The following is a 57,671-nucleotide window of genomic DNA, read 5'->3' as shown; positions in this document are numbered from 1 at the left end:
GAAGCGCCGCATAATAACGAGGAAGGTGTGCTGGATGTGATTGAGAAGGTGTTGAACGGAGAGGCACCGTTTAACTGATACCGTGCGGTCTGGTGCCCTCAGCCTAACCCTCTCCCACAGGGAGAGGGAATAAACAGATTACGGTTGCAGGGCGTTGCCGACGCGTTTGTCCTTCAGGAACACCACCATCAGGCCAACCCACAGCACGCCGTTGGCGAGGTTAAACAGACTGAACAGACCGTTGCCACCCATCGCGTAAGCGTGCTTGCTCACCTCGATACCGACGGTAAAAATCAGCATCTGCAGCATACCCATCGCCGCGGACACCGTGCCTTTACTCATCTCGCTGGCAAACAGCGTCAGGCGCACCAGCCCGGCGTTCGCCACGCCAATCCCGAAAGCATAAAGGCTGAGCCCCGCCGTCATCCACAGATAAGCGTGGGATGACGCAACGGTCGCCACAGCGGCCAGAATCAGCCCTGCTGCAATCGGCCAGCCACCCATAATAATCAGTGAACGCACGGTGCGGCGTGACGTCAGACGTGCCAGCACCAGGTTACCGATAATCAGCGCGCCAAAAATCGGCACCTGCAGCAGACCGTACTCGTAGCTGCTGAGCTTTTCACCGCTGATGATAATGACCGGAGACTGCGCAATCCACGCCAGCAGCGGCAGGCTCACGAACCCGGTCGCCAGCGCCCCCGCCAGAAAGCGGCCATTCTTCAGCACTTCTTTGTAATCCCGGCCCAGCTCCTTGAGCGAGAGTTTTTCACCCAGACGGGTCGCCGTTTCCGGCATTGCGCGGTGCAGGCCAAAGAACGCGATAGCGGCGAGAAACGCAAAGAGGATAAACATCCCTTCCCAGGGCGCAACATGTACCCACGCGGCGCCCACCAGCGGCCCGAGTAAAGGGGCAATCAGCGCCACGTTTGCCATGAGCGCGGTAATTTTGATACACACCGCCTCTTCAAACGACTCCTGAATGGCGGCATACCCCACGGCACCGATAAAGCACAGGCTCACCCCCTGCAGGAAACGCAGCAGGGTAAATTGCTCAATGTTTTGCGCCAGCAGCGTAGCGAGACAGGTGACGATAAACCACACCACGCCGGTCAGCATCACCGGACGGCGGCCAATACGATCCGACAGCGGCCCTAACAGCCACTGTAAAAACATGCCGCCAGCCAGATAGGCGGTCATGGAGGTCGGCACCCATTCAATTCCCGCGTTGTACTGCTCCACAACGGCCAGCATGCCGGGCTGGATCATATCGTTGCCGATATAGGTGGAGAATTCGTAGAGCACCAGACACAGGGGGAAAAGCAACGCCTGACGACCCAGACGTGAACCAGAAGAAGAACGGTTTAACATGCAATCTCTTTAAAATGACAAAATCGCGACGAGTGTAATGAAATGCCGCAGCCCGAGATAGTGATTTATCGAGGATAAACAGAAATAAAGCACATATCGTCTTCGTTTAAGGTTTCCTTAAGTTGACAGATTTATGATAGCCCGATTACTCGTCAACGATCCCAAATTATGGCACTCACTTCCAGCCGTTCAGAATTGTCTAACTTACAGACAAATAAGACAAAACGACTTTACCGCTTACCCTCCCGCTTTTATGGTTATCAGCTTTTCGTGCTGTTAGTCCTTGCCGTGGTGTTTACGTGGCTTTCGCGCGATGAAGCGCTCGACAGATGGATCACCGGTTTTTGGTATGACGCGGCGACGCAGAGCTTCCCGCTGCAGAAAGACCACCTGCTGGATTTGCTCAACCATCGTCTGGCGAAGTACATCGCCATCGCCTTAGGTGCCGTGGCGCTGCTTTACGGCGCTTACAAACGTAACGCCAGGCTGGTTACGGCGGCGCTGCTGATGGGGCTTGGCGCGCTGGTAGTGGGCGTACTGAAAAGCATTAGCCACCACAGCTGCCCGTGGGATCTGGTGGAGTATGGCGGGAAGGCGATGTCTTACCCCCTGTTTAGCGCCGTCCCGACAGACAGCGGTCCGGGGCGCTGTTTCCCCGGCGGCCATGCCTCTAGCGGTTTTATGGTGATGGGGCTGTTTTTTGCCTTCTGGCGCGAGCGTCCACGTCTCGCCTGGAGCTTTGTTGCCCTCGGCGTGCTGCTGGGTCTGGCGATGGGCTTCGGTCAGGTGATGCGCGGGGCACATTTTTTCTCTCACAACCTGTGGGCCGGGTGGTGGGTTTGGTTTTCCCAGGTGGCCGTCTACGGGCTGGTTTCCACCCGGTTTGCAAAAGAGTGATAACGCTATGCTAGAGAATCTGAATTATCAGCTGTTTTATCTGATCAACGCCACACCGGCCTCGCCAGAGTGGATGATTGATTTCGCCACCTTCCTGGCTAAAGATCTGATTAGTATCGTGCCTGTGCTGGCCGCTATCCTCTGGCTCTGGGGCCCTCGCAGCCAGGTGAAGGCACAGCGCCAGCTGGTGATCAAAGTCGCGATGGCGCTCGGGGTCAGCGTACTGGTCAGCTATATTCTCGGCCATGCGTTCCCGCACGATCGTCCTTTTGTCGATCACGTTGGCTATACCTTCCTGCACCACGCGCCGGATGACTCCTTCCCGAGCGATCACGGTACGGTTATCTTCACCTTCGCACTGGCTTTCCTGTTCTGGCATCGCCTGTGGTCTGGTGCGGTGCTGATGGTGGCAGCCGCGGCGATCGCCTGGTCCCGCGTGTATCTTGGCGTCCACTGGCCGCTGGATATGGTCGGCGGTTTCCTGGTAGGACTGATTGGCTGCGTGAGCGCGGCAATCCTGTGGAATCTCTTCGGTGAAGCGCTCTACCGGGGGCTCTCTTCCCTTTATCGCGCCATTTTTGCCCTCCCGATCCGCAAAGGCTGGATACGTGACTAACCCCAACCGGACAGGTTACACTGAGCCCCCGCCCTGCGGGGGCTCATTTTTTTATTCCGAGGAACTATGGAAACACGACGCGATGACCGCATAGCTCAGCTGCTTCAGGCGCTGAAGCGTAGTGATAAGCTGCATCTTAAGGAAGCCGCCAACCTCCTCGGCGTCTCAGAGATGACCATTCGTCGTGATCTGAACAGCGACAGCGCTCCCGTGGTACTGCTGGGCGGGTACATTGTGCTTGAGCCGCGTAGCGCCAGCCATTATCTGATAAGCGATCAGAAAACGCGTCTGGTAGAAGAGAAACGCAAAGCCGCGCGCCTGGCCGCCACGCTGGTACAGCCGCACCAGACGCTGTTTTTTGACTGCGGCACCACCACGCCGTGGATTATCGAAGCCATCGACAGCAGTATTCCCTTTACCGCCGTGTGTTACTCCCTGAACACCTTTCTGGCGCTGCAGGAGAAACCCGAGTGCCGGGTGATCCTCTGCGGCGGTGAGTTTCACGCCAGCAACGCTATCTTTAAGCCGCTCAACCTGCAGGACACGCTCAGCAACTTATGTCCGGACATCGCGTTCTATTCCGCCGCGGGCGTGAATGTGCGTCAGGGGGCGACCTGCTTTAACCTGGAGGAGCTGCCGGTAAAGCACTGGGCATTAAGCGCCGCGCAATACCATGTGCTGGTGGTCGATCACAGTAAGTTTGGTAAGGTGCGGTCGGCAAGAATGGGCGAGCTGGCGCAGTTTGACGCCATCGTCAGCGATTGCCGCCCGGATGAGGAAATTGTGGCCCATGCGAAGGCGCAGCAGGTGAAGTTGATGTATTGAGAGGGGTGCGGCCTGATGCCCTCACCCCGCCCCTCTCCCACAGGGAGAGGGAGAAAAGTATGATGGATTAGCTGAACCAGCTGCCAAACCAGCTGTGGAATTTCATCAATACGAAATCCCACATCCGGCTGAAGAAGCCACCCTCTTCTACCGCTTCCATCACGATCAGCGGACGCTGTTCAATTGACTTCCCGTTTAACTGGAAATCAATCGTCCCGACCACCTGGCCTTTTTTCAACGGCGCGGTGAGCTGCGGGTCGGTCAGGGTAAAGCTGGCCTTCAGGTTTTTCAGCTGACCGCGTGGAATGGTCACGGAACCGGCTTCTCCCGCCCCGAGATTCACTTCACTCTTGTCCCCAAACCAGACGCGCTGGCTGACGAACGTGGCATCCGGTTTAATCGGCGTCACTGTTTCATAGAAACGGAAGCCCCAGGTCAGCAGTTTTTCTGATTCGTTAAACCGGATGCGGTCGGTTTTGGTGCCCAGCACAACCGAGATCAAACGCATGTCGCCCTGCGTCGCAGAGGCCACCAGGTTATAGCCCGCGCCCGCCGTGGTGCCGGTCTTCATGCCGTCCACGTTAACGTTGCTGCTCCACAGGAGACGGTTACGGTTCGGCTGGCGAATTTTGTTAAAGGTAAACTCTTTCTCTTTGTGGATCGCGTATTCATCCGGTACGTCGTGGATCAGCGCTTTCCCCAACAGCGCCATGTCGCGCGCGGTACTGAACTGTCCAGGCGCATCCAGGCCGTGAACCGTTTTGAATGTCGTGTTGGTTAAGCCGAGTTTCCGCGCATAGCCATTCATCAAACCAATGAAAGAATCCTGACTGCCGGCCACATAATCGGCCAGCGCGATACACGCATCATTTCCCGACTGAATAATTACCCCTTTGTTCAGATCGGAAACGGACACCTGATCCCCTGGCTTCAGGAACATCACCGATGACCCGCGCAGCGCGGGGTTGCCGGTCGCCCAGGCGTCCTTTCCGATGGTGACCATATCGTCCAGCTTGATCTTACCGGCTTTCAAGGCCTGGCCGACCACATAGCTGGTCATGATTTTGGTCAGGCTGGCCGGATCGAGTTTCTCATCGGCATTGCCTTCCGCCAGCACTTTCCCGCTGGCATAGTCCATCAGGATCCAGGCGCGCGCATCCACCGGTGGCGCTTCGGGCGCAGCCTGTTCTGCTGCGTAGAGAGTTGGTGCAAACAGGAAAAGGAGCGCAGAGCCTGCCGCCAGGCTGCGCAGAGAAGTCATTTTTCGCGTCATAAATGCCACCCGAGTGTCCATTCAAAAATTACGTCACATCACCGTGTCGCAAGAAGCGATGAGTAATAGCGCACTAAAACGGTGAAAGAAACCCAGCGAGGGTAAAGTTATTAAAGTTTATGCAATAACATTCATTTACGCTTTGATTCAGGCGATTTTTTTGTCTTCTGTTGCGTAATTGTTAGGTTTATCTCACCATGGCGAAAAAGGTGACCCGGATTCACAACTCATCAGGAGTAAATATGATTACGCTGTGGGGCAGGAACAATTCGACCAACGTGAAGAAAGTGCTCTGGACGCTGGAAGAGCTGGATTTACCGTTTAATCAAATCATGGCTGGCATGGCATTCGGGGTAAACAGAGAGGCCGACTATCTGGCGATGAACCCGAACGGCCTGGTGCCGCTGCTGCGCGATGACGAAACAGACGCGACGCTTTGGGAATCTAACACCATTGTGCGCTACCTCGCCGCCCAGTACGGCCTTGGCCGTCTGTGGGTTGAAAACCCGGCGCAGCGCGCCCAGGGTGAAAAGTGGATGGACTGGGCAAACCAGACATTCTCTCCTGTTCACCGGGTGATCCTGATGGGGCTGGTGAGAACCCCCGAGGCCGAGCGCGACTATCCCGCTATTCATGCCGCTCAGGATGCCTGTGAAAACCTGTTTGCCATGATGGATGACGAACTGGCGAAGCACGCCTGGTTCTCCGGCGAGACGTTCGGCGTGGGGGATATTGCCGTGGCGCCGTTTGTCTGGAACCTGACCAATATGGGGCTGAACTGGACGCCGCGCCCTCACCTTGAACGCTGGCTCAAGCAACTGAGCGAGCGTCCGGCGTACCGTAACGTCGTGATGACCCCGGTCACCTGATTACGCACCGGACGGGCTGACTTTTAGCAGTTGCCCGTCCGTTTCATCGGTGAGCACATACAGATACCCGTCCGGCCCCACCCGCACATCGCGAATACGTTGATCCCGATCGCCCAGGATGCGCCCGTCCTCCGTGACCTTGTTTCCGTCCACGCTCAGGACGATAACGTCTTTCTCCTTCAGCGCCCCAATAAACAGTTTGTTTTTCCACTGCGGGAAAACGTCGCTGTTGTAGAACGCCATGCCGCTGACCGCGGGCGAGACTTTCCAGACAAACAGCGGCTTCTCGGTTCCCTCGACGTGTTCACCTTTGGCTTCGGGGATTTTCAGGCCACTGTAATTAATGCCGTGTGTCGCCAGCGGCCAGCCGTAATTTTTGCCTTTCTCCGGGATATTGATTTCATCCCCGCCGCGCGGGCCATGTTCGTTCAGCCAGAGCGTGTCGCTCCACGGATTCATCGCCATTCCCTGCGGGTTGCGAATGCCATAAGACCAGATTTCCGGCCGTGCGCCGGCGGTGTTCACAAAGGGGTTATCCGCAGGGACTTTACCGTCCTCGGTCAGGCGCACCACTTTCCCCTGCAGTTTGTCCAGGTCCTGCGCCGTCGGGCGCTGGTTGTTCTCGCCGAGTCCGATAAAGAGGTAGCCTTTGCCGTCAAACACCAGCCGTCCGCCAAAATGGTTACCGGTCGAGAGTTTCGGCATCTGGCGGAACACGACCTGGAATGCCTCGATGCGGGAAAGATCGTCGCTTAAGCGGCCATAACCCACCGTCGTTCCGGCTTTGCCGTCATGCCCTGCTTCGGCGTAACTCAGCCAGACGCGGCGCGATGTTGCAAAATCCGGCGCCAGCACCACGTCCAGCAATCCTCCCTGACCGTTCGCCCAGACCTTCGGAACGCCGACAATGGGATCGGAAAGCCCTTTTCCGGCCTGCCAGTGTTTGAGCTGCCCGCCCTTGAGGGTGACCAGAAGCCCTTTATTGTCCGGCAGGAAAGCCATCGACCAGGGGTGATCGAGTCGGTTTTGCAGCACCTCGACCTTCACCGCCTCTGGCGCCGCAAGAAGTGAAAAGGAAAAGCACAACGCAGGAAGGAAAATCAACGAGGACCGTGGCATGACGCGCTCCTTTTTCGGCATATGGCATAAAGATTAGCCAGTACCTCCGGGCGCGTTACCACTTTTACAAAAGCTTAATCAGAAGGGGGAGTTGCCTCCCCCGGGCTCAGTGTTGCTCAAGCTTCTCGTGCTCGGACAGACACATGATGCATAGAGAGAGCGTTGTCAGGCAGTTTTCAAGCTTCTCCGCGTTCACAGCGATAAAATTCGGGCAGTCGTGGCGTCCGTTCATCAAACATACCCCAGCAATGGAGAGCACCTCAGCGGCACGACGCAGCGCCATTAACTCGCATTCATCGTATTCCGCCCTCAGGATCGGTGCTTTTTCACGCATGAAATTGCAAAGTTCAAACAGATTATCACGCAGATGTTCGCTTTCGCTGACTGACATATAGCCTTTGGCCTTCCTGAGCTGCAGATAAGCGGCCAGGTCGATTCGGGCGTTGATCAGCTTGTTAAGCAGATCGCGTTTCAGTCTGTCAACGGACATGCTATTTCCTCCTCTGTAAGCCATGTTGCACAGTCAGAATAAGTTCATTTTTTGTACAGTTTAATGCCTGAGATCAATTATTCTTAACTGATTAACATTATTTACAATGTTACAACCTCTGCCCGGTACATCCCGCTTGCAAAGAGTGTATAAATCCCACGCGATACGCTGTAAAATCCCGCCCTGATAACTCCATAATTGATGAATTTTTAACCTATGAGCAATGTTACGCATCCGCCGAAATCGGCTTCGTCTCCCTCGGCTGCCTAAAGGGCGAAAATAATACGTTGCTGCCTTGGCTCTAAACCCCGGTAGTTCTGACCCTGACGCAAAAACGCCGTGATAAAAACCCGGCGCTTTTAATCAACATTTAATGCTTAGTGTCAAAGGCTCATTTCTCAAGAAAGCCCGGTTTAACATTGGCTTTGCGTCATCCTTAGACCTCTTGAACAACTCCTTTAGGACTATCTTCGCGGTCATCTCGGGGATAAAAAATGATGTCAGAGCCGTCAGGATGTTGGGTCAGGCGCTTAAACTCCAGTATGTTTTTGATATCTTCACATTTTGAAGTATCCGCAACATTTTAGACTGAACGAACAAACTCCAAGAATTCACTTTCTGTGTAGCCACGAAATGACCGCTTCAAGATATTTCTCCGCCAGCGATTTGCACGATAACGTCTTTAGAATAGAATTTTTCGCCGAGTAAATTTTCTAAATCCAATGCCTGTGTTTGGCTAACATTGAACCCTGCGATGCCTTTGACAAATGCCTCTTCGTCATCCGACCCCCACCCCATAATAGCAGCAACTCCTTTCAGTTTGCTCTTAGGGATCTCAACCTCTAAAACCAATTCTTCGCTTTGTTTATCAAAGACTTCCACAGAATAGATTACCATCACTTTTCTACCTTTCTGGTTGGATCTGCTGGCTTGGTTTGCTCACCTGTTATGTGATTGAACTCTCCTAAATGGTTGCGGCCCGAACGGTCATAAACTTCGACTGTGCCATGTTGAGAATCCCATTCATAAATTTTACCTTTGGCATCTTTCCATCTTGCCCGAAGTTGTCCGCCACCTTGAATAGCTGTCTTACGTGGTGCTCTTTTCGCATCAGGGAATGCTGGTAATGGAGGGGTCCCTTTTGGTGCAGTGTGGTATTTGTGATCCGCATTCAGATAGACATAAATCGGATCGAAGGTCCCTGCTGGATGCACCAGAATATAATCCCGGAATGAACGTTCTCCCGGTGCTGGGGTAACTGTTGACCACAGGCTGTTGATTTCACTTTCCGGGTAAACCAGTACATTCGGAGGAATATAGACGTTGTCCTGGCTGCCGGTATTGGTCGGGGAAGAATATCCCGGATAGTCAGGAGTCCAAACGACTATCGGCTTATCTGCGCCATCCTCCCAGAACTCATAGTTCCCGGTGGTGGTGTTCTTCTGAAGCATGCGCACTGGCACTCGGTCCTGTCCGCCTCCGGCGCTGACATGGAAGCCTTTCGGCCTCATAATGCCGAACTGGTCAGCCTCCCAGCGAAAGCGAACACGGGTCGGAACATCTTCTTTATTCCGTGCGGCCTGCTCAAGGCGCATTTTATTAATGTTGTCCTGTTCGCCACTGTTGAGCTTTGGCGAGTAGAACATGCCAAACAGAAAAACGGTTGGAGGACTCGGGGCTATCCAGCGACCAGCCGTCGAAAGATTTCCTCCAATTTTCTGCACTGCTGCGTATCCGGCCTCAATTGCTGCATCATTGGCGATCCCTGCTGTAGTCGCGGCCCTTGCTGTTGCCATCCCTGCGGGGGCAGGGTTGAATCTGATTATACGAACGAGATTTCAAATCGTGCAGAAAAAAACTGACTGTACTTTTATCTCAGTAAACGATCCCTTTAATTTTTTGTCAAAAATCGGGATGCCTAGGATTTGATTATTTTGTGATCTTAAGGTGAGTACTTTTAGCGAGGACGAAAAAGCGGCCTACATAAGGCCGCGTACGGTAGATCACCAACGAAGTTCCGAGGTTGGCAAGAAAGTAACAGCAACAACCATATCTGCCATGTCATAGCGGATTTGCATTGTGATTGGGATGTGGAAATCTTCAACAGTGAATCGCTCAATCCTGCCGATTTCCTGCTTCATGATTACTCTCGGCGGAATGCTGTTTTCTGGTTCACCAAAGTTTTCATGAATCCAATTGCGAGACATGCTTTTCTTAAGAGGCGTTGGTAACTCGTTAGGGAATGTCCAATCACTCAAAGTATCATGTTGTATGCTTAATGTAATTTCTTTAAGTAAACGACCATCACGTTTGAACGCTAAAAACACGCCCTCTTTCGCCATATCAAGGCTAATTGTTGGTGAACCTGATGCTCCTTTGGGATCGCTTTTATAGGTTATCAATCCAGAATCAACCAAATCTTTATAAGATTTACCTAAACTACGGATCAATGCTGTAACATTTACTGTCATTAGTACAATCCTTGCTCTGTATTCAGCTTGTGCATTTTAGCTCTGGCGGATTCAACTTGTTCTTCAGTAGCCCCATAATCTTTAAGGGCCGGTTTTATTGCATCAAAATTCCGATCCAAGGCACTCCTCAAATTCTTCGCATCCCTTGCAATTTGCTCTGGTTTGTTACGTCCACCGTAAGTTTGACTGATTTTCTGGTGAACTTCTTTTGGCACAACAATTGCAGCTACCCGATCTGCCATTTTCCTGATCAGTTTTTGATCAAGTCCAGGATACTCATCCATTAAGAATTGTTCAACTGCGGCTCTTGACGGCATATGATCAGCCTCATACTTGCCTTGTCGAGAACGCCCTGTGAAATCCTTGTACAATTCAACTTCCAGTAGTTCAACTGGGGGCTTGCTGAGGTAGATGTAGATCGGCGGGTGTATGTTCCCCGGAAACACCAGAATGTAATCCCGAAAATCCTTCTCTTCCGGTACTGGTGTTGTGGTGATAGTTACGCCCTGAATTTCGGGATGTTCAAGCCCCGGAATCGTTACAGTACCCGCTTGCGGGCTGTTGTTCCCAGTATTCCAGCTATCTTGCGATCCCGGCGTACTCGCTGGTGTCCATGTGATCAGAGGCTTATCGATTCGCTCGTCACCCCAAAATTCATAGCTACCATCCATCTGCTTTTCGAGCATCCGGACACGAACCTGATCACGCCCACTTTCAGTACTGGTATGATAGCCAACGGCTTTTAATCGCCCGGTTTCATCGTCAGTGATCCAGTTGTAGCGTACACGTGTTAGTACGGTTCCCTTTCTGTGTGCGACTTCCAATAACTTTTCAGGCGTTAGCAGATCGCTCTTTTCACCCTTGAGTTTTGACTGGACGATCGCCCCCATAACAACAAACGGCAAATTCATCGCAAGCGAACCGCTCCAGACTTCAGGGCCGGAAAGGTGTTTCATCGTATGCGTAAGGGCTTTCGCTGCGTCCTGATTCGCTTTTGCTGTAGCCCCTCCCGCTGCTGCTGCCATTCCTGCTTGTGCTGAACCGCCCATAACAACCGGAGGCGGGGGAAGTGGCATTGCTTCCGCTTCACCAAAAAAGAAACCTGTCACTTTATCAAACAGTGATTTTTTCTTCGGTGGCTCTGGCGGCGGTGGAGTTTTCTTCTTTGCGGCCTGTGCGTGCTGTTCTGGCTCGGGGGCTGGCTGCGATGGTCTGGACTGATAGAAACTCATTTCGCCAATGTTGGCTTGTGGTTCTTCCGCTATTCTTGCATCAGTATTGCCAGTACCGCGAAGTACTGATTTAGCAAATACAGGGATAGCGGTAATTGCTGCTGCCGCAGCTGCCATTTTGGTAATGGGCCATTCCGCAGCCCGTTTACGGTGCTCTTCGAAATGGTCGCCGGGGCTGTCTTCCACCCAAAGTGTTGTGCTACCCAGCACCTGATTGTTTTTACAGTTACAAAGTACCCGATCGCCAGTGGCTACACAGGCTTTGTCTTCCGCAAAGTGGTACGCGGTCCCATTGATCTGAAATGGCCCGTTGCAGGTTTCTAGTGGGCACCATGCCATATCGCCATTCAGGGCAATATTTCTTTCTTCGATAATCGTCGATGAAGCTGAAATCACCTCCCCGCCGCTCGTAGTCTTGTCTCCAAGCCTTACCAGTGCTCTGGTCATAATCCCTCATGAATCATACTGATATAGAAAGCATAATATCCAAAAAGTGACTTAACTTAAATCAATCAGGATGCAAGATCTCCACGCCTTGCAAGGGAACGCATTCCGGGCAACCAGCAAAAAAAGGTCGCTTTCGCGGCCTTATTGCAAATACAGACAGTTATTAAGAACGTTCAAGTACCCTATACACAAGTAGGAACATGCTGCCTCGCTCCAGTAGCCAATAGTAATCCGGCTCAACTACACGTACATTCTGACCTGAATCCACTCGGTTGATTTGTAACAGTAATAACCAGAAAAATCGGTTAGGACCAAAAAGCCGCGCTAACCGCAATTCTTCAGTACAAATTTCCCCCCAACCTCTGTAGAATCCCTGCCTGACCATTCCAAAAATCGAACAATTTTTAACCTATGAGCAATGTTACGCACCCGCCGAAAATCGGCTTCGTCTCCCTCGGCTGCCCGAAAAACCTGGTGGATTCCGAACGCATCCTTACCGAACTTCGTACCGAAGGCTATGACGTGGTGCCAAGCTACGACAACGCCGATATGGTGATTGTGAACACCTGCGGGTTTATCGACAGCGCGGTTCAGGAGTCCCTAGAAGCCATCGGTGAAGCCCTGACGGAAAACGGCAAAGTCATTGTGACCGGCTGTCTGGGCGCGAAAGATGACCAGATCCGTGAAGTGCATCCGAAGGTACTGGAGATCACCGGCCCGCACAGTTACGAGCAGGTGCTGGAACATGTTCATCACTACGTGCCAAAACCAAAGCACAATCCGTTCCTGAGCCTGGTGCCGGAACAGGGCGTGAAGCTGACGCCGCGTCACTACGCTTACCTGAAAATTTCCGAAGGCTGCAACCATCGCTGCACCTTCTGCATCATCCCGTCCATGCGTGGCGATCTGGTGAGCCGTCCGATTGGCGACGTGCTGGCGGAAGCTAAACGTCTGGCCGATGCTGGCGTGAAAGAACTGCTGGTGATTTCCCAGGATACCTCTGCTTACGGCGTAGACGTGAAGCACCGTTCCGGTTTCCACAACGGCGAGCCGGTGAAAACCAGCATGGTGGGCCTGTGCGAGCAGCTCGCGAAGCTGGGGATCTGGACGCGTCTGCATTACGTCTACCCATATCCGCACGTTGACGACGTCATTCCGCTGATGGCGGAAGGCAAAATCCTGCCGTATCTCGACATCCCGCTGCAGCACGCCAGTCCGCGTATCCTGAAGCTGATGAAGCGTCCTGGCTCCGTTGACCGTCAGCTGGCACGCATTAAACAGTGGCGCGAAATCTGCCCGGATCTGACCCTGCGCTCAACCTTCATCGTCGGCTTCCCAGGTGAAACCGAAGAAGATTTCCAGATGCTGCTCGATTTCCTGAAAGAAGCGCGTCTGGACCGCGTAGGCTGCTTCAAGTACAGCCCGGTTGAAGGCGCAACCGCCAACGAACTGGCGGATCAGGTGCCGGAAGAGGTGAAAGAAGAGCGCTGGAACCGCTTTATGCAGCTGCAACAGCAGATCTCTGCTGAACGTCTGCAGGAGAAAGTGGGCCGAGAGATCATGGTTATCATTGACGAAGTGGACGAAGAAGGCGCAATTGGCCGCAGCATGGCGGATGCCCCTGAAATCGACGGCGCGGTGTACCTGAACGGCGAAACTCGCGTTAAGCCGGGTGATATTATTCGCGTGAAGGTTGAAAACGCGGACGAATATGACCTGTGGGGTAGCCGGGTTTAATCGTACTGCACCTCATTTCCAGGCCGGGTAAGGCGTAGCCGCCACCCGGCACATTCCACTGCCCTACCCCTTAATCCTCGGATCCAGCGCGTCGCGCAGCCCGTCCCCCAGCAGGTTAAACGCCAGCACGGTCAGGAAAATCGCCAGACTCGGGAAGATCGCCACGTGCGGGGCAATCACCATATCTGCCCTCGCCTCGTTCAGCATCGCGCCCCACTCCGGCGTCGGTGGCTGTGCGCCTAACCCCAGAAACGACAGGCTGGCCGCAGAAATAATCGACACGCCGATGCGCATGGTGAAATAGACCACAATAGACGACACCGTTCCCGGCAGAATATGGCTGAACAGAATGGTGGCATCGCTGGCCCCCATGCTGCGGGCGGACTCGATAAACGTCTGCTGTTTCAGCACCAGCGTGTTGCCGCGCACAAGGCGGGCAAAGGCGGGAATCGAAAATACCGCAACGGCAATAATCACGTTCGCCATGCCGCTGCCCATAATGGCCACCACGGCAATGGCCAGCAGAATACCCGGGAAGGCAAACAGCACGTCGCAGATTCGCATGATGATGCGGTCCCACCAGCCTTCGTAATATCCGGCGACGAGACCCAGCACGGTACCGATTGCCGCGCCGATCAGTACCGCAAACACCCCGGCGGCAAGCGAGATTTGTGCCCCCACCAGCACGCGGCTGAAGATATCGCGTCCAAGGGAATCCACGCCGAACCAGTGGAGCATGGACGGCCCATCGTTCAGGCGGTCGTAGTCAAAATAGTTTTCCGCATCAAACGGCGCCACCCAGGGTGCAACGATCGCCACCGCAATCAGCAGCAGCACAAACAGCCCCGCCGTCATGGCGACCGGCTGACGGCGAAAACGCCGCCAGAATTCCGACCACGGCGTGCGGATATGCTCCGGTTTCAGCCCCGGCATAGCGTTTAAAACGGCCTGACGTCGCCAGTTCAACAATCGCATTTTACTTATACCTGATGGCCGGGTTAATGGCGGCGTAGAGCACATCCACCACTAAGTTGATAAGAATAAACTCCAGGGAGAAAAGCAGGACTTCCGCCTGAATTACCGGGTAGTCGCGCATCTCGACCGAATCGACCAGCAGACGCCCCAGCCCCGGCCAGTTGAAAACCTTTTCCACGACGATAGAGCCGCCCAGCAGAAAGCCAAACTGCAGCCCCATCATCGTCACCACCGGGATCATCGCATTACGAAATCCGTGCTTAAGAATGACCCACTTCTCGCTGACCCCTTTCGCCCGCGCGGTGCGAATATAATCTTCACTCAGCACGTCAACGAAGGAGGCGCGGGTAAAGCGGGCCATTACCGCCGAGACGGCAGCCCCCAGCGTCATAGAGGGCAGAATGTAATGCTTACAGGTATCGGCCCCAACGGTCGGCAGCCAGCCCAGCTCAACGGAGAAGATTTGCATCAGCAGCATCCCCAGCGCGAACGCCGGAAAAGAGATACCGGTGACCGCCAGCGCCATACCGAGCTTATCCGGCCAGCGGTTGCGCCAGACCGCCGCAACAATCCCGGCGCCCAGCCCAAACACCACTGCCCAGCTCATACTGGCAATCGTTAGCCAGAACGTGGGCATAAAGCGGCTGGCGATTTCCTCCGCTACCGGACGACGCGACACCATCGAGATGCCAAAATCGCCCTGCAGAACGTTGCAAATGTAATGAAGAAACTGCATATACAGGGGCTGATCGAGGCCCAGCTGCTTGCGCACCAGCTCAATGACGGCGGCATCTGCTTCCGGCCCGGCAACCAGCCGCGCCGGATCGCCCGGCAGCATATGCACAAACAAAAATACCAGTATCGCCACAATCAGCAGCGTCGGGATAAGCCCAAGCAAGCGTTTACAAACATAATTCAGCATGAGTGTTATTTTAAATCCGCATCGTCAAAGCTAAAGCCCGTATCCGGCATGATGTAGAACCCGGTCAGCGCTCTGTTATGGGCTGAAACCAGTTTCTCCACCACCAGCGGTACCCACGGCGACTCTTTCCAGATAAGGTCCTGGGCGTCTTTGTAGAGGCGCGCTTTCTCTTCCGGTTTAGTGGTTTTCAGGGCATCGGCCAGATCGTTGTCCACCTGCGGATTGCTGTAAAACGCGGTGTTAAACAGGGTTGGCGGCCAGTTTTGCGAAGCAAACAGCGGTGCAAGCGCCCAGTCGGCTTCACCGGTCGACGCCGACCAGCCGGTATAGAACATCCGCACGCCGCTCTCTTTCTGCCCTTTCCCCTCGACCTCGGCGGCCCGCTGACCGGCATCCATCGCGGTGACCTGCACCTTGATGCCCACCTGCGCCAGCTGCTGCTGGGTGAACTGCAGCACCTTCTGGGCGGTACTGTGATTATGCGACGACCACAGCGTGGTGCTGAAACCGTTCGGGAAGCCCGCCTCTTTGAGCAGCTCGCGCGCTTTAGCCGGATCGTACGGCCACGGCTGATAGCTTTGCGCATAGGCAATGGCCGGAGGCAGCATGCCGGTCGCCGGGGTGGCATAGCCCGCAAAAGCGACCTTCACCAGCGCCTGACGGTTAATCGCATAGTTGATGGCTTCACGTACCTTTGGGTTATCAAACGGCTTCTGCGTGACGTTCATGCTGATATAGCGCTGCATGATCGACGGACTGGCCACCAGCTCCAGCTTGCTGTTTTTCTGCAGAATGGCGGCCTGCTCATACGGGATGGGGAAAGCAAACTGCGCCTCACCCGTTTGCAGCATTGCTGCGCGGGTATTGTTATCCACCACCGGACGCCAGGTGATGGTGTCCAGCTTCGGCAGCCCTTTCTGCCAGTACCCTGGGAATTTCTTCACCTTCACAAAATCGGTCTGGTTCCAGGTGAGCAGCTCGTACGGGCCGGTACCGACCGGGTGGAAGCCAATCTCCTTGCCGTACTTTTTCAACGCGGCAGGCGAGATCATCGCCGTTGCCGGGTGCGCCAGTATATTGATAAACGCCGAGAATGGCGCTTTCAGCGTGATTTTGACCGTCGTCGGATCCACCGCCTCGGTGCTGGCGATGTTTTTATAAAGGTTATAGCGCTTCAGGCTGTTTTCCGGGTTGCTGGCACGGTCAAGGTTGACCTTTACCGCCTCCGCATTGAAATCGGTACCGTCCTGGAACTTCACGCCGGAACGAAGCTTGATGGTATAGACCAGACCGTCGTCGGAGACGGTATACCCCTGCGCCAGAACATTTTTGAGCTTCATCTCGTTATCCAGGCCGAACAGCCCCTGATAGAACGATTTCGCCACCGCCTGGGAAAGCGTATCGTTGGCGTCATACGGATCCAGCGTGGTGAAGTTGGAGCCGACAGCAACCACCACATCTTTGGCAGCGAACGCTGGGGCAGCGGCCAGGGCTGCCGTCACGCTCGCGGCTAACAACCATCTACGCGCTACAAAAGTAACCATTGTGTTCTCCTGCCTGTTGTAAGTTATAACCGCGAAAACGCATTGTCCTGACGCGGGGGAGCGACGAAATGACCCGGCCCGACTTCGCGCAGCGTCACGCGCTCCACGGCCTCGCCGCGTTTGCGAATATTGCTCGGCATTTCATCCTGCAGCAGCACGCGCTGGCCGTGACGATGCGCGGGGTCAGCAACCGGTACCGCCGCGATAAGCTTGCGAGTGTAAGGATGTTGCGGGTTCTCAAACACTGCCCTTCGCGGACCTATCTCCACGATTTGCCCCATGAACATCACCGCCACGCGATGGCTGATGCGCTCGACCACCGCCATATCGTGCGAGATAAACAGGAAAGCGATGCCCATATCCCGCTGTAAATCGAGCAATAAGTTGATGATTTGCGCCCGGATTGAGACATCCAGCGCCGAGACGGACTCATCCGCAATCACCACCTTCGGGTTCAGCGCCAGCGCGCGAGCGATGCAGATACGCTGCCGCTGCCCGCCGGAAAACTCGTGCGGATAACGCCAGGCATGTTCCGGCTTGAGGCCGACGCGCTCCAGCAGCCAGGCCACGCGACGCTGCGCTGCTTCGCCGTCGAGCAGATTATGCACCCGCAGCGGCTCCATAATGGAGTATCCCACCGTATGGCGCGGGTCGAGGGAGGCATACGGATCCTGGAAAATAAACTGAATATCCCGGCGTACCGCCTGTAATTTGTTGTCTGGCAGGGTGTCGATTCGTTCGCCGTTAAAGGTGATTGTCCCTTCCTGCGTCTCCACCAGCCGGAGCAGTGCGCGTCCGGTGGTGGATTTCCCGCAGCCGGACTCCCCCACCAGCGCCAGCGTTTCGCCCGGCCATAAATCGAAACTGACGTTTTCGACCGCGTGGACTTCGCGCTTCAGGCGATTGAAAATCCCGCTGCGCAGCGGAAAACGGGTCACCAGGTCGCGCACTTCAAGAATGGGTTTGCCCGGCACCACGGTATCCTGCTCGCGTTCATCCTCCTGCTGCCCTGTCGCTTCAAGGGAAATCAGCGGAAAACGACGCGGCAGGTCGCTGCCGTTCATCGCGCCAAGACGCGGCACCGCCGCCAGCAGCGCTTTAGTATAAGGATGCACAGGGGCATGAAAAATCTGTTCGACCGTGCCGGTTTCCACCGCATTGCCCTTGTGCATCACCAGCACCCGGTCGGCGATGTCAGCCACCACGCCCATATCGTGGGTGATAAATATTACCCCCATCTCCATCTCTTGCTGCAGCACTTTGATAAGCTGCAGGATCTGCGCCTGAATCGTCACGTCCAGCGCCGTTGTCGGTTCATCCGCAATCAGTACCGCCGGACGGCAGGAGAGCGCCATGGCAATCATCACCCGCTGGCGCATACCGCCGGAAAGCTGATGCGGGTAACGTCCCAGAATGGCCTGCGCCTCGGGAATGCGCACCAGCTCCAGCATCCTTCTGGCTTCGTTGAGCGCCTCATCGCCGCTTAGCCCCTGATGCAGCCGGATGGACTCGGCAATCTGTTCCCCTACCGGGAAAACCGGGTTAAGCGAAGTCATCGGCTCCTGAAAGATCATCGCAATATCTGCCCCGCGCACGCCCTGCATCTGCGCGCCGCTCAGCTCGTTTAAATCAATGACCTGACGATTACGGCGGCGCAGGAGCATCTTCTCGCTGCTGATTTGCCCGCCCGTCTGTTCCAGCAGACGCATCAGCGCCAGCGCGGTGACCGATTTACCGGAACCGGATTCGCCAACAATCGCCAGCGTCTCGCCGCGTCTGAGCGAGAACGATAAATTTTCTACTGCGGGGATGAACTGCCGCTCTTCCTGAAACGCAATATTCAGCTGATGGACAGCCAGTACTTCGCCGTTGTCCAGCTCTTCACTGTGCGGCACGCGCGGCCCCCTTATTCACGATAGATGCCCGTGCTCGGTTCATCACCGGCGTAACCCCAGGCGCGATACATCCCTTCGCTGTTAAACGGCAGGGCCACGTTGCCCTCACGGTCCACGGCAATTAGGCCGCCAACGCCGCCCAGAGCAGGCAATTTTTCCATTACCACACGCTCGCAGGCCTCGCTCAGGCTTAAACCGCCGTAGTCCATCAGGGCGGTGATGTCGTAGGCCGCGAGTGCGCGAATAAAGACTTCGCCGGTGCCCGTACAGGAGACGGCGGCCGTGGCGTTGTTGGCATAGCAGCCAGCGCCCGGCAACGGGCTGTCGCCGACGCGTCCGGGCAGCTTGTTGGTCATGCCGCCCGTGGAGGTCGCCGCCGCGAGGTTACCGGCTTTATCAAGCGCCACCGCGCCAACCGTGCCCATTTTGGTGGTTTCATCCAGCGGCGCAGTATGGTCAAGCTGCGTCATGCCCGCCGAACGGGCTTCCAGCAGCTGTTGAAAACGCGCGTCCGTGGAAAACAGATCGGGCGAGACCGGTTCCATTCCGTGACCGAAGGCAAACGCCTCCGCCCCGGCGCCCGTCAGCAGCACGTGCGGGCTCTCTTCCATTACCAGACGCGCTGCCAGCACCGGATTACGCAGACGACTCACTCCCGCCACGGCGCCTGCCTTAAGGGTGACGCCGTCCATCACGCAGGCATCCAGCTCGTGGGTTTCATCCCGGGTAAAGACTGAACCGATGCCTGCATTAAAGAGCGGACACTCCTCCAGCAGACGCACCGCCTCGGTGACCACATCCAGCGCGCTCTCGCCCGCTTCCAGCATTTTTTGACCTGTTTCAACAATGGCGTACAGCGCGTCAATATAACGCTTTTCCTGCTCAGGACTGAGCTGTGCACGGGTGATTGCCCCTGCGCCACCATGAATTGCGATTACCGCATTAACCATTCACATCACCCGTTAGCCTGATTCGCGGCTTTTTCTATAAATATCATTATCGTCGATGAAACTTCAGATGATTTTTGAATATAGAAAGACGCAACTGTGATGTAAAGCGTACACCCATCGGGTCATACAGTTAGCCGCACTTTTCTGCCATAATGGACGCTTTCGTTGTTACTCCTCAGGAGCCCACCATGGATTTTACCGCCGGACTGATGCCGCTTGAGACGGCACTCACGCAGATGCTTGACCGACTTTCCCCGCTGCAAGACGTCGAAACGCTGCCCCTCGTGCGCTGTTTTGGCCGAATCGCCGCGCGCGATATCGTCTCTCCGCTTAACGTACCGGGGTTCGATAATTCCGCGATGGACGGTTATGCGGTACGCCTGGCGGACCTCCAGACGGGCAACGCCCTGCCGGTGGCGGGTAAAGCCTTTGCCGGTCAGCCGTTTAGCGGTGAATGGCCTGTGGGCACCTGCGTGCGCATCATGACCGGCGCGCCGGTTCCGCCAGGCTGCGATGCCGTGGTGATGCAGGAAGAAACCGAACAGACGGACGACGGCGTGCGTTTTACCGCCAGCGTCAAAGCGGGCCAGAACATCCGCCGTACCGGCGAGGACATTACCCTTGGCGCAACGGTCTTTGCCGCCGGGCAGAAGCTGACGGTGGCGGAGCTCCCGGTGCTGGCCTCGCTCGGCATCGCGGACATTGACGTTATCCGGAAAGTGCGCGTCGCGGTGTTCTCCACCGGTGACGAGCTGCAGCTTCCGGGCCAGCCGCTGCAGGACGGTCAGATTTACGACACCAACCGGCTGGCAGTCCACCTGATGCTGGAGCAACTGGGCTGCGAAGTGATTAATCTCGGCATCATTCCTGACGATCCGGAAAAACTGCGCGCGGCATTTATTGAGGCGGATAAATCCGCCGATGTGGTCATCAGCTCCGGCGGCGTCTCCGTGGGAGAAGCGGATTACACCAAAACCCTTCTTGAAGAGCTGGGCGAAATCGCCTTCTGGAAGCTGGCAATCAAACCGGGCAAACCGTTCGCGTTTGGCAAGCTTCCGCACAGCTGGTTCTGCGGTCTGCCGGGTAACCCGGTCTCAGCGGCACTCACCTTTTACCAGCTGGTGATCCCGCTGCTGGCGAAGCTTTCCGGCAACACCGCCAGCCCGCTGCCGGAACGCCTGCGCGTGCGCGCCGCGACGCGCCTGAAAAAATCGCCGGGTCGGCTTGATTTCCAGCGCGGCATTCTGGCGCATAACGCGCACGGTGAGCTGGAAGTCAGCACGACCGGGCACCAGGGTTCGCACATTTTCAGCTCCTTCAGCCTGGGCAACTGCTTTATCGTGCTGGAGCGCGAGCGCGGCAACGTGGAAGCGGGTGAATGGGTTGAGGTAGAGCGCTTCAACCACCTGTTCGGAGGCTGACATGACGGTGGAACTGAGCGACCAGGAGATGATGCGCTACAACCGCCAGATTGTCCTGCGCGGATTTGATTTCGAGGGACAGGAAGCACTCAAGGCGGCCAGCGTGCTGGTTGTTGGCCTCGGCGGGCTCGGCTGCGCCGCCGCGCAATACCTGGCCGCGGCGGGCGTGGGCAGGATGACGCTGCTGGATTTTGATACCGTATCGGTGTCTAACCTGCAGCGCCAGACGCTGCACAGCGACGCGACCATTGGCGAGCCAAAAGTGGAATCCGCCCGGGCTGCCCTGGCGCGCATCAACCCCAACGTTCAGTTCACCCTGCTTGACGCGATGCTGGATGACGAGGCGTTATTTGCGCAGATTGCGCAGCACGATCTGGTGCTCGACTGCACCGATAACGTTGCCGTTCGTAACCAGCTTAATGCAGGCTGTTTTGCTCACAAAACCCCGCTGGTCTCCGGGGCGGCGATCCGCATGGAGGGGCAGATCAGCGTCTTCACCTATGCGGAGGGGGCCCCCTGCTACCGTTGCCTGAGCCGTCTGTTTGGTGAGAATGCGCTAACCTGCGTTGAGGCGGGCGTGATGGCGCCGCTCGTCGGCGTGATTGGCTCGCTGCAGGCAATAGAAGCGATTAAAGTGCTGGCGCATTACGGTACGCCTGCCGCAGGAAAAATCGTGATGTATGACGCGATGACCTGCCAGTTCCGCGAGATGAAGCTGATGCGTAATCCGGGGTGTGAGGTTTGTGGAGGTTAAAGCAAACGGCAACCTTCAGGTTGCCGTTTTAGTGTTTGCTCCCTCTCCCTGTGGGAGAGGGTTGGGGTGAGGGCATCAGGCCGCACCCGTCAAATCGACGTCCGACCAAACGCCCCCTGCCAGTCCTGCTCAAACTTCACAATCGCTGCGTCTACCGCAGGAGAGGTAATAAACTGCTGCGCCACGTCCAGCGGCAGCGTGATGGACTCGCATCCTGCCAGCAGGCAGTCCAGCGCCTGACGTGGGGTTTTAAAGCTCGCGGCCAGCACTTTTGATTGCGGGGCGTGCAGCGTCAGCAGCTGTTGCAGCTCAACCACGGTCTGGATACCGTCCCCGCCATGCGCGTCCACGCGGTTCACGTATGGCGCGACATACTCTGCTCCTGCCAGCGCGGAGAGCATACCCTGGGCCGCGCCGTACACCGCCGTACCCAGCGTCGGAATGCCTTCCGCTTTCAGCATCTTGATGGCTGCCAGCCCTTCGGCAGTTACCGGCACTTTCACCACCAGGTCGTTAATCATCGCGCGCAGCTTTCGCGCGTCTTCCACCATACCTTCAGCGGTCGTCGCCATCACCTGCGCGAACAGACGGCCTTTACCGCCCATCGCGTCGTGCAGCGCGGGCAGAAGCTCATCCAGCGGCGTTTTACCTGCCGCCACAATGCTTGGGTTGGTGGTCACGCCCGCCAGCGGGAAGATACGTGCCAGCTTTTTGACTGCCGCAACGTCAGATGTGTCGAGATAAAGTTCCATGATGTCACCCTCAAAATTAGCCTGCACTTAACCTATCACAGGAAAACCTGCTCAGGAGTTGACCTGCATCAAGATAACTTTCATTCGAAAGTCATTTAATCTTCACATGCAACCTGAGGGTAAAAACATGATCTTCAATATTCAGCGTTACTCCACCCACGATGGCCCCGGTATTCGTACCGTGGTGTTCCTGAAAGGCTGCTCGCTGGGCTGTCGCTGGTGCCAGAACCCGGAAAGCCGTTCCCGTAGCCGGGACGTGCTGTTTGATGCGCGCCTGTGCCTTGACGGCTGCGACCTGTGTCAGCAGGCGGCGCCGGGCTGTATCGAACGCGCGCTGAATGGTCTCGTCATCCACCGTGAAAAATTGCGTGAAGAGACGCTCAACGCCCTCACTGACTGCTGCCCGACGCAGGCGCTGACCGTATGCGGTGAAGAACAGCAGGTGGGCGAGATCATGGCGACCGTGCTGCGCGATAAGCCCTTTTACGACCGCAGCGGCGGCGGTATTACGCTTTCCGGCGGCGAGCCGTTTATGAACCCGGAGCTGGCGCACGCGCTGTTTAAAGCCAGCCACGAGCAGGGGATCCACACCGCCGTTGAAACCTGTCTTCACGTGCCGTGGCACTATATCGAGCCTTCATTACCGTACGTCGATCTGTTCCTCGCCGACCTGAAACACGTCGATCCTGAGGTGTTCAAACAGTGGACGGACGGCTCGGCCAAACGGATCCTCGATAACCTGAAGCGCCTTGCCGCTGCCGGGAAAAAAATCACCATTCGCGTACCGCTGATTCAGGGCTTCAATGCCGATGAAGCGTCCGTGACCGCCATTACCAACTTCGCCGCCGATGAACTTGGCGTCGATGATATTCATTTTCTGCCGTATCACACGCTGGGCATGAACAAATACATCCTGCTTGGCCAACCCTACTCTGCCCCTGACAAACCGCTGGATAACCCTGCCCTGCTGGACTTCGCGCAGCAGTACGCCTGCCAGAAAGGGTTAACCGCGACCTTACGAGGATAAACCTATGACAACGTTAAATCTCAACACCCTCAGCGAGCGCATCAAGGCGCACAAAACCGCGCTGGTCCATATCGTTAAGCCGCCGGTCTGTACCGAGCGCGCGCAGCATTACACCGAAATGTACCAGCAGCACATGGACAAGCCGATCCCGGTGCGTCGCGCCCTGGCGCTGGCGCATCATCTGGCTGAGCGTACCATCTGGATCAAACACGACGAGCTGATTATTGGTAACCAGGCAAGCGAAGTTCGCGCCGCACCTATCTTCCCGGAATACACCGTCTCCTGGATTGAAAAAGAGATCGACGATCTGGCGGACCGTCCGGGCGCGGGCTTTGCGGTGAGCGAAGAGAACAAGCGCGTCCTGCATGCGATCTGCCCGTGGTGGCGCGGCCAGACGGTGCAGGATCGCTGCTACGGCATGTTCACCGACGAGCAAAAAGGCCTGCTGGAAACCGGTATTATCAAAGCCGAAGGCAACATGACCTCCGGCGACGCACACCTGGCGGTGAACTTCCCGCTGGTGCTGGAGAAAGGTCTCGACGGCCTGCGCGCTAAAGTCGCCGAGCGCCGCTCGCGTATCAACCTGACGGTGCTGGACGATCTGCACGGCGACCAGTTCCTGAAAGCGATCGATATCGTGCTGGACGCGGTGAGCCTGCACATCAAACGTTTTGCCGCTCTGGCACGCGAAATGGCGGCCACGGAAACCCGCGAAAGCCGCCGCGACGAGCTGCTGGCGATGGCGGAAAACTGCGACGTGATTGCCCACGAGCCGCCAAAAACCTTCTGGCAGGCGCTGCAGCTGTGCTATTTCATTCAGCTGATCCTGCAGATTGAGTCTAACGGTCACTCCGTGTCGTTCGCCCGTATGGACCAGTATCTCTATCCGTTCTACCGCCGCGACGTGGAGCTGAACCAGAGTCTCGACCGCGAACACGCGATTGAGCTGCTGCACAGCTGCTGGCTGAAGCTGCTGGAAGTGAACAAGATCCGCTCCGGCTCGCACTCTAAGGCCTCTGCCGGTAGCCCGCTGTACCAGAACGTCACCATCGGCGGCCAGAAGCTGGTCAACGGTGAGCCAATGGACGCGGTCAACCCGCTCTCCTACGCGATTCTGGAATCCTGCGGTCGCCTGCGCTCCACTCAGCCGAACCTGAGCGTGCGTTACCACGCAGGCATGAGCAACGACTTCCTTGACGCCTGCGTACAGGTGATCCGCTGCGGCTTCGGGATGCCGGCGTTCAACAACGATGAAATCGTTATCCCGGAATTTATCAAGCTCGGCGTTGAACGTGATGACGCCTATGACTACGCGGCCATCGGCTGTATCGAAACCGCCGTGGGCGGCAAGTGGGGCTATCGCTGCACCGGCATGAGCTTTATCAACTTTGCCCGCGTGATGCTCGCCGCGCTGGAAGGCGGCCGCGACGCCACCAGCGGTAAGGTATTCCTGCCGCAGGAAAAAGCGCTCTCTGCCGGTAACTTCGATAACTTCGAGGAGGTGATGGCGGCGTGGGATACGCAGATTCGCTACTACACCCGCAAATCCATCGAAATTGAGTACGTGGTGGACACCATGCTGGAAGAGAACGTGCACGATATTCTCTGCTCGGCGCTGGTGGACGACTGCATCGAACGCGCGAAAAGCATCAAGCAGGGCGGCGCGAAGTATGACTGGGTTTCCGGCCTGCAGGTGGGTATCGCCAACCTCGGCAACAGTCTGGCGGCGGTGAAGAAGCTGGTGTTTGAACAGGGCGTCATCGGTCAACAGCAGCTGGCGGCGGCGCTGGCGGATGATTTCGACGGGTTGACCCACGAGCAGCTGCGTCAGCGTCTGATCAACGGCGCGCCGAAGTACGGTAACGACGACGACAGCGTGGATATGCTGCTGACGCGTGCTTACCAGACCTACATTGAAGAGCTGAAGCAGTACCACAACCCGCGCTATGGTCGTGGTCCGATTGGCGGTAACTACTACGCGGGCACCTCCTCCATTTCCGCAAACGTGCCGTTTGGCGCGGCAACGATGGCGACTCCGGACGGACGTAAGGCGCATACCCCGCTGGCGGAAGGGGCAAGCCCGGCGTCCGGTACCGACCACCTCGGCCCGACGGCGGTCATCGGCTCCGTGGGTAAACTCCCTACCGAGGCGATTCTGGGCGGCGTGCTGCTGAACCAGAAGCTGAACCCGTCGACGCTGGAAAACGACAGCGATCGCCAGAAGCTGATGGTGCTGCTGCGCACTTTCTTCGAGGTGCATAAAGGCTGGCATATTCAGTACAACATCGTCTCGCGCGAAACGCTGCTGGAAGCGAAGAAACACCCTGACCAGTACCGCGATTTAGTGGTACGCGTGGCGGGCTACTCGGCGTTCTTCACCGCCCTGTCGCCGGATGCACAGGACGATATTATTGCGCGTACCGAGCATACGCTGTAAAAAAACGCCCGGTGGCGCTGCGCTTACCGGGCCTACATTGTCTCCCCCGTAGGCCGGGTAAGGCGAAGCCGCCACCCGGCTTTCTGACTTTCATTCGAAATTAAATTTGTGCTCCCCGTCACCTTGTTATTAGAATGTTTCAAAACGCAGTGACCCAGGAGCACAGTATGACCGTAAAAGTTATCGTCACCGATATGGACGGAACTTTCCTTGATGATGCCAAGCAGTACGATCGTGACCGCTTCCAGGCACAGTTTGAGCAGCTTAACGCCCGCGGCATTGAATTCGTTGTCGCCAGCGGCAATCAGTATTATCAGCTCATCTCCTTCTTCCCTGAGCTAAAAGATCGAATCTCCTTCGTGGCGGAAAACGGCGCGCTGGTGTTCGATCACGGGGAACACGTTTTCCACGGCGAACTGACTCGCCATGAGTCGCAGATCGTCATTGGCGAACTGCTGAAAGATAACGCGCTGAACTTCGTGGCCTGCGGACTGGAGAGCGCTTACGTCAGCGATAAAGCCCCGGACGAATTTGTGGCGCTGATGTCTAAGCACTACCATCGCTTAACGCGCGTCAGCGATTATCACGAGATTGACGATGTGCTGTTCAAGTTCTCACTGAACCTGCCCGACAGCGATATCCCGAACCTGATCGACGCGCTGCATGTTTCTCTCGACGGCATTATGAAACCGGTCACCAGCGGCTTTGGGTTTGTGGACTTGATCATTCCTGGCCTGCATAAAGCCAACGGCATCAGCCGCCTGCTGAAGCGCTGGGAGCTCTCCCCGCAGCAGTGCGTGGCCATTGGCGACAGCGGCAATGACGCGGAGATGCTGAAGCTGGTGAAATACTCATTTGCGATGAACAACGCGGCAGAAAGCATCAAACAGATCGCCCGCTACAGCACCGACGACAACAACCACCAGGGCGCGCTGAACGTCATTCAGGCCGTGCTCGATAACCATTCCCCGTTCGACGCCTAATCTCTCTCCCGCCGGAGCCCCGCTCCGGCCTCTCACTCTTTTTCCGTCCTGTGGCTTGCGTCAAGTTTTTAAACTTGCATTAACTTATTTTTAACTTAAAGTATCACTTGTAGATATTTTTACTTTCGAATGAAAGATGTGAGGCAGTTATGACCTTTACCAGTGAAACTTTGCCAGCGGACCACAAAGCGGCAATTCGTCAGATGAAGCGCGAGCTACGCGCCCAGATCGGTGATGTTCAGGCGGTGTTCGACAAGCTCAGCGACAACATTGCCACCCGCGTGGCAGAGATCAACGCCCTCAAGAATAAAGGCCAACCCGTCTGGCCGACGATCCCGTTCGCGGATGTGAAAAACGGCACAATCACCGCTGAACAGCGCGAGGCGGTTAAGCGTCGGGGCTGCGCGGTGATCAAAGGTCATTTTCCGCGCGAACAGGCGCTGGCGTGGGATCAGTCGATGCTCGACTATCTCGATCTCAATAAGTTTGACGAGGTGTATAAAGGGCCGGGCGATAACTTCTTCGGCACCTTAACCGCCTCTCGTCCGGAGATTTACCCGATCTACTGGTCGCAGGCGCAAATGCAGGCGCGTCAGAGCGAAGAGATGGCGCAGGTGCAGTCGTTCCTGAACCGTTTATGGACATTCGAGAGCAACGGCAAGCAGTGGTTCGACCCGGATGTCAGCGTGATTTATCCGGATCGTATTCGCCGCCGCCCACCGGGCACCACCTCTAAAGGGCTGGGCGCGCACACCGATTCCGGCGCGCTGGAGCGCTGGCTGCTGCCTGCCTATCAGCAGGTGTTTGCCCGCATGTTTGACGGCAATATTGATAAGTACGATCCGTGGAACGCCGCGCACCGCACCGAAGTGGAAGAGTACACCGTGGATAACACTACCAAGTGTTCGGTGTTCCGTACTTTCCAGGGCTGGACGGCGCTGTCGGACATGATCCCCGGCCAGGGACTGCTGCACGTGGTGCCCATCCCGGAAGCGATGGCGTACATTCTGCTGCGTCCGCTGCTGGACGACGTGCCGGAAGACGAACTCTGCGGCGTCGCGCCGGGCCGCGTGCTGCCGATTTCGGAAAAATGGCACCCGCTGCTCATCGAAGCATTAACCAGCATACCGGCGCTGGACGCAGGGGATTCCGTGTGGTGGCACTGCGATGTGATCCACTCCGTCGCTCCGGTGGAAAATCAGCAGGGCTGGGGCAACGTGATGTACATCCCTGCCGCGCCGATGTGCGAGAAGAACCTCGCCTACGCGAAAAAGGTGAAGGAAGCGCTGGAAACCGGTGCGTCACCGGGAGATTTCCCGCGTGAAGATTATGAAAAAAGCTGGCAGGACCGCTTTACCGTGAACGATCTCAACATCCACGGCAAGCGCGCGCTGGGTATGGTTTAACTGTCGTACAGCCCTTCCCGCTCAACGGCGGTGCGTCGTTTACCCTGACGTATCCGCCGTACCGATTCCCGCACGGTCAGCGTGCCGTTCAGCAGCAAGGTTCCCACCGGGGCGTCAGGGCGCATCAGCCGCTGCTGGAGCATATGTACCGCTTCCGTTCCCAGTTCATCACGCGGGACATGCACTGCCGTCAGGGGCACATCCTGAATCGCCGCCAGATTAAAGCCGTCGATGCTCATGACGGAAACGTCCTGCGGTACCCGCAATCCCTGTTTCTGCAAAGCGCTGATGGTGCCCGCCGCCATAAAGTCGCCGCCGACCAAAAACGCGGTGGGCAGATCTTTTCCCTTCTGCTGGTTAAGCCACTCGCTAACCAGCTGTTCCGTTTCGCGTGCGCTAAAGCTCGGCACCACCAGCAGATCGCGCTTGTCGCTGAACGTCAGGTTATGGGCGTGCCACGCGTCGCGGATCCCTGCCAGGCGCAGCTCCATGGTGTAACGGCGCAGGCACAGCACGTTCATCACGTCGCGGTGTCCCATTTCGAACAGGTATTCCGCCGCCCGCTCGCCAATGGCGCGATGGTCCGGCGCTACGGCAGGCAGACGCATGTGGCGGTCACGGCAGTTAATCAGCATGCAGGGTTTCCCCACGTCCACCGCCAGATCGTGGATATGCGGATCGTCAATACCGAGCAGAATGGCTGCCTGGGTATCCGGCTCGTTCATGCGTGCCAGAAAAAGCTGCGCGTCGCTGTCGTTCTCCTCCAGCGCACAGTAGCGTAGCCGAACCTCGTGCGAAGCTAACCCTTTGCTGATGCTCTGGATCACGCGGTAGTAAAAGATGTCGGACCGCTCGTCAAAGGCTCGCTGGGGAGCAAAAACCACCAGGCTGTTAAGCAGCAGACGCCCCGCCGCCATGCCATCCATCACCCCCAGCTCCCGTGCGCACGCCAGCACCTTTGCACGCGCTTTTTCGCTGGTGTTCGCTTTGCCCGCCAGCACGCGGGAAACGGTACTGATAGAGAGTTGCGTACGGGCCGCGATTTCGGTGATTTTTAGCCTTTTGTCCATTTTGTGATCTGGCTCCATTTGCGAAATGAAAAAATTTTCATAGCGTATCTGTCAGGTAATAACGGGCATAACGACCATCATGCCAGAGGGTTTTCGCCCGTTATGAGAAACTTTGCACAAAATCCACTATTGCCCACTCATTTTCTCCCTTAAGGTGAACTTGTCACACAACTTCCATACTAGTTGTATAGCAACTTAAGCATTCTAAACGGATAGAAATCAAAGGCATAACAATCTGTGTGACACCTGAACCTCCGTCCCCTTAGCGTCCGTCTTGTGGAGAGTAAAATGAGTCAGGACATCAATAACACCGTTGCGACAAGCAAAACCCGTCGCGTCATCAAGAACCTGCGCTGGTACGTGCTGGTGCTGTTTTTACTGGGCGTCACCGTAAACTACATCACCCGAAACTCATTGGGGATCCTCGCGCCGGAACTGAAAGAGAGCCTCGGGATCACCACCGAGCAATACTCCTGGATCGTCGGCGCATTCCAGATCGCCTACACCATTTTCCAGCCCCTGTGCGGCTGGCTGATTGACGTCATCGGCCTGAAGATTGGCTTTATGGTCTGCGCCGGGATCTGGGCGCTGATGTGTATCTTCCACGCGGGGGCCGGAAGCTGGCTGCACCTGGCTATCCTGCGCTTCTTTATGGGGGCCTCTGAGGCCGCCGCAACCCCGGCGAACGCCAAAACCATCGGTGAATGGTTCCCGAAATCGGAACGTCCTGTTGCCGCCGGTTGGGCGGGCGTGGGCTTCTCCATCGGTGCGATGCTGGCCCCGCCTATTATCTACTTTGCCCACGCGTCGTTTGGCTGGCAGGGTGCGTTTATGTTTACCGGCGTGCTGGCGCTGCTGTGGGTGATCCTCTGGTGGGCGTTCTACCACAACCCGGAGCAGCACCCGAACCTGAGCAAGGATGAGCTGGCATTTATCAAGCAGGATAACGAACCGCCTGCGGTCAAACTGCCGTTCCTGACCGCGCTGAAAACCGTCTCGAAAAACAAACGTTTCTACGGTATCGCCATCCCGGCCTTTATGGCGGAACCGGCCTGGGCGGTGTTGAGCTTCTGGGTGCCGCTGTATCTCGCCAAAGAACACGGCATGGACCTGAAGCAGATTGCGATGTTCGCCTGGCTGCCATTCCTCGCTGCTGACCTCGGCAGCGTGGCAAGTGGCTACCTGACGCGATTGTACACCCGCCTGTTCGGCTGCTCCCGCGTTAACTCCGTCGTCGCCAGCTCCGTCACCGGCGCGTTTCTGATGATTTCTCTGGGCATTGTCGCCATTACCCGCGATCCGTATATCACCATCGTGCTGATCTCCATCGGCGGCTTTGGGCACCAGATTATCTCCTGCATGCTCAGCGCCCTGGTCGTGGAGTCGTTTGATAAGGGCCAGATGGCGACCGTCAACGGCATGCGCGGCTCGGCGGCGTGGATCGCCAGCTTCCTGTTCTCGCTGTTAATCGGTGTGACCGCCGACAAAATCGGCTTTAACCCGCTCTTTATTGCCATGGGCTTCTTTGACCTGATTGGCGCTGTCTTCCTGGTAGCATTTATTGCTGAACGTCGCGCCAAGCGCGCCTGATAGTGGATGTATCGCATATGAAAACCCTGAAAAACTGGACCGTTGATACGCAGTCGGCAAACCATCTGGAACTGCTGGTGGATAACCAGCACCGCCTGTGCCTGTATGTGCTGGAAGAGAACCTGTTCCGCGTGCTGATCAAACGCAAAGGTGAACTGGCGCTGGACCGCACCTGGAGCATCGCCCCGGCGCAAGACGTGCCGTGGGAAGGTCGCCGTCGTGACGATGTCAGTGGCTTTACCTGCCCGGCCTGGACGCTGACGGGGCAGGAAAATACCGTGACGGTGGCGACGGAGCAGCTTCGAGTGACCGTCCACCAGCCCCTGTGGCTGGAGTGGCACTACCGCAATGACGCAGGCGAGTGGCAGCCGCTGGTCAATGACCGTCCGACCAGTGCGTACCTGCTGAACGCCCACGGTGACGGCGTGGCGCACTATCTGAGCCGTCGCAAGGACGAACGTTTCTACGGGCTGGGCGAGAAAGCAGGCGATCTACAGCGCAACGGTAAACGCTACGAGATGCGCAACCTGGATGCGATGGGCTACAACGCCGCCAGCACCGACCCGCTGTACAAGCATATTCCATTCACCCTTACCCGTCGCGACGACGTGAGTTACGGCCTGTTCTACGATAACCTGAGCAGCTGCTGGCTGGATCTGGGCAACGAGATCGACAACTACCACACCGCCTATCGGCGCTGGCAGGCGGAAGCGGGCGATATCGATTACTACATCTTTACCGGCAAGCGCGTACTGGACGTCACCAAAGCCTTCGTGCGCCTGACCGGGAAAACGCTGTTCGGACCGAAATGGAGCCTGGGCTACAGCGGCTCGACCATGCACTATACCGACGCGCCGGACGCGCAAAACCAGCTGATGAACTTTATCCGCCTGTGTGAAGAACACGCGATTCCATGCGACTCGTTCCAGCTCTCCTCCGGCTATACCTCCATTAACGGCAAGCGCTACGTCTTTAACTGGAACCATGACAAAGTGCCGCAGCCGAAGGTAATGAGCCAGGCGTTCCACGATGCCGGGTTAAAGCTGGCTGCCAACATCAAGCCTTGTCTGCTGCAGGATCATCCCCGCTATAACGAAGTGGCGGAACGTGGCCTGTTCATTCGCGACTCAGAAACTGATGCACCTGAACGTTCCAGCTTCTGGGATGACGAAGGATCACATCTCGATTTCACCAACCCGCAAACGGTGCAGTGGTGGCAGAACGGCGTGACCACGCAGCTGCTGGAGATGGGGATCGACTCGACCTGGAACGATAACAACGAATACGAAGTATGGGACGGGGAAGCACGCTGTTTTGGCTTCGGCAAAGAGATTGCCATCAAACACATTCGCCCGGTGATGCCGCTGCTGATGATGCGCGCCTCGCTGGAAGCGCAGCAGCGTTTCGCGCCGGAAAAACGTCCGTATCTCATTTCCCGCTCCGGCTGCGCCGGGATGCAGCGCTACGTCCAGACCTGGAGCGGCGATAACCGCACTCACTGGGATACCCTGCGCTATAACATCCGCATGGGGCTGGGCATGAGCCTCTCCGGGCTGTTCAACGTCGGCCACGACGTCGGCGGTTTCTCCGGCGACAAGCCAGACGCCGAACTGTTCGTGCGCTGGGTGCAAAACGGCGTGATGCATCCGCGCTTTACCATTCACTCGTGGAACGATGACCACACGGTCAACGAGCCGTGGATGTACCCGGGCGTCACCCCCGCTATTCGCGGTGCGATTGAGCTGCGCTACCGTCTTCTGCCCTATCTCTACACCCTGCTCTGGCAGGCGCACGCCGACGACGAACCGATGCTGCGCCCGACCTTCCTCGACCACGAGCACGACGCGCGGACCTTCGAAGAGTGCGATGACTTCCTGCTGGGCCGCGACCTCCTTGTCGCCAGCGTCGTCGAGGCCGGGCAGCGTAAACGCCACGTCTGGCTGCCGGATAACGAAACCGGCTGGTACGATTTCTACACTCACGAATGGTTCGCTGGCGGGCAAGCGATCGTCCTCGACGCGCCGCTGGAGAAACTGCCGCTGCTGGTGCGCGCCGGTGCCGGTCTGCCGCTCAGCGAGCGCATCCGTCACGTGAGCGCCGAAAAAGACGATACTCGCGAGCTGAAGCTGTTCCCGGTGAAAGGCGTCGGCACCACGTCCGGCCTGCTGTTTGAAGATGACGGCGAGTCCTGGGGCTACCAGAACGGCAATGCGCTGTGGGTGGCGTGGGAAATGGTGTGCGACGGGGCAACCGTCAACCTGAACATCGGTGCACGCGGTGATTATCGTCCGGCGTGGAACGCGCTGAAGGTGTCGTTACCGGCGGGGGAAAAACGTAAGCTGCTGGTGAATGGTGAAGAAAGGTGTGATTGGGTGGTGTAGTGCGGCCTGATGCCCTCACCCTGACCCTCTCCCACAGGGAGAGGGAATGGAACGTAGGCCGGGTAAGGCGAAGCCGCCACCCGGCTTTTTTTAACTCTCGATACCTTTGCTGCGCAGGTAATCTTCGTAGTTACCGGTGAAGTCCACAACGCGCTCTGGCGTAATTTCGATCACGCGGGTCGCCAGCGAGCTGACGAATTCACGGTCGTGAGAAACGAAGATCAGCGTGCCCTGATACATCTCCAGCGCCATGTTCAGCGATTCGATAGATTCCATATCCAGGTGGTTAGTCGGTTCGTCCATTACCAGGATATTGGGTTTTTCCATCATCAGCTTGCCGAACAGCATGCGACCCTTTTCACCACCGGACAGCACTTTCGCCGGCTTCTTGATGTCGTCCTGACTGAACAGCAGACGACCCAGAATGCTACGCACCGCCTGCTCGTCGTCGCCTTCCTGCTTCCACTGGCTCATCCAGTCAAACACGGTCAGGTCGTTTTCGAACTCGTATTCATGGTCCTGCGCGTAGTAACCAATCTGCGCGTTTTCTGACCACTTCACGGTGCCGTTGTCCGGCTGCAGTTCACCAACCAGGGTTTTCAGCATGGTGGATTTACCCACGCCGTTGGCACCCAGAATGGCAATTTTCTCGCCCACTTCCAGCAGCAGGTTGAAGTTTTTAAACAGCGGACCTTCATCGAAGCCTTTGGTAAGGGCTTCCACTTCCAGCGCGTTACGGAACAGTTTCTTGTCCTGCTCGAAGCGGATGAACGGGTTCTGACGGCTGGAAGCTTTGACTTCTTCCAGCTTGATTTTGTCGATCTGACGGGCGCGGGACGTCGCCTGACGAGACTTAGAGGCGTTCGCGCTGAAGCGGCTGACGAAGGATTGCAGGTCCGCAATCTGCGCTTTCTTCTTGGCGTTGTCGGCCAGCAGGCGTTCACGCGCCTGGGTCGCAGCCGTCATGTATTCGTCGTAGTTGCCCGGGTACACGCGCAGCTCGCCGTAGTCCAGATCCGCCATGTGCGTACAGACCATGTTCAGGAAGTGACGGTCGTGCGAAATGATGATCATGGTGCTGTCGCGGTCGTTCAGCGTCTGCTCCAGCCAGCGGATGGTGTCGATGTCCAGGTTGTTCGTTGGTTCGTCGAGAAGCAGGATGTCCGGGTTAGAGAACAGCGCCTGCGCCAGCAGGACACGCAGCTTCCAGCCTGGCGCGACTTCACTCATCGGGCCGTAATGCTGTTCAACAGGAATGCCCACGCCCAGCAGCAGCTCGCCCGCACGCGCTTCAGCTGAATAGCCATCCATCTCGCCGTAATGCGTTTCCAGTTCGGCCACTTTGTAGCCGTCCTCTTCGCTCATTTCAGCCAGGGCGTAAATGCGATCGCGCTCCTGCTTCACTTCCCACAGCTCCGCGTGCCCCATGATCACGGTGTCCAGCACGGTGAACTCTTCGAAGGCGAACTGATCCTGACGCAGCTTACCGATGCGCTCGTTCGGATCGAGCGACACGTTGCCAAGCGTCGGCTCCAGGTCGCCGCCGAGGATCTTCATAAAGGTGGATTTTCCGCTACCGTTGGCACCAATCAGGCCGTAACGGTTGCCGCCGCCAAATTTGACGGAAATGTTTTCGAACAGCGGCTTACTGCCAAACTGCATAGTGACGTTGCTGGTAACTAACACGGGGAGATTCCTGCGAAAAGTGTGATAAACACGGCATTATGCCACAATTCCGAATTGAGATCCCGTGTTGCGGCAATCCACTAAACTTTAACAAAATCGAAAAAAATGTGATTTCGTACACATCTGAATTCCCTGCGAGCGGGAATGCACATATAATGCGCTCCCATCATAGATTCAGACTTATCAACTCATCGCCTGAATGGCTTAGATACCTCGCACAACATGAACATGAAATTAACAACGCTTTTTGCGGCGGCGTTAGCCGTAGTAGGTTTTTGTAAGACCGCGTCTGCGGTGACGTATCCCCTGCCGACAGACGGAAGCCGTCTGGTGGGCGAAAACCAGGTGGTGACGGTACCAGAAGGTAACTCTCAGCCGCTGGAGTATTTCGCCGCACAGTACCAGCTGGGCCTGTCCAACATGCTGGAAGCAAACCCGGGCGTTGACCCGTATCTGCCAAAAGCGGGTACCGTACTGAATATTCCTCAGCAGCTGATCCTGCCGGATACCGTTCATGAAGGTATCGTCATTAACAGCGCCGAAATGCGTCTGTATTACTACCCGAAAGGCACCAACACCGTTATCGTGCTGCCAATTGGTATCGGCCAGCTGGGTAAAGACACCCCAATGAACTGGACCACCAAAGTTGAGCGTAAGAAAGCGGGCCCAACCTGGACCCCTACCGCCAAAATGCACGCAGAATACATCGCTGCCGGCGAACCGCTGCCAGCCGTTGTGCCAGCCGGCCCGGATAACCCGATGGGTCTGTACGCGCTGTACATTGGCCGTCTGTACGCCATTCATGGCACCAACGCCAACTTCGGTATCGGCCTGCGCGTAAGCCACGGCTGCGTGCGTCTGCGTAACGACGACATCAAGTTCCTGTTCGAAAACGTGCCGGTCGGTACGCGCGTGCAGTTCATTAACGAACCGGTAAAAGCCACCACTGAGCCAGACGGTAGCCGTTACATTGAAGTGCACAACCCGCTGTCTACCAGCGAAGACCAGATCAACAACAACGAAGTCGTCCCTGTTACGCTGAACAGCGCGGTGCAGGCGGTGACTTCACAGCCTGACGTGGAAACGACCATCGTTGACCAGGCCGTGCAGAACCGCTCCGGTATGCCGGTGCGTTTGAACTAATAACGAGCATTAAAAAAGCGGGCTTCGATGCCCGCTTTTTTTTACCCGTTATTCACGATAACTATCCCGCCGTGGTCGTACCGATAGTGGCAGTGGGCATATTCCAGCGGCGTGCCATCTTCCAGATAAATGACCTGCTCCACCTCCAGCACCGGATCGGTTTCCTCGCAGACCAGATGTTGCCTGTCCAGCGCATTGGGTTTTAGCGCCCGCACCACCCTGTATGACCCCATAATTTTCAACCCCAGCGTCTCCTGAACATACTGAAACACCGAACCGTCAAGATGGCTTTTCGTCAGGCCGGGCACCAGGGTCATCGGCATGACCGTTGAATCCAGCGACATCGGTTCACCGTTTAATAAACGCAGGCGAATAAAATCATAGACCGGCGCATCGGCATTAATCATCAGCGACGCCTGCTCTTTCTCGTTCGGGAAGCGCAGTTCAAAATGCACCACCTGGCTCGTGACCGTACCCAGATGTTCCCAGGTTTTGGTGGCACCAAAATAGTCGCTGCCGGAGAGATCCCACTGGGAAAGCTGAAGGAAGTTTTTGCGGATAAAGGTGCCCTGCCCCTGACGGGTATAAACCAGACCTTCGACAATCAGCTGGCGCATCGCCTGCTGGATGGTCATCCGGCTGGTGCTGAACTCCGCTGCCAGCGCAAACTGGTCCGGCAGGGGTTCGTTGGCGGCGTACTGCTGGCTGATAATGCGTTTTTTAATTTCCCGCGCTATGGTGATGTACTTCGCCGCCATCGTCCTTCCTTTCAGTTAGTTTTCTATCCCGCTGTTTTTCAACGCCACTCGCTCGGCAATCTTGAGGAAAGGCAGGTAGAAGAATACACCAAAAACAATGATTGCCAACTGCACCACCACCGCCCGCCAGTCCCCTGCCGTGGCCAGCCAGGCGCTCAGAATCGGCGGCGTGGTCCACGGGATCATCACCACGCAGCGCGACATTAACCCCAGCGTAGTGCAGAGCCAGGCAACGTAAATGCCAATCGCGGGCAACAGCACAAACGGGATCATCAGCGGCAGGTTAAAGACAATCGGCAGGCCAAAAATCACCGGCTCGTTGATGTTGAATAAACCGGGCGCCAGCGACAGGCGCGCCACCTGCTTCGCCGACTTCTGCCGGGAGAAGATAAAGATGGCGATCAGCAGCGAAATGGTGCTGCCCGTCCCGCCCACCATGCCAAACGTCGGCACGAAGATGTTGTTGATGATATGCGGGATGGGCTGGCCATTGGCAAAGGCCAGCATGTTCTCGTTGGTGTTGATCAGCAGGAACGGTTCCAGTACCACGCTGTTGACCACCGACTGATGAATCCCGAGCGTGAACAGGAAGTTACCGAAGCTGTAGATAAAAATCGTTCCTGGCAGGCTGGTGTTGATCAGCCGCAGCGGCTGCTGGATAAAGGTCGTGATGAGATGGATCAGGTCCGTGTGCAGCACGTTTGCCAGCAGTGCTGCCAGCACGGCAAATACTGACAATGTCAGAATGGTTGGGATCAGCGCGGTAAAGGATTTACTCACCGCCGGAGGCACATTTTCCCCCAGCGAAATGTGCAGCGCCTTGAGCCGCGAAATGGCAATAAACAGCTCCGTTGAGAGTAGCCCGATCAGCACTCCGGCAAAAATCCCGGTAGAGCCGATATTGGCGAACGTCAGTACCTGAGTGACGTTCACCGTGGTCTCGCTGCCGACGGGCGTCAACTGCAGGCGCATCGGCATCATGATGATAAAACTGCTGACGGCGATAACCACTGCCGAGACCGGATTGTCGAAATCTTTATTGCGCGCCAGCGACCAGGCAATCATCGGGGCCAGCAGCAGCGCGGCGATATTCAGCGTGCCGTTGATTATCGCCTCCCCCCAGACCTTAAACTGCGTGAGCGTGTCGCCGTCAAAAATCCACGGGAACACCACGTTGTTCACCAGCACCGCCAGACCGGCGAGGATGAAAATCGGCATCACCGTGGCGAAGGCATCGCGCAGGGAGCGCAGGTGCACCTGGTTTGCCAGGCGCGCCGAGAACTCAACAAATTTATCGACAAAGGACTGCATATGCGGTGTGATTTTTGTTTCAGACATAGCGGATAGTTCCCATCAATCAGTCACAAAAACGGCCCGGCAGCGTACGGCTTACATCTCGCGTCCGTTGGTATGAATGACCTGTTTCAGCCAGGCGTAGCTTTTCTTCGGCACGCGCTTCAGGTCTTTCAGGTCGTGGTTTTCTCGGTTGACGTAGACCACGCCGTAGCGCTTACGCATGTCGCCCTGGGAGCTGAGAATGTCGATTAACCCCCAGCCGAGGTAGCCGATGACCTCTGCGCCATCTTCGAACATCGCCGCTTTCATTGCGTCGATATGCGCCCGGTGGTAGTCGATGCGGTAGGTGTCCTCAATCGGGTTGACGCCGTCCCAGGACTCAATCACGCCAATACCGTTTTCAATCGGGAAGACCGGCATCCGCCAGTCGTTGGCGTAGCGGGTGATGATGGTGCGAAAGCCCATAGGGTCGATCTGCCAGTTCCACTCGGTGGCTTTCAGGTACGGGTTATTTTTCTCACCGTGTAGCAGGTAATAGTTGACCGGCGTGCCTTCCGGGATGGCATCGCTGTCCAGCGTTTTGCTGGCGTAATAGCTGAAGGCCATAAAGTCGTTTTTGGTGCGCGCCAGCAGCGCTAAATCTTCGTCGCGGTAGATATCGCCAAAGCCTTCCTGCTCCACCACCGCCATCACCGCCGGGCTGTAACCCTGACCCGCAAAAACGCGCAGCAGGTTCTGGTTGAGGAATTCATCGTACTGCTGGGCGCAGAAGATATCGCGCGGTTTGCAGGTCGCCGGGTAAATCAACTGGTGCGCCAGCATGCCGCCCATCAGCTGGCCCGGTTTGGTCTGGTGCAGATACTCGGTCAGCGACATATGCGCCACCATCGCATGGTGCTGTAACTCATAGAGCTCGCGAAGGGTTTGCTCCCCTTTCAGGTAACCGGAAATGCGGAAGGCTTCCGGCATATGGAAAATGTTCTGCTCGTTGAAGGTCAGCCAGTACTTCACCCGGTCGCCAAAGCAGTCGATCATCTTCTTGCCGTAGCGGATAAAGGCCTCCATCACGCGGCGATCGTTAAACCCGTTGTACTCCTGCGCCAGCGCCAACGGCATATCGAAGTGATAGAGGCAGATCATCGGCTCGATGCCGCGCGCGATAAGATCGTCAATAAAGCGGTCGTAAAACGCGATCCCCTCGTCGTTGAACGCGCCATCACCCTGCGGGCAGACACGGCTCCATGAGATCTGAAAGCGGTAGCAGTTCATGCCCAGATCCTGCATCAGGTCGAAATCTTCCCTGTAGCGGTGGTAGGAGTCGGTCGCCACTTTCCAGTCGGAGATATTTTCCCCGGCTTCACGAATGTCGTAGACCGACATGCCCTTTCCGCCCTCGTTCCATGCCCCTTCCGTCTGCATGCTGGAGACCGAGTTGCCCCATAAAAAATTGGCTGGCAGCGATGTATTCATGCTCTCTCCCTATATGACTAGTCATTTTAAATTTCATGACTAGTCATATAGGCGAAGATGAAAAGGGGATCAAAGGGGAGGATCGTTTTTTGTGAGATGGATTGAAATAATGCCTACGGAAAGCAGCCCCGGTAAGCGAAGCGCCACCGGGGAGAGGACGGTTATTGCTGTGCAAGCTGGTTACGACGATATTCCCCCTGGCGCTCAAGCATCCAGCCCGGGTATTCCCCCGGCAACGCGCTGACGGCATCAAGCTTTTTAAGCTCGTCTTCGCTTAAGCGGATCCCGGTTGCGGCGATATTGTCATTCAACTGATCGACGCGTTTCGCGCCCACGATCACGCTAGTTACCGCTTTCTGATGAAGCAGCCACGCCAGCGCGATCTGCGCGACGGAGACGCCTTTGCTTTCGGCAATCGTGCGCATTACATCCACGCAGTCGAAGGCGCGATCTTTATTGACCGGCGGGAAGTCAAACTCCAGACGGCGCCCGCCCGATTCGCTCTGCCCGTTGCGATCGTATTTCCCGCTCAGCAGACCGCCCGCCAGCGGGCTCCAGACCATCAGCCCGACGCCTTCGCTCTGCATCATCGGCACCAGCTCGCGCTCAAGATCGCGCCCGGCGATGGTGTAATACGCCTGCAAAGACGCGAAGCGTGCCAGCCCCAGACGCTCGGAGATGCCAAGCGCTTTGGCAATCTGCCACGCTGCCCAGTTCGAGACGCCGATATAGCGCACGTGGCCGTGCTGTACCAGGGTATCCAGCGCACGGAGCGTCTCTTCAATGGGGGTGGCAGGGTCAAAGCCGTGCAGCTGGTAGAGATCGATATGATCCAGCTGCAGGCGGCGCAGACTCTCCTTCACGCTGCCGATGATGTGATATCGCGAGCTGCCGCGCGAGTTCACGCCCGCGGTGCCGGTTTCACCGAACACTTTGGTCGCGACCACCACGTTCTCCCGCGGAACTTTCAGGTTCTTCAGCGCCTGGCCGGTGATCTCCTCCGAGCGCCCTTCCGAGTAAACGTCGGCGGTGTCGATAAAGTTGATCCCGGCATCCAGCGCGCGGCCCACCAGCTGTTCGGCTTCGCTCTGCTGCAGCTGGCCAATCTTGCCCCACATGCCGCCTTCCCCGCCGAAGGTCATGGTTCCGAGGCAGAGTTCAGAAACAAACAGACCGGTGTTGCCCAGTTTTTGATAACGCATAAGTCATTCCTCACATGTCGAATGGGTGCCAGTTAGTTATACCCGCCCCTCTGTCATCGCGAATGTGGCGTTCCTGTCCGTTTCTTGCCCAATCCTCTGAATTTATCCGCGCGGGGCGTCGCCAAAGACGCTGTAATCCGGGAGCTGCACCTGCTGATACGGCTCCCAGCCGCCGCCAAGCGCCTTGTAGAGCGCCACCAGGTCGAGCGCGCTTTGTACCTGCGCCTGAGCGCGCTGCTGCTGAGCCTGGGCGAGCTGACGCTGGGCATCCAGTACGTCGATAAAGCTGGCGATGCCCTGTCGGTAACTGTCGCTGGCTAAGTCAAAGGCGTTTTGCAGGGCGTCGATCGTTTTTGCGAGGCCGGCTTCACGCTGCTGGTCGGTGCGGTAGCTGACGAGCGCGTTTTCAACATCGCCGAGCGCGGTGAGCACCGTCTGCCGATAGTCCAGCACCGCTGCCCCCTGCTGCGCGCGCGCCACCTTCACGCTGGAGACCAGTCGTCCGCCCTGGAAAATTGGAATAGAAACCTGCGGGCCGAAGCTGTAGAAATGGCTGCTCCAGTCGGTCAGCCAGTTGGTTTCGCTGTTACGCAGGCCAAACTGCCCGGAGAGGGTAAAGCTCGGGAACAGCTCGGCCACCGAGACGCCGATTTGCGCCGTGGCGGCATGAAGATTCGCCTCCGCCTCACGCACGTCCGGACGACGGCGCGCCAGCGTGGACGGAATGCCCGTTTGCACGATATCCGGTAGCGCAGGCATTGGCTGCGCTGACTGGAGTTCGGCATCCAAAGCGCCCGGCGGCTTGCCGAGGAGGATTGCCAGGCCGTTCATCGCCTGCCGCGCCTGCGCCTGATATTGCGGCAGTTGCGCTTCCAGATTTCCCAGCTGCGCCCGGGCATTTTCTACGTCCATCTGTGGCGAGAGCCCGCCGCGCTGGCGGCTTTCGGTGAGATCCAGCGTCTGCTGCGCGCTCTCAATCTGGGTATTCAGGGTGGCGATAATGCTCTGCGCGCCGCGCAGCTGTAGCCACGCCCGCGCCACTTCCGCTTCCAGCGACACCAGCGCGTCGTTACGCTGCTCGATAGCCGCCTTCTGCTGGGCTTCCGCGGCTTCCACCTGACGGCGCACCTTGCCCCACAGGTCAATTTCCCACTGGGCGTCGAAACTGCCCTGGTAGAGGTTGATCGGCTGCGTCAGCGGGCCTAACGCGCCCCGCAGGGCTGGATCGACATTATCCAGCTGGTCATACACGCCGTGGGATTTCAGCTCGCCTTCCAGCCCGAGCTGTTGGCGCGTCGCCTGTAGATTGCCATTAACCGACGGGAAAAATGCTCCGCCTGCCTGATTAATCTGTTCACGTGCCCCGGCAATGCGTAGCACCGTTTGCTGCAGGGTCAGGTTTCCGGCAATAGCCCGTTCAACGAGGCTATCGAGCTGCGGCGAGCCGAAGGTTTTCCACCAGCGCGGGTTGGTCGCAGCGGAGATGGTTTGCGATTTCACGCCGCTGTCGCCCTTATCGTTCCAGTGCGTGACGGCCGGCGGTGCGGGTGGCTGGTAATCCGGTCCCACGGCACAGCCAGCCAGCAGCAGCATTATCATCAGGGGGTGTAAACGTCTGTGTATCATCAATGTGCTCCTGCACTCCCCTCGCTCTTAACCGGCGAGAGCAACAAACAAAACGGAATCAGTAACAAGGCCACCACGCTCAGCAGGGTGAAGACGTCGATGTAGGCCAGGAAGCGCGACTGCTCGATCATGGTCTGGTACATCCGCCCGGTGGCAATGCCGGTTGGGTCACCCACCTGAGTCGTGAAGTTCTGGATCGCCTGGGCGCTTTCGCGTATCGCCTGCTGAAACTGCTCGTTAAACGGTGAAGCGTGATACGCCAGATGCGCGCTATGGGCCTGCGAGCGCTCGGTAATGGCCGCCGTCGAGAGCGAAATCCCAATCGAGCCCGCCACGTTGCGGAACATGGTAAACAGCGCCGCCGCGTCGGCGTTGAGCCGTCTCGGTATCGAGATGAAGGCAATCGTGGTGAGCGGCACAAACAGGAACCCCAGCCCAATCGACTGAGCGCTGCGGAACAGCACCAGAGTTTCGAAGTCGATATCCGGCGTCAGCGTACGTGACCAGAAGAACGATGCCGCCAGGCAGGTAAAGCCAAAGGCGATAATCCAGCGCGTCTGCACCACCGGCATGAGCTTCAGCACCAGCGGGATGGTGAGTACAATCAGCACCGCGCCGGGCGACAGCACCAGCCCGGACCAGGTGGCGGTATAGCCCAGATCCTGCTGCGCCAGCTGCGGGATCACCACCGAGCTGCCGTATAAAATCATCGCCATCCCAGCCATTAACAGGCTGGAGATCGCGAAGTTGCGGTCTTTCAGGCAGTACAGATCCACCACCGGCTTTCTGGCATACACCAGCCAGTAGATCGCGCCGATGATACCGATCAGCGTCAGCACGGCGAAAGTGCGGATAAAGTTTGAGTAGAACCAGTCTTCATCCTCTCCCCGGTCCAGCATCACCTGCAAACAACCGAGCCCTAAGGCGATCAGCCCGATCCCCGTCCAGTCGATGGTTAGCTTCTCTTTCGATTTACTCTCCCACGGCGGATCTTCCAGCAGCTGATAGATCGCCAGTACCGTGACGATCCCCACCGGGATGTTGATAAAGAACACCCAGCGCCAGGAGTAGTTGTCGGTGATCCAGCCGCCGAGCGTCGGGCCGAGCACCGGCGCAACGATAATCGCAATAGAGGAGAGACCAAACGCTTTGCCCCGGTCCTCCGGCTTGAAGTAGTCGAGCAGCACCGACTGCTGGGTAGGCTGCAACCCGCCGCCAAAGAAGCCCTGCATCACGCGGAACAGGATGATCTGCCACAGCTCGGTGGCGATCCCGCACAGGAACGAGCAGACGGTGAACATCACAATGCAGATTAAGAAGAACTGCTTGCGGCCAAACACCCGGCTCAGAAACGCCGAGATGGGCAGCACGATGCCGTTCGCCACCAGATAGCTGGTTAAAACCCAGGTCGATTCGTCATAGCTGGAGGAGAGCGAACCCGCGACGTGCGGCAGCGCCACGTTAACGATGGTGGTGTCCAGAATTTCCATAAACACCGCCAGGGTGACAACAATCGCCACCGCCCACGGGTTACTGGCGGGTTTCCAGCTGTCGTGGCTATGATCCGTCATTCCACTGTCACCTTCGGCGCCACCGACAGCCCCAGCGGCAGCGGTTTATTCGGGTCGAGTCCCTTATCAATCACGATTTTCACCGGCACGCGCTGCACAATTTTGACGAAGTTGCCGGTGGCATTTTCTGCCGGGAAAGCGGAGAAGCGTGAGCCACTGCCCTGCTGAATACTGTCGACGTGGCCCTCAAGTTCCATATCCGGCCACGCATCCACGGAGACGGTGACCTTATCGCCGGGCTTCATGCGTTCAAGCTGGGACTCTTTAAAGTTCGCCACCACCCATACGTTAGGGGAAACCAGTGAGAACAGCGCGGTGCCCGCCTGCACCAGCGTCCCGGGCTGCACGTTGCGTTTGGTGACAAAGCCGTCGAACGGGGCGCGGACTTCGGTGTAGGAGAGATTCAGATTGGCCGTTTCGAGCTGCGCTTTCGCCTGCTCGACCTGACGCTCACGCGCTTCAACGTTGGTTTCCTGCTGGCGAATTTGCAGTTGAACCTGCTCCGCCACTTCCAGCTGCGCCTGGGCGCTGGCCAGTGCAGCCTGTGCGCTGCGCAGCTGTGCGTTCGCAGAATCAATACTTTGTTGCGTGGTCGCCCGCGGGTCGACGCCGCGTTGACGACGGTACTCCGCCTGCGCGTTCGCCAGATCGGCCTGCGCTTTCAGTACCTGCGCTTTCGCTTCGTCACGCTGGGCAGGATACTGCACTTTTGAGAGCGCCAGCTGCGCCTGGGCCTGATGGAGCTGCGCGATAGCCAGTCCAAGCTGAGCCTGAGCCTGATCGCGCTGGGCGGTGGTATCGCGTGGATCGATAACCACCAGCAGATCGCCTTTTTTAACGCGCTGGTTATCGCGCACGTGCAGCCCGGTGACATAGCCCGCCGTTTTGGGGGCAATCGTCACCACATCGCCATCGGTAAAGGCGTCGTCAGTTGTCTCTTCGTTACGGGTTAAAAACCACCAGACCAGCGCCACGACAACCATCACTACCACGACAATGCCGAGGATAATTAACGGTTTTTTGCCCGGTCGCTTACGTTCATTATTGTTGTTTTCCTGCTCGTCAGCAGGCGTTTTTTGATCTTCAGCCATAGTTCAGCAACGGTCCTGTCAGTGAGCGGCATCACACTATGCCGTTCACTAAAGCTAGGACGTTGCTATACGTTTGCCAGGAAAAACTGACAAATTGCGCACTATATGAGAAGGAATAATCCGAAACCGATCGCCGCAGCCCACACCAGCATGGGGAGGGACCAGAGATGGAAGCGCCACCAGATACGACGATCGCTGGCCATACGCAGGGCGATGAGGTTTGCCAGCGAGCCGGGCAGCAGCCCAAACCCGCCAATGTTCACCGCCCAGGCCAGAAGGGTGTCAGGCGGAACATAGTTGAGCAGCAGAATGGTGGAAGGCACGTTGCTGATAAACTGCGACAGGCCAATGGCCGTCAGCCACAGACCCGGCTGAGACAGCGTGCTGACGCTGTGCAACACGTTTTGCAGCACCGGAAGCTGGATAAGAAGATGCACATCAATAAACATCGCCATAAAGACCAGCAGCAGCGTCCAGTCCACGCTCACCAGCACCCGGCGTGCCAGCACGACAAAGCCTGCGGCGACCAGCAGTACACCCGCCAGCTCAACCTTCAGTTCCAGCGCGATGAGAAAGACGATGTACAACCCGAGGCAGCTCCAGACCAGACGCGGCTGCCACTGCGGGCCCGCGGTTCCGCTATGGTACTGCAGTTTTTTATCCGGAAAAGCAAACCAGCATACCGCCAGTAGCGACAGCATCATCACCAGTGCCAGCGGGGCCATCTGCCAGGTAAAGGCGGCAAACGACAGGCCGGACCGCCCCCAGAGCAGGATATTTTGCGGGTTGCCGATAGGGGTCAACAGAGAACCGGCGTTCACGGCCAGCGCTTCAAAGATGATCAGCCGGCTGACCGGGATCTCGCAAAGCCTGCGTAGCGTCAGCGTGAGGGGCACGATGATAAACAGTGCCACATCGTTAGTCAGAAACGTCGACAGCACCGCAGCGGAGAAGACCATAAACAGCGCCAGCCTGCGCTCGGTGGCAAAACGGCGCACCATTTTACGGCCCAGCACGTCAAAATAGCCGCTCAGCTCAACCCCTTTGGTCAGCATCATTAACCCACTCAGGGTAATGATGGTGCGCCAGTCAATGGCGGCAACCCAGGCGCGGGGCGCAAACGGCACAAAGAGGCTTAACCCTGCGCCAATGATTAATAAGAGATGGAAGAAACGATCGCGTGCCAGGGCATGCAGTCCGGGGATTTTCATTCAGCGGAGGGACCGTATTTAAGGGTAAATTCACGAAACTTCACCAGCGTCTCTTCACTTACGTGGTGCTCCATTCCTTCCGCATCCCGGCGGGCAATCTCCGGGCTAACGCCCAGTACCAGTAAAAAGTTCTCGACCAACTGGTGACGCTCGCGGCTCTCCTGCGCAAGCTTCTCCCCTTCCGGCGTCAGAAATACACCGCGCCAGGGGATCATTTCAATTAAGCCCACCGAAGCCAGACGTTTTAACATTTTAGCCACTGTCGGCTGTGATACCCCCAGTCTGGCGGCCATATCGACCTGCCGCGCTTCCCCGACTTCACGGATCAGATCGGAAATCAGCTCAACATAGTCATCAATCAGTTCACGACGGTGCGCTTCACGGACCTGGCGAAACCCTTCGACATGTTCTTCAACATTCACCAGCTGCGTCGTTTTTCTGATTGTTGGCTTACCTGCGCGACGGTTCATTGTACTTCCTCAGTGGGGTGACGCTTCCAGCGCCCGGTATCGAGAGCGCACATTGTAAACCATCCCTCTGCAAGCACAAAAAATTAACGAAATAGCCATAGCTATACAATATAGCCTGTGCTATATCTGTATGTAATGCAGTCACCCTTCACGGATCGAAGGGATCAAAAATCAGGAGGTCTTATGAACGAATTCAAGAGGTGTATGACCGTGTTTACCCACTCTCCCTTTAAAGTGCGCTTGATGCTGTTGAACATGCTGTGCGATATGTTTAACAACAAACCGCATCAGGACGACAAACCTTCCCACTAAGCGGCGTTGCGGTACGCCGCTTCATCTCTGCGTCACATTCCTGCTGTAAACTGGCTTCCGGCCGCCCTATTCCCGATCTTTTTTACGGATTTGCAATCCTCTTCGCAAAACATCTGTTGAGCAACTGTTGCTATTATTTTGCGCTCGCACTATCTTCTTGCAGCCCTGCACTATTTGCGGCTCGCTGAAGCGGACCCTCATTCCCTTTCTACGCACTGTCAGGCAGGTTATGACCCTTGACGCCAGGGTGAGCACATGGCGTTTTTATCCATGATAGTGACCTATGAATTTAACCCTGATAGATTCTGTCGTTACCCGTAGCCGGGCCTTAAGCCCGTGGACGGCGTTTTATTTTTTGCAGTCATTGCTGATTAACTTTGCACTCGGCTATCCCTTCAGCCTGCTGTATGCGGTGGCGTTCACCTGCATTCTGCATGTGCTGTGGCGGGCCGCTCCGCGCGTGCAAAAAACGCTGATTGGAATCTGTTCGCTGGTCGCTGCCCTCTATTTCCCGTTTGGCCAGGCTTATGGCTCGCCAAACTTTAATACCCTGCTCGCGCTGCACTCGACCAATATGGAAGAGTCGACGGAGATCCTGACCATCTTCCCGTGGTATAGCTACGTGGTAGGGCTCTTTATCTTCGCGCTGGGGGTTATTGCCCTCCGCCGTCAGTCAGTTGAGAAAAAGTCCTGGGGCAAGATCGAAATTCTTTGTCTGGTATTCAGTATTGCCGTGGCGTTCGTCGCCCCCATCCAGAATATTCCCTGGGACGGTAAGTTAAGGCTCATTAACGTAGGCTATCCGGTTTTCCGCTTCGTGAAAGACGTTGTCGTGAATAACAGAGAAGTGCTCGACGAGCAGGCCCGCATGGCTGAACTTTCCAATAAGAAAGACACCTGGAACGTGCTGGCGGTGAAGCCGAAATACCATACCTACGTGGTAGTGATCGGCGAGAGTGCCCGTCGCGACGCAATGGGCGCATTCGGCGGACACTGGAATAACACGCCGTTTGCCAGCTCGGTCAATGGCACCCTGTTTACTGATTATGTCGCGGCCAGTGGCTCGACGCAGAAATCGCTGGGTCTGACGCTAAACCGTGTGGTAGAGGGCAAACCCCAGTACCAGGATAACTTTGTTACCCTGGCAAACCGCGCAGGTTTCCAGACATGGTGGTTCTCTAATCAGGGGCAAATTGGCGAATACGATACGGCCATCGCCAGTATCGCGAAGCGTGCTGACGAAGTGCAGTTCCTGAAGAGCGGTGACTTTGAGGCCGACAAAAATACGAAAGACGAAGCGTTGCTGAAAATGACGGCGCAGGTGTTTGCCACACCACGCACCCAGCCTCAGCTGATTGTCCTTCACCTGATGGGCTCACACCCGCAGGCCTGCGATCGCACTGACGGGAAATACGCGGATTTCGTGCAGTCCAAAGAGACCTCTTGTTATCTCTATACCATGACGCAAACCGACGATCTGCTCAGCAAGCTGTACGATCAGTTGCGCAATACGGGCGACAGTTTCTCTGTGGTCTATTTCTCGGATCACGGGCTGGCGTTTAAAGAGCGTGGCAAAGAAGTGCAATACCTGGCCCATGACGACAAGTTCCAGCAGAACTTCCAGGTACCGTTTATGGTGCTGTCGAGTGATGATAAAACGCATCGCGTGATTAAAGCGCGCCGTTCGGCGAATGATTTCCTGCAGTTCTTCTCTCAGTGGACGGGGATTAAAGCCGAAGAGATAAAAAATGCGTATCCGTTTATCTCCAACAAGAAAGCGCCCCCAGTGTACGTTACCAACTTCAAGTTACAGAAAGTTGACTATAACCATCTGGGTACGGATATTTTTGATATTAAGAGTAAGTGATTTCTGCCGTCAGACTGATGCCCTCACCCTGACCCTCTCCCACGGGGAGAGGGAACAAACAAAAAAAATCCGCCACATTGGGCGGATTTTTTATTCGATCACCGGAGTGATTAGAAGCGGTAACCTACGCCCGCGATCCAGGTGCCAACGTCAACGTTGCGGATACGGCTCTGCTCATAGGAGAAGTCCAGAGCAACGTCCTGGATTGGGTTGAACTGCAGGCCTGCGCCATAGGAGAAGCCGTAGTCGCTGGTGCTTGCAGTGCGGTTCAGACCCTGGTTTTCGGTCTGCTGGAATTTACCGTAGCCAACACCTACAACACCGTAGATGCTTGCCCAGTCATTCAGACGGTAAGCTGGACCAGCAGTGATACCGTAGTACTGGCCTTTGTTGTACGCGCCGTTTTCAGTACGATCTTTCTCGGTGTAGGTGAAAGAACCGATCACGCCCAGCGGGTTGTTATCCTGCTCGTAACGATACTTCAGGTTGAAACCGTTAGTTTTGTTCATTACGCCCTGCATATCGCTCTGAGCGTAACCACCGGTTACAGTAGAAGTAGCCGCTACAGCGGTACCTGCGGAAACAGCCAGTACAGCGGCCAGTGCTGAAAGACATGCAATTTTTTTCATAACCACCTCAAATGTGCTTCAAGTAAGTCCGTAAGTTTTAAATATATCAAAAAATTTTGCGAAACTCTTTGTGATTCGTGATGTCTAACGAGGTCTTTCCTGTAACAGAACGTTTCCAACCTCAGCTAACTCTTTCAAATCACATGCGATTTTTCCTACAAAACGCCCATATTGCGCGTCTGTGCTGTTACATTCATCCAGATTATTCCTAATCTTTAAGACGATTAATCCAGCAGTAGTTAACCATTTTACGGATTTCATGGGGCTTTTTTTTCAACAGAGTCTCAACCGTCGCTGTATATTTCCTTTACACTGCAACCTTTACTTCATTTGACAGAAGCTGACAGGAGAAAGGATGCCTGGGTTATCCCGCACGTCGTCGGTCTGGTTGCCGGTAGCAGTCATACTCATTGCCATGTTGTCCATTCAAAGCGGTGCCTCACTGGCAAAATCGCTCTTTCCACTGGTAGGGGCACCCGGGGTGACGGCCCTGCGTATCGTGCTGGGCACGGCGATACTGGTTGCCATTTTCAAACCCTGGCGTCTGCGCTTCAAAAAAGAGCAACGTCTCCCCCTGCTGTTTTATGGTCTGTCCCTTGGGGCGATGAACTATATGTTCTACCTCTCCATCCAGACCATCCCCCTCGGGATCGCCGTCGCGCTGGAGTTTACCGGTCCGCTGGCGGTGGCACTTTTCTCTTCCCGTCGTCCGGTGGATTTTATCTGGGTCGTATTAGCGGTGCTGGGCTTATGGTTCCTGTTGCCGCTCGGCCAGAATGTCACTGAGATTGATCTTACGGGTGCCGCGCTGGCTCTCGGAGCCGGTGCCTGCTGGGCCGTTTATATCCTCACCGGGCAGCGCGCTGGCGAAGAACATGGCCCGGCAACGGTCGCCCTGGGTTCCGTGATTGCGGCTATCGTTTTTGTGCCGATCGGTATGGCGCAGGCCACGGCGTCTATCTGGCAATGGTCAGTTATGCCCATTGGGCTGGCGGTCGCAGTGCTCTCAACGGCGCTCCCCTATTCTCTGGAGATGATCGCCCTGACGCGTCTGCCGACACGCATTTTTGGCACCCTGATGAGCATGGAGCCTGCCCTGGCGGCAATCTCCGGAATGGTATTCCTTGGCGAAACGCTGACGTTTACCCAGACGCTGGCACTCTGCTCTATTATTGCAGCCTCAATGGGGTCAACGCTCACCATGCGCCCGGAACCCAAAGTTGAGAAAATCGACATCAACTGATGCCATATATTCTGCATGGCTTTCTGGCCATGCAGAATAAAGGCCAGATCGTCAGGCGTTATAATTTCTTACATACTTTGTCATATTATCGAAATATCCTGCCAGGCCTGTTTTCTCTGTCCTCAATTAAGATTGATCTGTATCAATTCTGAAATAATCTATTTATATCAGTAAATTATATTATCAACCTCCTTCTTGCTATTAAACCGATAGGCACAGCCAGACCGCAGAGAAAAAATCCGGTGCTATACTTAGTTCCGTAATTACCTGGGACATTAACATCAAGAGGATATGAGATTATGAGTACCGCTAAACTGGTGAAAACGAAAGCGTCTAATCTGCTTTATACCCGTAACGATGTATCGGATAGCGACAAAAAAGCGACCATTGAGTTGCTGAATCGCCAGGTGATCCAGTTCATCGATCTTTCGCTGATCACCAAACAGGCCCACTGGAATATGCGCGGTGCAAACTTTATTGCCGTTCATGAAATGCTGGATGGCTTCCGCACAGCACTGGTGACACACCTCGATACGATGGCTGAACGTGCCGTACAGTTGGGTGGTGTTGCGCTGGGTACCACGCAGGTGATTAACAGTAAAACGCCACTGAAAAGCTACCCGCTGGATATCCATACCGTGCAGGATCACCTGAAAGAGCTGGCAGACCGTTACGCGATTGTGGCCAATGACGTGCGCAAAGCGATTAGCGAAGCCAAAGATGAGGATACGGCAGATATCTTCACCGCCGCCTCCCGCGATCTGGATCAGTTCCTGTGGTTTATCGAATCTAACATCGAGTAATCCATACGATTTTTCTATCGAACCCTCGCCTTCCGGTGAGGGTTTTGCACATCTATGGTGCACACTTTTGGCCTGATACGGTGCAAAAGTGAAGAAATTGTAATAATCACCTCACACAACCGTTAATGGAAGATTGTTTTTTCGTCAGAATTTACGCTAAATATCTCCCCGTCAGTTGAGCCAAACGACGCGCACCAAAATGGTGCTCCATCATGGTGCAACACAACATCATTGCCCCGTTTTTTGTGCAATGCATGACTCCATCCCCTTTGCAAAACAACAGCTTGTAAAGTTGGCACGATTTTTTCATTGTGCCTGTCGTTCTCTCAGGGGATCGCCCCGTGGATATAAAAGGAAATGCTATGAAGTCTGTATTAAAAGTTTCACTGGCTGCACTTACCCTGGCTTTTGCGGTGTCCTCTCAGGCTACCGACAAACTGGTTGTGGCGACCGACACGGCGTTCGTTCCGTTTGAATTCAAACAGGGTGATAAATACGTTGGTTTCGATGTTGATTTGTGGGCCGCTATCGCAAAAGAACTCAAACTGGATTACACCCTGAAGCCAATGGACTTCAGCGGCATCATCCCGGCACTGCAAACCAAAAACGTTGATCTGGCCCTGGCGGGTATCACCATCACCGAAGAGCGTAAAAAAGCGATCGACTTCTCTGACGGTTACTACAAAAGTGGTCTGCTGGTCATGGTCAAAGCCGATAACAATGACGTCAAAAGCGTGAAAGACCTCGACGGTAAAGTTGTCGCAGTGAAGGGCGGTACCGGTTCCGTGGATTACGCAAAAGCGAACATTAAAACCAAAGACCTGCGTCAGTTCCCGAACATCGACAACGCGTACATGGAACTCGGCACCAACCGTGCTGACGCTGTTCTGCACGACACACCGAACATCCTGTACTTCATCAAAACCGCAGGTAACGGCAAGTTCAAAGCGGTAGGCGACTCTCTGGAAGCACAGCAGTACGGTATCGCATTCCCGAAAGGCAGCGACGATCTGCGTACGAAAGTGAACGGCGCGCTGAAAACGCTGAAAGAGAACGGCACGTATAACGAAATCTACAAAAAATGGTTCGGTACTGAGCCTAAATAATTTCACCTGAAATCAGGTTTGTAACGCCCGGTGGCGCTGACGTTTACCGGGCCTACATTTTTCGTTTTTCACCACGGTATACAGGAATACATCATGCAGTTTGACTGGAGCGCCATCTGGCCTGCCATTCCACTCTTGCTTGAAGGCGCTAAAATGACCCTGTGGATTTCGGTCCTGGGTCTGGTGGGCGGGTTGATTATCGGTCTTGTCGCCGGTTTCGCCCGCACCTACGGCGGCTGGATTGCAAACCACATCGCACTGGTTTTCATCGAAGTGATCCGCGGCACCCCGATTGTCGTGCAGGTCATGTTCATCTACTTCGCCCTGCCAATGGCCTTCACCGACCTGCGTATCGATCCGTTCAGCGCAGCCGTCGTGACCATTATGATCAACTCGGGCGCCTACATTGCGGAAATCACCCGCGGTGCGGTGCTGTCGATTCATAAAGGTTTCAGTGAAGCGGGTCTGGCGCTGGGCCTTTCGCGTCGCGAAACGATCCGCCACGTCATTCTTCCGCTGGCGCTGCGTCGCATGCTGCCACCGCTGGGTAACCAGTGGATCATCAGTATTAAAGATACGTCGCTGTTCATCGTTATCGGCGTGGCTGAGCTGACCCGTCAGGGGCAGGAGATCATTGCTGGCAACTTCCGCGCGCTGGAAATCTGGAGTGCGGTAGCCGTTGTCTACCTGATCATTACTCTGGTTCTGAGCTTCGTTCTGCGTCGTCTTGAAAGAAGGATGAAAATCCTGTGATTGAATTTAAAAACGTTTCCAAGCACTTTGGCCCAACCCAGGTGCTGCACAATATTGATCTGAATATTACGCAGGGTGAAGTGGTGGTCATTATCGGACCGTCCGGTTCCGGTAAATCCACTCTGCTGCGCTGTATCAACAAACTGGAAGAGGTCACCAGCGGCGATCTGATTGTCGACGGTCTGAAGGTCAATGACCCGAAAGTGGACGAGCGCCTGATTCGTCAGGAAGCGGGCATGGTGTTCCAGCAGTTCTACCTGTTCCCGCACCTGACGGCGCTGGAAAACGTGATGTTCGGCCCGCTGCGCGTGCGCGGTGCCAGCAAAGCGGCGGCGGAAGCGCTGGCAAAAGATCTGCTGGCAAAAGTGGGTCTGGCAGAACGTGCGCACCACTACCCTTCCGAGCTCTCCGGTGGTCAACAGCAGCGCGTCGCGATTGCCCGCGCGCTGGCAGTGAAGCCGAAGATGATGCTGTTTGATGAGCCAACGTCCGCACTCGACCCGGAGCTGCGCCACGAAGTGCTGAAAGTCATGCAGGACCTGGCAGAGGAAGGGATGACGATGGTTATCGTGACCCACGAAATCGGCTTTGCGGAGAAAGTCGCGTCCCGCCTGATCTTTATCGATAAAGGTCGTATCGCGGAAGACGGTAACCCGCAGGAACTGATTGCTAATCCGCCGAGCCAGCGTTTGCAGGAGTTCCTGCAGCACGTCTCCTGATCTTACGCTTCACGCTGAGCCGGGCTTGCCCGGCTTTTTTACGCCAGATTGTTCCCAAAAACTCCCCTCCTCCCCGCGCCCTCTATACTTATCATTTTGCACGATATTTTGTCGGAGGACGCCGTGCCGTGGTTCCTGCTGCTGTTGATAAGCCTGTTTAGTGCGCCATCCCTCGCCGTGGCGATCCCCGGCGTGACCACCGGAACGACCGCGTCCCAGCAAAGTACGCCGCCCCCGGAACCGGATGTTGAACAAAAAAAAGCGGCTTACGGCGCACTTGCCGACGTGCTTGAAAACGATGCCTCCCGAAAAGAGTTAATCGATCAGCTGCGTAAAGCCGCCGCCACGCCGCCAAAGGAGACCGTTCCTACCCTCACCCCGCCGCAGGTAGAGGAACAAAAAACCGTGCTGGAAAACGTCACCGACGTGAGCCGACGCTTTGGTGAAGCGCTCTCCACACGCTTTGCCCAGCTCTTTCGCAACCTGATGGGATCACCGCATAAGGCATTTAACCCGCAAACCTTTAGCGCCGCCGCCACCCAGTTTTTGATGCTGGCGGGCGCGGTATTTCTTTTTTACTGGCTGGTACGCCTCTGTGCCTGGCCGCTGTACCGCAAGATGGGCTACTGGGGCCGAAAAAAGAACCAGCATAAAAACAGCTGGCTGCACCTCCCCGCCATGATCGCCGGAGCCTTTATTATTGATTTACTGCTGCTGGCGTTGACGCTGTTTGTGGGTCAGGTGCTGGCGGACCGTCTCAATACGGGCAACAAAACCATTGCCTTCCAGCAGGCGCTCTTTCTGAATGCGTTTGCGCTCATCGAATTTTTTAAAGCGGTACTGCGCGTCATCTTTTGCCCGCGCGTGCCTGAACTCCGCCCGTTTACGATCGGTAACGACAGCGCGAAATACTGGGCCGTGCGGCTCAGCGTGCTCAGCGGCCTGATTGGCTACGGCCTGCTGGTTGCGGTGCCGATCATCTCCAACCAGGTGAACGTGCAGTTTGGCGCGCTGGCGAACGTGTTAATCATGCTCTGTATTACCGTCTGGTCGCTGTACCTCATCTTCCACAATAAAAAGGCGATCACGGAGAGTCTGCTGCATCTGGCCGATCGTTCTTTGTCGTTCTTTAGCCTCTTCATTCGCGCCTTCGCGCTGGTGTGGCACTGGCTGGCAAGCGCTTATTTCATCGTGCTGTGCTTCTTCTCACTGTTCGACCCGGGTAATAGCCTCAAATTTATGATGGGGGCGACGTTCAAAAGCCTGGCGATTATCGGCATCGCGGCATTTGTGTCGGGGCTGTTGTCGCGCTGGATTTCGAAAACCATCACCCTGTCCCCGCACGTACAGCGTAATTATCCGGAACTGCAAAAACGCGTGAACGGCTGGATGTCAGTCTCCCTCAAAGTGGCGCGCATTCTGACCGTCTGCGTGGCGATTATGCTGCTGCTGAATGCGTGGAACCTGTTTGATTTCTGGAACTGGCTGCATAACGGCGCAGGTGAGAAGACCGTTGATATTTTAATTCGTATCGCACTGATTCTGTTTTTCTCCGCCGTTGGGTGGACGCTGCTGGCGAGCCTTATCGAGAACCGTCTGGTGTCCGATATTCACGGCAGACCGCTCCCCAGCGCCCGTGCGCGCACGCTGTTGACCCTTTTCCGCAATGCGCTGGCGGTGATCATCAGTACCATCACCATCATGATTGTGCTGTCGGAAATCGGCGTAAACATCGCTCCGCTGCTGGCAGGTGCCGGTGCGCTGGGACTGGCGATCTCCTTCGGGTCACAAACGCTGGTGAAGGATATTATTACCGGCATTTTTATCCAGTTTGAGAACGGAATGAACACCGGCGATCTGGTAACCATCGGGCCGCTGACCGGCACGGTCGAGCGGATGTCGATTCGTTCGGTGGGCGTGCGTCAGGATACCGGGGCATACCACATTATTCCGTGGTCATCGATCACCACCTTCGCCAACTTTGTGCGCGGCATTGGCTCCGTTGTGGCGAACTACGATGTGGATCGTCATGAGGATGCGGACAAAGCGAAGCAGGCGCTGCGGGACGCCGTTGAAGAGTTAATGCAGATGGAGGATATTCGCGGCCTGGTAATTGGCGAGCCGTCATTTGCCGGGATCGTCGGGCTGACGAATACGGCATTTACGCTTCGCGTGTCGTTCACCACCCAGCCGCTGAAGCAGTGGACGGTGCGCTTTGCGCTCGACAGCATGGTGAAAAAACACTTTGATCTGGCAAACGTGCGGATGCCGGTGCAGACGTATCAGGTGTTGCCTTCACCGGCATCAATGCCACCTCCGCAGGAGCCGACATTGTAGCCGTGTTGCCGGGTGGCGGGCTTCGCCTGACCCGGCCTGCGGGACACCTTATTTGCGGCGTTTGTTGTCATCCATAAACGACCAGGCAATAAAGCGGCTCTGCTTCTGGCCCTGCGCCATCTCTTTTTTCACCACTTTCACCGCGCCTGCTTCGGTGAGGGCCCGGTAGAGTGGCGGCAGGTTATCTCCGCGGGAAACCAGCGTGGTGAACCATTTCACCTGGCGACCAAACTGTTTGCTTTCGGCAATCATCCGCAGGATGAAGGCGACTTCACCGCCCTCGCACCACAGCTCCTGCTGCTGTCCACCAAAGTTCAGCACGGCATCTTCGGCCTGACCCAGGTTGCGGCGTTTGCGCTCGCTGCCTGCACGGGCCGCTGCCGCCGAATCATGGAATGGCGGATTACACATCGTGGCGTCATAGCTTTCGTTTTTGTGAATGATGCCGTTGAAGATTGACGTCGCCTCCTTCTGGCGACGCAAACGAATGGAACGACTCAGGCCAGCGTTAGCGCTGATTATCGCCTGCGCGCTGGCAAACGCCTCGGCACCGATTTCGCTCCCGGTAAAGCGCCAGTGGTACTCATGCACGCCAATCAGGGGGTAAATCAGGTTTGCCCCGGTACCAATATCCAGGACGGAAGCCTGCTGGGGGATCGCGCCGTCACGATCGTCGGCGAGAAGATCGGCAAGGTGATGAACGTAATCAGCACGGCCCGGAACAGGAGGACAGAGAAAGCCTTCCGGGATATCCCAGTGCGCCACACCGTAAAAATGCGCCAGCAGCGCCTTGTTCAGGGTTTTCACCGCCAGCGGATCGGCAAAGTTAACCGACGGTTCACCCGCGGGGGTCTCGACAATATAGTCCTGCAGCGCCGGACAACTCTGGCACAGTGCGTTCATGTCGTAGCGGCTGCGATGGCG

Annotated in this window: 51 protein-coding genes (2 of these 51 cut by a window edge); 23 read left to right on the top strand and 28 right to left on the bottom strand. The window is 56.2% G+C overall.

All coding sequences use genetic code 11. From position 1 onward, the window contains the following. Nucleotides 1-78 carry the 3' end of a Cof-type HAD-IIB family hydrolase gene (locus ACMGGM_RS20380; protein ID WP_045134207.1) on the top strand. The gene continues 735 nt to the left of window position 1, outside the view, so only the last 78 of its 813 coding nucleotides appear in the window; its start codon lies beyond the left edge, outside the window; it ends in the stop codon at nt 76-78. Between the two features lie 60 nt (nt 79-138). Here ACMGGM_RS20380 and ACMGGM_RS20375 read toward each other — a convergent pair whose 3' ends face one another. Beyond that, nucleotides 139-1,371 (bottom strand): MFS transporter, encoded by a 1,233-nt coding sequence (locus tag ACMGGM_RS20375; RefSeq protein WP_248180554.1) that lies wholly within the window; start codon nt 1,369-1,371, stop codon nt 139-141. 168 nt (nt 1,372-1,539) lie between these two features. On the opposite strand from ACMGGM_RS20375, the gene ACMGGM_RS20370 reads away from it, so the two are divergent. The 3 genes from ACMGGM_RS20370 (at nt 1,540) to deoR (ending at nt 3,709) form a co-directional block, all read left to right on the top strand. After that, nucleotides 1,540-2,268, top strand: a complete 729-nt coding sequence (locus tag ACMGGM_RS20370; RefSeq protein ID WP_023332498.1) for a phosphatase PAP2 family protein — start codon at nt 1,540-1,542, stop codon at nt 2,266-2,268. Between the two features lie 7 nt (nt 2,269-2,275). Continuing rightward, a complete protein-coding gene (gene ybjG / locus ACMGGM_RS20365; RefSeq protein WP_023338185.1) occupies nt 2,276-2,884 on the top strand; it encodes an undecaprenyl-diphosphate phosphatase in 609 nt (202 codons plus the stop codon). A gap of 66 nt (nt 2,885-2,950) precedes the next feature. Continuing rightward, entirely contained in the window at nt 2,951-3,709 is a 759-nt protein-coding gene (gene deoR, locus ACMGGM_RS20360; RefSeq protein WP_014883141.1) for a DNA-binding transcriptional repressor DeoR, read from the top strand. Nucleotides 3,710-3,776: 67 nt separating this feature from the next. On the opposite strand, the gene dacC is transcribed toward deoR, so the two are convergent. Continuing rightward, the gene (dacC, locus tag ACMGGM_RS20355; RefSeq protein ID WP_414149068.1) at nt 3,777-4,982 is read right to left on the bottom strand and encodes a serine-type D-Ala-D-Ala carboxypeptidase; all 1,206 of its coding nucleotides are present in this window, start codon (nt 4,980-4,982) and stop codon (nt 3,777-3,779) included. A gap of 242 nt (nt 4,983-5,224) precedes the next feature. On the opposite strand from dacC, the gene ACMGGM_RS20350 reads away from it, so the two are divergent. After that, on the top strand, nt 5,225-5,851 hold the full coding sequence (locus ACMGGM_RS20350) for a glutathione S-transferase family protein (RefSeq protein WP_023338183.1): 627 nt from the start codon (nt 5,225-5,227) through the stop codon (nt 5,849-5,851). Here the strand turns inward: ACMGGM_RS20350 and ACMGGM_RS20345 are convergent, their stop codons facing one another. From ACMGGM_RS20345 to ACMGGM_RS20315, 7 genes are all read right to left on the bottom strand, one after another. Beyond that, nucleotides 5,852-6,970, bottom strand: coding sequence for a PQQ-dependent sugar dehydrogenase (locus ACMGGM_RS20345; protein WP_045134209.1), 1,119 nt, complete (start codon nt 6,968-6,970; stop codon nt 5,852-5,854). 106 nt (nt 6,971-7,076) lie between these two features. Then, nucleotides 7,077-7,460, bottom strand: coding sequence for a biofilm formation regulator BssR (bssR, locus tag ACMGGM_RS20340; RefSeq protein ID WP_023332493.1), 384 nt, complete (start codon nt 7,458-7,460; stop codon nt 7,077-7,079). A gap of 436 nt (nt 7,461-7,896) precedes the next feature. After that, nucleotides 7,897-7,986 carry a bacteriocin immunity protein gene (locus ACMGGM_RS20335; RefSeq protein WP_396294919.1) on the bottom strand — a complete coding sequence of 30 codons (90 nt, stop codon included), beginning with the start codon at nt 7,984-7,986 and terminating at the stop codon, nt 7,897-7,899. 116 nt (nt 7,987-8,102) lie between these two features. Beyond that, nucleotides 8,103-8,360 (bottom strand): hypothetical protein, encoded by a 258-nt coding sequence (locus ACMGGM_RS20330; protein ID WP_127312437.1) that lies wholly within the window; start codon nt 8,358-8,360, stop codon nt 8,103-8,105. After that, nucleotides 8,357-9,256 (bottom strand): colicin E3/pyocin S6 family cytotoxin, encoded by a 900-nt coding sequence (locus tag ACMGGM_RS20325; RefSeq protein ID WP_052687573.1) that lies wholly within the window; start codon nt 9,254-9,256, stop codon nt 8,357-8,359. Before ACMGGM_RS20325 ends, ACMGGM_RS20330 begins: the two co-directional genes overlap by 4 nt. 207 nt (nt 9,257-9,463) lie before the next feature. Then, nucleotides 9,464-9,931 (bottom strand): DUF6392 family protein, encoded by a 468-nt coding sequence (locus ACMGGM_RS20320; RefSeq protein WP_023332490.1) that lies wholly within the window; start codon nt 9,929-9,931, stop codon nt 9,464-9,466. After that, nucleotides 9,931-11,610: an S-type pyocin domain-containing protein gene (locus tag ACMGGM_RS20315; RefSeq protein ID WP_045134210.1), complete on the bottom strand. Its 1,680-nt coding sequence runs from the start codon at nt 11,608-11,610 to the stop codon at nt 9,931-9,933. Before ACMGGM_RS20315 ends, ACMGGM_RS20320 begins: the two co-directional genes overlap by 1 nt. Before the next feature lie 411 nt (nt 11,611-12,021). Here ACMGGM_RS20315 and rimO point away from each other — a divergent pair, with 411 nt between their 5' ends. Continuing rightward, nucleotides 12,022-13,347: a 30S ribosomal protein S12 methylthiotransferase RimO gene (gene rimO / locus ACMGGM_RS20310; RefSeq protein WP_414149067.1), complete on the top strand. Its 1,326-nt coding sequence runs from the start codon at nt 12,022-12,024 to the stop codon at nt 13,345-13,347. A gap of 63 nt (nt 13,348-13,410) precedes the next feature. Here rimO and gsiD read toward each other — a convergent pair whose 3' ends face one another. Genes gsiD through iaaA form a run of 5 tightly spaced genes read right to left on the bottom strand, consistent with a single transcriptional unit; the run spans nt 13,411 to nt 19,633 of the window. After that, on the bottom strand, nt 13,411-14,322 hold the full coding sequence (gsiD, locus tag ACMGGM_RS20305; protein WP_014883135.1) for a glutathione ABC transporter permease GsiD: 912 nt from the start codon (nt 14,320-14,322) through the stop codon (nt 13,411-13,413). A 1-nt stretch (nt 14,323) separates the two neighbouring features. Continuing rightward, complete coding sequence (gene gsiC, locus ACMGGM_RS20300) at nt 14,324-15,244, bottom strand: glutathione ABC transporter permease GsiC (protein ID WP_023332486.1); 921 nt, start codon at nt 15,242-15,244, stop codon at nt 14,324-14,326. 5 nt (nt 15,245-15,249) lie between these two features. Further along, on the bottom strand, nt 15,250-16,788 hold the full coding sequence (gene gsiB / locus ACMGGM_RS20295) for a glutathione ABC transporter substrate-binding protein GsiB (RefSeq protein ID WP_045134212.1): 1,539 nt from the start codon (nt 16,786-16,788) through the stop codon (nt 15,250-15,252). 23 nt (nt 16,789-16,811) lie between these two features. After that, nucleotides 16,812-18,683 (bottom strand): glutathione ABC transporter ATP-binding protein GsiA, encoded by a 1,872-nt coding sequence (gene gsiA / locus ACMGGM_RS20290; protein ID WP_023338180.1) that lies wholly within the window; start codon nt 18,681-18,683, stop codon nt 16,812-16,814. Nucleotides 18,684-18,694: 11 nt separating this feature from the next. Next, a complete protein-coding gene (gene iaaA / locus ACMGGM_RS20285; RefSeq protein WP_023332483.1) occupies nt 18,695-19,633 on the bottom strand; it encodes a beta-aspartyl-peptidase in 939 nt (312 codons plus the stop codon). 188 nt (nt 19,634-19,821) lie between these two features. Here iaaA and moeA point away from each other — a divergent pair, with 188 nt between their 5' ends. Beyond that, a complete protein-coding gene (gene moeA, locus ACMGGM_RS20280) occupies nt 19,822-21,054 on the top strand; it encodes a molybdopterin molybdotransferase MoeA (protein ID WP_045134214.1) in 1,233 nt (410 codons plus the stop codon). A gap of 1 nt (nt 21,055) precedes the next feature. Then, nucleotides 21,056-21,808 (top strand): molybdopterin-synthase adenylyltransferase MoeB, encoded by a 753-nt coding sequence (gene moeB / locus ACMGGM_RS20275; protein ID WP_045134215.1) that lies wholly within the window; start codon nt 21,056-21,058, stop codon nt 21,806-21,808. Between the two features lie 89 nt (nt 21,809-21,897). Here the strand turns inward: moeB and fsa are convergent, their stop codons facing one another. Next, nucleotides 21,898-22,560: a fructose-6-phosphate aldolase gene (fsa, locus tag ACMGGM_RS20270; protein ID WP_045134216.1), complete on the bottom strand. Its 663-nt coding sequence runs from the start codon at nt 22,558-22,560 to the stop codon at nt 21,898-21,900. Between the two features lie 127 nt (nt 22,561-22,687). Between fsa and ACMGGM_RS20265 the strand changes: the two genes are divergently transcribed. The 4 genes from ACMGGM_RS20265 (at nt 22,688) to ACMGGM_RS20250 (ending at nt 28,413) form a co-directional block, all read left to right on the top strand. Continuing rightward, the gene (locus ACMGGM_RS20265) at nt 22,688-23,587 is read left to right on the top strand and encodes a glycyl-radical enzyme activating protein (RefSeq protein WP_045134217.1); all 900 of its coding nucleotides are present in this window, start codon (nt 22,688-22,690) and stop codon (nt 23,585-23,587) included. A 4-nt stretch (nt 23,588-23,591) separates the two neighbouring features. After that, nucleotides 23,592-26,024: a formate C-acetyltransferase/glycerol dehydratase family glycyl radical enzyme gene (locus ACMGGM_RS20260; protein WP_014883126.1), complete on the top strand. Its 2,433-nt coding sequence runs from the start codon at nt 23,592-23,594 to the stop codon at nt 26,022-26,024. 167 nt (nt 26,025-26,191) lie between these two features. Further along, complete coding sequence (locus ACMGGM_RS20255; protein ID WP_032637121.1) at nt 26,192-27,007, top strand: Cof-type HAD-IIB family hydrolase; 816 nt, start codon at nt 26,192-26,194, stop codon at nt 27,005-27,007. Nucleotides 27,008-27,156: 149 nt separating this feature from the next. Further along, nucleotides 27,157-28,413, top strand: coding sequence for a DUF1479 domain-containing protein (locus ACMGGM_RS20250; RefSeq protein ID WP_250365985.1), 1,257 nt, complete (start codon nt 27,157-27,159; stop codon nt 28,411-28,413). On the opposite strand, the gene ACMGGM_RS20245 is transcribed toward ACMGGM_RS20250, so the two are convergent. Further along, the gene (locus ACMGGM_RS20245; RefSeq protein ID WP_032637126.1) at nt 28,410-29,483 is read right to left on the bottom strand and encodes a LacI family DNA-binding transcriptional regulator; all 1,074 of its coding nucleotides are present in this window, start codon (nt 29,481-29,483) and stop codon (nt 28,410-28,412) included. The two genes, ACMGGM_RS20250 and ACMGGM_RS20245, sit on opposite strands and share 4 nt — an antisense overlap. A gap of 288 nt (nt 29,484-29,771) precedes the next feature. Here ACMGGM_RS20245 and ACMGGM_RS20240 point away from each other — a divergent pair, with 288 nt between their 5' ends. After that, nucleotides 29,772-31,073 (top strand): MFS transporter, encoded by a 1,302-nt coding sequence (locus ACMGGM_RS20240; protein WP_014883122.1) that lies wholly within the window; start codon nt 29,772-29,774, stop codon nt 31,071-31,073. 17 nt (nt 31,074-31,090) lie between these two features. Then, nucleotides 31,091-33,454 carry a TIM-barrel domain-containing protein gene (locus tag ACMGGM_RS20235; protein ID WP_045134219.1) on the top strand — a complete coding sequence of 788 codons (2,364 nt, stop codon included), beginning with the start codon at nt 31,091-31,093 and terminating at the stop codon, nt 33,452-33,454. A gap of 90 nt (nt 33,455-33,544) precedes the next feature. Here ACMGGM_RS20235 and ACMGGM_RS20230 read toward each other — a convergent pair whose 3' ends face one another. Next, on the bottom strand, nt 33,545-35,140 hold the full coding sequence (locus tag ACMGGM_RS20230) for an ABC-F family ATPase (protein ID WP_014883120.1): 1,596 nt from the start codon (nt 35,138-35,140) through the stop codon (nt 33,545-33,547). A 222-nt stretch (nt 35,141-35,362) separates the two neighbouring features. Here ACMGGM_RS20230 and ldtB point away from each other — a divergent pair, with 222 nt between their 5' ends. Then, nucleotides 35,363-36,283, top strand: a complete 921-nt coding sequence (gene ldtB / locus ACMGGM_RS20225) for a L,D-transpeptidase (RefSeq protein WP_014883119.1) — start codon at nt 35,363-35,365, stop codon at nt 36,281-36,283. Between the two features lie 41 nt (nt 36,284-36,324). On the opposite strand, the gene ACMGGM_RS20220 is transcribed toward ldtB, so the two are convergent. The 9 genes from ACMGGM_RS20220 to mntR form a co-directional block, all read right to left on the bottom strand. Next, on the bottom strand, nt 36,325-37,041 hold the full coding sequence (locus ACMGGM_RS20220; RefSeq protein WP_014883118.1) for a GntR family transcriptional regulator: 717 nt from the start codon (nt 37,039-37,041) through the stop codon (nt 36,325-36,327). 15 nt (nt 37,042-37,056) lie between these two features. Continuing rightward, the gene (locus ACMGGM_RS20215) at nt 37,057-38,379 is read right to left on the bottom strand and encodes a PTS sugar transporter subunit IIC (RefSeq protein ID WP_014883117.1); all 1,323 of its coding nucleotides are present in this window, start codon (nt 38,377-38,379) and stop codon (nt 37,057-37,059) included. Between the two features lie 51 nt (nt 38,380-38,430). Then, nucleotides 38,431-39,807, bottom strand: a complete 1,377-nt coding sequence (locus ACMGGM_RS20210) for a glycoside hydrolase family 1 protein (protein ID WP_023336963.1) — start codon at nt 39,805-39,807, stop codon at nt 38,431-38,433. Between the two features lie 161 nt (nt 39,808-39,968). Further along, nucleotides 39,969-41,009 carry an aldo/keto reductase gene (locus tag ACMGGM_RS20205; RefSeq protein ID WP_014883115.1) on the bottom strand — a complete coding sequence of 347 codons (1,041 nt, stop codon included), beginning with the start codon at nt 41,007-41,009 and terminating at the stop codon, nt 39,969-39,971. A 102-nt stretch (nt 41,010-41,111) separates the two neighbouring features. Next, nucleotides 41,112-42,635: an efflux transporter outer membrane subunit gene (locus ACMGGM_RS20200; protein WP_023332473.1), complete on the bottom strand. Its 1,524-nt coding sequence runs from the start codon at nt 42,633-42,635 to the stop codon at nt 41,112-41,114. Next, nucleotides 42,635-44,206, bottom strand: a complete 1,572-nt coding sequence (locus ACMGGM_RS20195; RefSeq protein WP_045134221.1) for a DHA2 family efflux MFS transporter permease subunit — start codon at nt 44,204-44,206, stop codon at nt 42,635-42,637. Before ACMGGM_RS20195 ends, ACMGGM_RS20200 begins: the two co-directional genes overlap by 1 nt. Beyond that, nucleotides 44,203-45,297, bottom strand: coding sequence for an HlyD family secretion protein (locus ACMGGM_RS20190; RefSeq protein ID WP_014883112.1), 1,095 nt, complete (start codon nt 45,295-45,297; stop codon nt 44,203-44,205). The genes ACMGGM_RS20195 and ACMGGM_RS20190 overlap by 4 nt, the downstream gene beginning before the upstream one ends. 101 nt (nt 45,298-45,398) lie before the next feature. Then, nucleotides 45,399-46,508 (bottom strand): anion transporter, encoded by a 1,110-nt coding sequence (locus ACMGGM_RS20185; protein WP_023332471.1) that lies wholly within the window; start codon nt 46,506-46,508, stop codon nt 45,399-45,401. Then, nucleotides 46,505-46,978 (bottom strand): manganese-binding transcriptional regulator MntR, encoded by a 474-nt coding sequence (mntR, locus tag ACMGGM_RS20180; RefSeq protein WP_014169260.1) that lies wholly within the window; start codon nt 46,976-46,978, stop codon nt 46,505-46,507. The genes ACMGGM_RS20185 and mntR overlap by 4 nt, the downstream gene beginning before the upstream one ends. 183 nt (nt 46,979-47,161) lie before the next feature. Between mntR and mntS the strand changes: the two genes are divergently transcribed. Both mntS and ACMGGM_RS20170 read left to right on the top strand, forming a co-directional pair. Further along, the gene (gene mntS, locus ACMGGM_RS20175; protein ID WP_014831181.1) at nt 47,162-47,290 is read left to right on the top strand and encodes a manganase accumulation protein MntS; all 129 of its coding nucleotides are present in this window, start codon (nt 47,162-47,164) and stop codon (nt 47,288-47,290) included. A gap of 283 nt (nt 47,291-47,573) precedes the next feature. Next, entirely contained in the window at nt 47,574-49,157 is a 1,584-nt protein-coding gene (locus ACMGGM_RS20170; protein ID WP_014883111.1) for a phosphoethanolamine transferase, read from the top strand. 110 nt (nt 49,158-49,267) lie between these two features. Here the strand turns inward: ACMGGM_RS20170 and ompX are convergent, their stop codons facing one another. Continuing rightward, the gene (gene ompX, locus ACMGGM_RS20165; protein ID WP_014883110.1) at nt 49,268-49,786 is read right to left on the bottom strand and encodes an outer membrane protein OmpX; all 519 of its coding nucleotides are present in this window, start codon (nt 49,784-49,786) and stop codon (nt 49,268-49,270) included. Between the two features lie 355 nt (nt 49,787-50,141). Here ompX and rhtA point away from each other — a divergent pair, with 355 nt between their 5' ends. From rhtA to ybiO, 6 genes are all read left to right on the top strand, one after another. After that, nucleotides 50,142-51,029, top strand: coding sequence for a threonine/homoserine exporter RhtA (rhtA, locus tag ACMGGM_RS20160; RefSeq protein WP_014883109.1), 888 nt, complete (start codon nt 50,142-50,144; stop codon nt 51,027-51,029). Nucleotides 51,030-51,328: 299 nt separating this feature from the next. Then, a complete protein-coding gene (gene dps, locus ACMGGM_RS20155) occupies nt 51,329-51,832 on the top strand; it encodes a DNA starvation/stationary phase protection protein Dps (protein ID WP_008501171.1) in 504 nt (167 codons plus the stop codon). 362 nt (nt 51,833-52,194) lie between these two features. Next, nucleotides 52,195-52,938, top strand: a complete 744-nt coding sequence (gene glnH, locus ACMGGM_RS20150) for a glutamine ABC transporter substrate-binding protein GlnH (RefSeq protein WP_250365984.1) — start codon at nt 52,195-52,197, stop codon at nt 52,936-52,938. Between the two features lie 93 nt (nt 52,939-53,031). Next, nucleotides 53,032-53,691 carry a glutamine ABC transporter permease GlnP gene (glnP, locus tag ACMGGM_RS20145; RefSeq protein ID WP_003858462.1) on the top strand — a complete coding sequence of 220 codons (660 nt, stop codon included), beginning with the start codon at nt 53,032-53,034 and terminating at the stop codon, nt 53,689-53,691. Then, nucleotides 53,688-54,410, top strand: a complete 723-nt coding sequence (gene glnQ / locus ACMGGM_RS20140; protein ID WP_014883107.1) for a glutamine ABC transporter ATP-binding protein GlnQ — start codon at nt 53,688-53,690, stop codon at nt 54,408-54,410. Before glnP ends, glnQ begins: the two co-directional genes overlap by 4 nt. Nucleotides 54,411-54,533: 123 nt before the next feature. Further along, on the top strand, nt 54,534-56,747 hold the full coding sequence (gene ybiO / locus ACMGGM_RS20135) for a mechanosensitive channel protein (protein WP_058690456.1): 2,214 nt from the start codon (nt 54,534-54,536) through the stop codon (nt 56,745-56,747). Between the two features lie 48 nt (nt 56,748-56,795). Here the strand turns inward: ybiO and rlmF are convergent, their stop codons facing one another. Further along, nucleotides 56,796-57,671, bottom strand: partial view of a 23S rRNA (adenine(1618)-N(6))-methyltransferase RlmF gene (rlmF, locus tag ACMGGM_RS20130; protein ID WP_023332468.1) — the 3' portion only. It continues 36 nt past the right edge of the window; the window shows 876 of its 912 coding nt (coding positions 37-912); its start codon lies off the right edge, out of view — the gene reads right to left on this strand; its stop codon occupies nt 56,796-56,798.

Source organism: Enterobacter sp. BNK-14 (genome assembly GCF_047456095.1).
In the GTDB taxonomy this organism is placed as follows: domain Bacteria; phylum Pseudomonadota; class Gammaproteobacteria; order Enterobacterales; family Enterobacteriaceae; genus Enterobacter; species Enterobacter kobei.
This window is presented reverse-complemented; position numbering and strand designations above follow the sequence as displayed.

Coding starts and splice junctions, on each gene's coding strand:
- ACMGGM_RS20375 (WP_248180554.1), bottom strand. CDS start 1,371: ATGTTAAACCGTTCTTCTTCTGGTTCACGTCTGGGTCGTCAGGCGTTG.
- ACMGGM_RS20370 (WP_023332498.1), top strand. CDS start 1,540: ATGGCACTCACTTCCAGCCGTTCAGAATTGTCTAACTTACAGACAAAT.
- ybjG (WP_023338185.1), top strand. CDS start 2,276: ATGCTAGAGAATCTGAATTATCAGCTGTTTTATCTGATCAACGCCACA.
- deoR (WP_014883141.1), top strand. CDS start 2,951: ATGGAAACACGACGCGATGACCGCATAGCTCAGCTGCTTCAGGCGCTG.
- dacC (WP_414149068.1), bottom strand. CDS start 4,982: ATGACGCGAAAAATGACTTCTCTGCGCAGCCTGGCGGCAGGCTCTGCG.
- ACMGGM_RS20350 (WP_023338183.1), top strand. CDS start 5,225: ATGATTACGCTGTGGGGCAGGAACAATTCGACCAACGTGAAGAAAGTG.
- ACMGGM_RS20345 (WP_045134209.1), bottom strand. CDS start 6,970: ATGCCACGGTCCTCGTTGATTTTCCTTCCTGCGTTGTGCTTTTCCTTT.
- bssR (WP_023332493.1), bottom strand. CDS start 7,460: ATGTCCGTTGACAGACTGAAACGCGATCTGCTTAACAAGCTGATCAAC.
- ACMGGM_RS20325 (WP_052687573.1), bottom strand. CDS start 9,256: ATGGCAACAGCAAGGGCCGCGACTACAGCAGGGATCGCCAATGATGCA.
- ACMGGM_RS20320 (WP_023332490.1), bottom strand. CDS start 9,931: ATGACAGTAAATGTTACAGCATTGATCCGTAGTTTAGGTAAATCTTAT.
- ACMGGM_RS20315 (WP_045134210.1), bottom strand. CDS start 11,610: ATGACCAGAGCACTGGTAAGGCTTGGAGACAAGACTACGAGCGGCGGG.
- rimO (WP_414149067.1), top strand. CDS start 12,022: ATGAGCAATGTTACGCACCCGCCGAAAATCGGCTTCGTCTCCCTCGGC.
- gsiD (WP_014883135.1), bottom strand. CDS start 14,322: ATGCGATTGTTGAACTGGCGACGTCAGGCCGTTTTAAACGCTATGCCG.
- gsiC (WP_023332486.1), bottom strand. CDS start 15,244: ATGCTGAATTATGTTTGTAAACGCTTGCTTGGGCTTATCCCGACGCTG.
- gsiB (WP_045134212.1), bottom strand. CDS start 16,788: ATGGTTACTTTTGTAGCGCGTAGATGGTTGTTAGCCGCGAGCGTGACG.
- iaaA (WP_023332483.1), bottom strand. CDS start 19,633: ATGGTTAATGCGGTAATCGCAATTCATGGTGGCGCAGGGGCAATCACC.
- moeA (WP_045134214.1), top strand. CDS start 19,822: ATGGATTTTACCGCCGGACTGATGCCGCTTGAGACGGCACTCACGCAG.
- moeB (WP_045134215.1), top strand. CDS start 21,056: ATGACGGTGGAACTGAGCGACCAGGAGATGATGCGCTACAACCGCCAG.
- fsa (WP_045134216.1), bottom strand. CDS start 22,560: ATGGAACTTTATCTCGACACATCTGACGTTGCGGCAGTCAAAAAGCTG.
- ACMGGM_RS20265 (WP_045134217.1), top strand. CDS start 22,688: ATGATCTTCAATATTCAGCGTTACTCCACCCACGATGGCCCCGGTATT.
- ACMGGM_RS20260 (WP_014883126.1), top strand. CDS start 23,592: ATGACAACGTTAAATCTCAACACCCTCAGCGAGCGCATCAAGGCGCAC.
- ACMGGM_RS20255 (WP_032637121.1), top strand. CDS start 26,192: ATGACCGTAAAAGTTATCGTCACCGATATGGACGGAACTTTCCTTGAT.
- ACMGGM_RS20250 (WP_250365985.1), top strand. CDS start 27,157: ATGACCTTTACCAGTGAAACTTTGCCAGCGGACCACAAAGCGGCAATT.
- ACMGGM_RS20245 (WP_032637126.1), bottom strand. CDS start 29,483: ATGGACAAAAGGCTAAAAATCACCGAAATCGCGGCCCGTACGCAACTC.
- ACMGGM_RS20240 (WP_014883122.1), top strand. CDS start 29,772: ATGAGTCAGGACATCAATAACACCGTTGCGACAAGCAAAACCCGTCGC.
- ACMGGM_RS20235 (WP_045134219.1), top strand. CDS start 31,091: ATGAAAACCCTGAAAAACTGGACCGTTGATACGCAGTCGGCAAACCAT.
- ldtB (WP_014883119.1), top strand. CDS start 35,363: ATGAACATGAAATTAACAACGCTTTTTGCGGCGGCGTTAGCCGTAGTA.
- ACMGGM_RS20220 (WP_014883118.1), bottom strand. CDS start 37,041: ATGGCGGCGAAGTACATCACCATAGCGCGGGAAATTAAAAAACGCATT.
- ACMGGM_RS20215 (WP_014883117.1), bottom strand. CDS start 38,379: ATGTCTGAAACAAAAATCACACCGCATATGCAGTCCTTTGTCGATAAA.
- ACMGGM_RS20210 (WP_023336963.1), bottom strand. CDS start 39,807: ATGAATACATCGCTGCCAGCCAATTTTTTATGGGGCAACTCGGTCTCC.
- ACMGGM_RS20205 (WP_014883115.1), bottom strand. CDS start 41,009: ATGCGTTATCAAAAACTGGGCAACACCGGTCTGTTTGTTTCTGAACTC.
- ACMGGM_RS20200 (WP_023332473.1), bottom strand. CDS start 42,635: ATGATACACAGACGTTTACACCCCCTGATGATAATGCTGCTGCTGGCT.
- ACMGGM_RS20195 (WP_045134221.1), bottom strand. CDS start 44,206: ATGACGGATCATAGCCACGACAGCTGGAAACCCGCCAGTAACCCGTGG.
- ACMGGM_RS20190 (WP_014883112.1), bottom strand. CDS start 45,297: ATGGCTGAAGATCAAAAAACGCCTGCTGACGAGCAGGAAAACAACAAT.
- ACMGGM_RS20185 (WP_023332471.1), bottom strand. CDS start 46,508: ATGAAAATCCCCGGACTGCATGCCCTGGCACGCGATCGTTTCTTCCAT.
- mntR (WP_014169260.1), bottom strand. CDS start 46,978: ATGAACCGTCGCGCAGGTAAGCCAACAATCAGAAAAACGACGCAGCTG.
- mntS (WP_014831181.1), top strand. CDS start 47,162: ATGAACGAATTCAAGAGGTGTATGACCGTGTTTACCCACTCTCCCTTT.
- ACMGGM_RS20170 (WP_014883111.1), top strand. CDS start 47,574: ATGAATTTAACCCTGATAGATTCTGTCGTTACCCGTAGCCGGGCCTTA.
- ompX (WP_014883110.1), bottom strand. CDS start 49,786: ATGAAAAAAATTGCATGTCTTTCAGCACTGGCCGCTGTACTGGCTGTT.
- rhtA (WP_014883109.1), top strand. CDS start 50,142: ATGCCTGGGTTATCCCGCACGTCGTCGGTCTGGTTGCCGGTAGCAGTC.
- dps (WP_008501171.1), top strand. CDS start 51,329: ATGAGTACCGCTAAACTGGTGAAAACGAAAGCGTCTAATCTGCTTTAT.
- glnH (WP_250365984.1), top strand. CDS start 52,195: ATGAAGTCTGTATTAAAAGTTTCACTGGCTGCACTTACCCTGGCTTTT.
- glnP (WP_003858462.1), top strand. CDS start 53,032: ATGCAGTTTGACTGGAGCGCCATCTGGCCTGCCATTCCACTCTTGCTT.